Source organism: Mycobacterium sp. Soil_C_30, from assembly GCF_057656995.1.
Map to the genome: position 1 here is coordinate 1 of NZ_JBDGJH010000010.1, position 56,287 is coordinate 56,287.

Below are 56,287 nucleotides of genomic sequence, written 5' to 3' on the forward strand. Positions count from 1 at the left end.
CCACCGTCGGGGCGTTACGCAAAGCCGCCGAAGGACACGACGTCTCCATCCAAGCCCTGTCCCACCACCGCGACGGCAACAAAACCAGCTTCGCCGACTTCGCCGCCAACGCCAAAGCCGTCGCGGGCGCCGAGTAGCGGTAACCGACACCAACCCTGAGGAAACCAAACAATGCCCGGCGGAATGAGTTTCGAGCTCACCGAGGATCAGGAGCTGATCCGCAAATCGGTCGCAGAGCTGGCGTCGAGGTTCGACGACCACTACTGGATGGAGAAGGATCAGGCCCACGAATTCCCGCAGGAGTTCTACGACGCCATCGCCAAGGGCGGCTGGCTGGGGATGACCATTCCCGAGGAGTATGGCGGGCACGGCCTCGGCATCACCGAGGCCACCCTGCTGCTGGAGGAGATCTCCCGCTCGGGGGCGGCGATGAACGGTGCCAGCGCCATCCACCTCTCCATCTTCGGCATGCAGCCGGTGGTCAAACACGGCTCCGACGAACTCAAGGCCGCCACCCTGCCCAGGATCGTCAACGGCGACCTGCACGTCTGCTTCGGTGTCACCGAACCCGGTGCGGGACTCGACACCTCGCGTATCACCACCTTCGCCAAGCGCGAGGGGGACAAATACCGCATCAACGGCCGCAAGGTCTGGATCTCCAAGGCGCTGGAGTCGGAGAAGATCCTGCTGCTGACCCGCAGCACCCCGTATGACGAGGTCACCAAGAAGACCGAGGGCATGACGCTCTTCCTCACCGACCTCGACCGCGACCACATCGACATCCGGCCCATCAAGAAGATGGGTCGCAACGCCGTCAGCTCCAACGAGCTGTTCATCGACGACCTGATCGTTCCCGTCGAGGACCGGGTGGGCGAGGAGGGCCAAGGGTTCAAGTACATCCTCGACGGTCTCAACCCCGAGCGCATGCTGATCGCCGCCGAAGCGCTCGGCATCGGACGTGTCGCGCTGGAGAAGGCCGTCAAGTACGGCAACGAACGGGTGGTGTTCAATCGGCCCATCGGCATGAACCAGGGGCTGCAGTTCCCGCTGGCCGACTCGCTGGCCCGTCTCGACGCCGCCGAACTGGTGCTGCGCAAGGCGACATGGCTGTACGACAACGGCAAACCCTGTGGCCGGGAGGCCAATACCGCAAAATATCTGTGCGCCGACGCGGGTTTCGGTGCTGCCGATCGCGCTCTGCAACTACACGGCGGCATGGGCTATTCCGAGGAGTACCACGTGTCGCGGTACTTCCGGGAATCCCGGCTGATGAAGATCGCCCCCGTCAGCCAGGAGATGATCCTGAACTTCCTGGGCGAACACGTCCTGGGCCTGCCGAGGAGTTACTGAGTTGTCCTATTTCGACCTGACCGGCCGCGCCGCCCTGGTGACCGGTGCCGGTGCGGGCGGAGGTATCGGTGCCGCGGTGGCCGCAGCGCTGGCCGACGCCGGTGCCGCCGTGCTCGTCACCGATATCGACGCGAACGCGGCGTCCGCTGTCGCCGAACGTATTTCGGCCGGAGGCGGTAAAGCCGACAGCATGGCCCTGGACGTCGCCGACCGCGATGCCGCCGACGCCGCGGCCGCGCGAGCGGCCGGGCTGAGGGAGGGCAAGCTGCACATCGTCGTCAACAACGCCGGCGTCACCTCCCCGGCCATGTTCCCCAAACTGACCGACGAGGCGTTTCGGCGCACCTTCGACGTCCACGTCATGGGCACCTTCCACGTCACGCAGGCCGCGCTGCCGCACATTCCCACCGACGGAACCGGCCGCGTCATCAATGTCACCTCCTCGGCGGGGCTCACCGGCACCCTCGGTCAGGTGAATTACTCGGCCGCCAAAGCGGGCATCATCGGCTTCACCAAGTCGCTGGCCAGAGAGCTCGCCGCCAGCAACATCCTGGTCAATGCGCTGGCCCCCCTGGCCGCCACTCCCATGACCGAGACCATTCGCACCAACGAGAAGTTCGCCGCCGCCATGATGAACCGGATCCCGTTGAAGCGCTGGGCCGAACCCGGCGAGGTGGCAGGGGCTTTCGTGTTCCTGGCCTCGGATGCGGCGTCCTACATCACCGGGCAGGTGCTGCCGGTCGACGGCGGCATGGTGATGTGACGGTCATGGGAACAGCACCACTTGCCGGCGTCACCGTCGTCGCCATGGAACAGGCGGTGGCCGCCCCCATGTGCACGCGGGTGCTCGCCGACTTCGGCGCCCGCGTCATCAAGGTGGAGAATCCGCGGGGCGGTGACTTCGCCCGTGACTACGACGACGTGGTCAACGGTCCGGGTGGCCTGGCCGCGCACTTCGTGTGGTGCAACCGGGGCAAGGAGTCCGTCACCCTCAACACCAAATCCGCACAGGGCATGGAGGTCCTGCACCGGCTGCTCGACCGGGCCGATGCCTTCGTGTCCAACCTGGCGCCGGGAGCGACGACCCGGCTGGGGCTCACCGCCCGGGAGTTGACGCAACGGCACCCGAACGTCATCCCACTCGAGATCGACGGATACGGCCCCGGCGGGCCCATCTCACACAAACGGGCCTACGACCTGCTGGTGCAGGCGGAGTCGGGATCGTGTGCCATCACCGGTCATCCCGGCATGCCGGCCAAACCCGGACCCGCGATGGCAGATTTCACCACCGGGCTCTACGGCGCCATCTCCATCCTGGCGCTGCTGTTCGCGCGCAAAGAAGGCGCCACCGCACGGCCGTCTGTGGAACTGAGCCTGTTCGACGTGATGACCGACGTGATGGGTTACGCGCTGACCTACACCCAGCACTCCGGCATCGATCAGCAGCCACTCGGGGTGGGATCTCCGGCGGTGGCGCCCTATGGGGCGTTCCTCACCCGGGACGGGCAGACCGTCGTGCTCGGCACCACCAACGACCGCGAATGGCAGCGGGTGGCGCGGGAGATCATCAACCGGCCCGACCTTGCCGGCGATCCGCGTTTCCAGACGAACTCCGGCCGGTGCCAACACCGAGACGTTCTCGACGAGGCCATCGGAACCTGGTGTGCGCAACACGATCTCGCCGAGATCCAGAAGGTGGCCGACGAGGCCGGTATCGGCAATTCGAGGTACAACCTCCCCAGTGAGGTGGTGGAGCACCCACAGCTGACCGCCCGCGACCGTTGGCGCACGGTGGGCACACCCAAGGGCGACATCAAGGCGTTGCGGCCTCCTCCGGTGATCAGCGGGTTCGACCAACCGATGGGGGCCGTGCCCGGTCTGGGGCAGCACACCGACGCCGTGCTGACCGAATTGGGCTACACAACAGAGGAGTTGGTGCAGCTGCGGGCCGGCGGTGCGATCGGTCCGGTCTACGGGTGACGGACACGCTGCTGATTCACGACAGCGGCGGAGTGCGAACGCTGACCCTGAATCGTCCTGAGCGCAAGAACGCGATCGACGCCGAACTGTGGGTTGCACTGGCCGACGCGCTGCGCAGTACCGCCCGGGACCGCACCACACGGGCGCTGGTCCTCACCGGAGCCGGTGGCGCCTTCTGCTCGGGTGCCGATATCGGCACCGGTGAAGACCTGCACCCGCGGTACAAGCTGCAGCGTCTGACCGAAGTGGCGCTGGCCTTGCACGAGCTGGCCGTCCCGACGATCGCCAAGGTCTGCGGTGTCGCTGTCGGCGCCGGCTGGAACCTGGCGTTGGGGTGTGATCTGGTGGTCGCCACCCCCGAGTCGCGTTTCTGTCAGATCTTCGCCAAGCGTGGTCTGTCGGTGGACCTGGGCGGCTCGTGGCTGCTGCCCAAACTCGTGGGTCTGCAACAAGCCAAACGCCTTGTGCTACTGGGGGAGACGATCACCGCTGCGGAGGCCCTCGATCTGGGGCTGGTCACCTGGGTGAAGCCCGATCCGGAGATCGGCACGTTCGTCGACGGCCTTGCGGCGCGGCTGGCCGCTGGACCTCCCTTTGCGCTGGCCCAGAGCAAGGCGCTTCTCAACGACGGGGCCAACACCACGCTGCGCGACGCGCTGGGCAACGAAGCCCGGGCGCAGCCCGGCAATTTCGCCACGGCAGACTCAGCGGAGGCCTACGCCGCATTCGCCGCCAAACGGGATGCGGAGTTCACCGGCGAGTGGGCCATCCGACCCGCGGCCATGGAAACCAGAACGGAGCACAAGTGATGCGGGAAACGGTCATCGTCGGTGCGGTGCGCACGCCGGTCGGAAAACGCAACGGCGGGCTGTCTTCTCAGCATGCCGCAGACCTGTCTGCGCTGGTGCTCGACGAACTGGCGCAGCGCACCGGAGTCGACCCGGCGATCGTCGACGACGTGGTGTGGGGCTGCGTATCGCAGGTGGGAGACCAGTCCAGCAATATCGGCCGTTACTCGGTGCTGGCCGCCGGATGGCCCGAGAGCATCCCCGGCACCACCGTCAACCGCGCCTGCGGTTCCAGCCAGCAAGCCCTCGACTTCGCCGCCCAGGCCGTCATGTCCGGGCAGCAGGAGGTGGTGGTGGCCGGCGGCGTCGAGGTGATGAGCCGGGTGCCGTTGGGGGCGGCCCGGGCCACCGGCATGCCGTACGGGCCCAAAGTGCTTGCCCGGTACGACGATTTCTCCTTCAACCAGGGCATCTCCGCGGAGCTGATCGCGCAGAAGTGGGGCCTGTCGCGCACCGATCTCGACGAGTACTCGGCCCGGTCCCACGCAAGGGCGGCGGCGGCCCTCGACAGCGGTGCGTTCGAGGATCAAGTCGTCTTCGTGCCGACCGAGGACGGCGCCGTCACCGCGGACGAGGGTGTCCGCCGCGGCACCACCGCGGAGAAACTGGCGGGGCTCAAGCCCGCTTTCCAGGAAGACGGGATCATCCACGCCGGCAACTCGTCTCAGATCTCCGACGGAGCGGCAGCGCTGCTGGTCACCACCGCCGAGAAGGCCCGTGAGTTGGGTCTGTCGCCGTTGGTGCGTTATGTCGCGGGCGCGGTCACCGGAGCCGACCCGGTGCTGATGCTCACCGGGCCCATCCCGGCCACAGCAAAAGTGTTGAGCAAGGCCGGGATCGGAGTGGGTGACGTCGGCGTGTTCGAGGTCAACGAGGCGTTCGCCTCGGTGCCCCTGGCCTGGCAGGCCGAGACGGGCGCCGACGAGGCCCTGGTCAATCCACTGGGCGGGGCGATCGCGCTGGGACACCCGCTGGGAGCCTCGGGGGCGGTGTTGATGACCCGGATGATCCATCACATGCGTGACAACGGGATTCGTTACGGGTTGCAAACCATGTGTGAGGGCGGCGGCACCGCCAACGCCACCGTCGTCGAGCTTGTCGGATAGGGAGCGCCGTGCGCAGGGATCTGTTCACCGAGGACCACGAAGCTTTCCGGCAACTCGCCAAGGATTTCATCGAGAAGGAGGTCGTGCCCGACTATCCGTTGTGGGAGAAGGCGGGCCGGATGCCCCGGGAGGCGTTCGCGAAGCTCGGCGACCTCGGCATGATGGGCATGGCCATCCCCGAGCAGTACGGCGGCAGCGGCCAGCCCGACTACCGGTACAACGTGGTGCTGCAGGAAGAAGCGGCGCGGGCCCTGGTCACGCTGTCGACGGTGCGCACCCAGCTGGAGGTGATCCTGCCGTACTTCCTGCACTATGCGAACGACGAACAGCGGCAGCGGTGGTTCCCCGGTCTGGCAGCGGGCACGCTGTTGACGGCGGTGGCGATGACCGAGCCGGGCACCGGCTCAGATCTGGCCGGGGTGCGCACCACCGCGGTGCGGGACGGGGATCACTACGTCGTCAACGGTGCGAAGACATTCATCACCGGCGGTATGCAGGCCGACCTGGTGGTGGTCGTCGCGCGTACGTCCACCGACCCGGAGAACCGGCGCAAAGGTCTGTCCCTGCTCGTCGTCGAGGACGGTATGCCCGGGTTCACCCGCGGCCGCGAGCTGGACAAGATGGGCTGCAAGGTGCAGGACACCGCAGAGCTGTCGTTCGCCGATGTGCGGGTCCCGGTCGAGAACCTCCTCGGTGAGGAGGGTGCGGCGTTCAGCTATCTGGGACACAACCTGGCCCAGGAGCGGCTGACGGTGGCGGTGGGCTCGGTGGCGCAGGCGCGCAGCGCGATCGCCGCGGCCATCGACTACACCCGGGACCGCAAGGCGTTCGGCACACCGGTGGCGTCGTTTCAGAACACGAAGTTCGAATTGGCCGCGTGTTCCACGGAGGTCGAGGCGGCGCAGGCGATGCTGGACCGTGCCGTCACCTTGCACGTCGACGGTGAGCTGCCCGCGGCCGACGCCGCGCGGGTGAAGTTGTTCTGCACCGAGATGCAGGCCCGGGTGGTGGACCGCTGTCTGCAGCTGTTCGGCGGCTACGGCTACATGATGGAATATCCGATCGCCCGGCTGTACACGGATGCGCGAGTGGCCAGGATCTATGCGGGCACCAGCGAGGTCATGAAAGTGATCATCGCCAAGTCGCTGGGGCTGTAGCGAACGGGTGAACCACCGGTATCGCCATTCGGCGGTATTGGCGGCTGCGGCTGGTTAGCCTCATGGCGTCACCCGCGTGACGCCCTCCCAAAATGAATTTCAGTGAGACCCTTGTCACAGGCGTCAAACCAACCTACTGTGTGTTCACTAGGTTGGTTTACACATCAGGAAGCAACTGTCAGCCCATGACTTCGCCTGCGCCTGCTACCAGGCCGTATGCCGCGCTCTTCGCCAAAGGCGACGAGCGCAAACAGCGCATCCTGGCCGTCGCACTGCGGCTGCTGACGCGTAACGGCTGGCGCAACACGTCGCTGGCGCAGATCGCCAAGGAGGCCGGGGTGACACCGGCCGGGCTGCTGCACCACTTCGAATCCAAGGAGCAGCTGCTGCACGCGGTGGTCGATGCGCGCGACGCCGACGACGACGCCCACGCTGACCGCAGCGGCGACCTGATCGAGGAGATCGCCCGTGTCGGCGAGCGCATCGACCGGGCGCCGCAGCTGGTGGGGACCTTCGCGGTGCTGCTGGTGGAGAACCTGACTCCCGATGCGCCTCTGCACGACCGCCTGCTCGGCAGGCACAAAGCGGCGATCGACATCGTCGCCGAGCTCATCAGACGTGGCCAGAAGGCTGGCCGGTACCGCAGCGATTTCGACCCAGCCCTCAAAGCGGTGCAGATCGTGTCCCTCGTCAACGGATTGGAAATCTCATGGTTGCTGGACCCATCAATTCCCTTGAAAGAGACGATTCAGGAGTACGCGCAGTCACTGGCGCGGGAATTCGCCCCGGTCGCACCATCGTGAGGTACCGGCTCGACGTCATCGCCTCGAGCGTGGTCGAGGTGGTGCAGTCTGCCGGCGGGTGGCTGTTCGACCGCGCGATGGCCGGTTGGGATGTGACTGTGTTGGTGGACGACCGGGGATACGACCCCCTGCCCCTGCACATCCTCGGGGCCGAGGTGCTCGACCTCGAGGCCGCGGTGCAGATGGAGGCGCGGCCGCGCCCCGACGCGCTGGCGGTGGCCACCGACCTCTACGGCCGGGACAGCCGGATCGAAGCAGGCGTGCGCAAGGCGCTGGACAGTGGTCGTACGGAGGTGACGCTGTGGGGTCAGGCGTGGCCGGCCGAGCTGAGTCGCACCGGTTCGGTGGAGCACCGGCTCAGTGTGGCGGCGCGAGCCTTCAAGGCGCGGGCGCTGGCCGCGGCGGCCCTGCCGGTGGAGTCGGATGTGGTCGAGGTGTTCCGCAGCGGCGCGCACCTGTGCTGTCCGGTGGCCGCCGACCTCGTTCCCGCCAGCTAGTTGATGTGTGGAGTTCCAGCGCCGCTGGGACTCCACACAGCTCCTAATCCTTGATGTAGATCGCCTGCCGGGGGCATTGCCGGACGGCTTCGCGGATCTGCTCCTCGTTGTCCGGCGTGATCTCGTCTTGCAGCACATGCAGGTCGTCCTGGTCGTCGAGGTCGAATACCTCGGGAATGACGCCCATACACACGCCGTTGCTCTCACACAGGCCGTAGTCCACTTCGACTTTCGACATGAGCATCACCTCAGCACCTTCACCGGCACATGGGAGTAGCCGGAGACATTCTGCATCTTGACTCGTTGCAGCCCATCCCATTTCACCTCGTAGCGCGGCATGAAGTCCAGCAGGTGTTCCAGCGCGACGACGCTTTCGAGCCGGGCCAGAGCCGCGCCGAGGCAACTGTGGATTCCGTAACCCAGCCCGAGGTTCTGAGCCTCGGTGCGATCACGTTCGATGTCGAACTTGTCCGCGTTGGTGAACGCCCGGGGGTCGCGGTTGGCGGCGGCCTTCATCAGGAACACGGCCTTACCCGCGGGGATGGTCACCCCGTGCAGGGTGGATTCCTTGAGTGTGTACCGCACGTTGTACTGCACGGGGCCGACGAACCGCAGCAATTCCTCGACGGCGGCGGGCACCTTGTCGCGGTCGTCGAGCAGCAGCTGCCACTGGTCCGGGTTCTCGGCGAACACCACCATGGCGCTGCCGATCAGCTTGGTCACGGTTTCCGCGCCGGCCCCGCCGAGAAGCGTTGCGAATCCGGTGATCTCGAGATCGTCGAGCTTCTGCATCTCGCCGGCCTCGCCGCGCGGGATCTCCGCGGTGATCAGCCGGCTGATCATGTCGTCCTGCGGGTTGGCGCGCCGCTCCTGGACCAGTTGGTAGTAGTACATCGCGGTGTCCATGGTGGCCTTCATGCCGGCCTCCGAGTAGCCGATCTGGCCCGGTTCGCGGTGCAGCGACGCGTCGATCCAGTGCCGTACCTGCTGGCGATACTCCTCGGGTACCCCGGCCATCCGGGTGATCACCTCGACGGGGAACGGGCCCGAGAAGTCCTGCACCACATCGAATTCGTCGGAGTCGATCTTGCCGAGATAGTGCTCGATCAGTTCGACCACGGACTCTTTCTGCGATTGCACCGCCCGCGGTGTGAAGGCCTTGTTGAGCAGGCTGCGCAGGGCGCGGTGGTCCGGCGGGTCCATGAAGATGATGGATTTCTGCGGCAGCTCACCGGACTGCACCATGTGCAGATCGCATCCGCGCGACGACGAATAGGTCTCGTAGTCCTTGAGCGCGTTCGCGACGTCCTCATGCCGGGTGAGTGCGTAGAAGTCGCGTTCTTCGTCGTAGTAGACCGGTGCGTCGTCCTGCATTCGCTTGTAGATGTCGAAGGGGTAAGCGAAGTACTCCTCGGAGAACGGGTCGAACACGACCTGCGGCTTTGTCATGGCATTCCTCCTCCGCAACGCCTGGGCTGGCGTAGAGTTACGAATGGCGGATCAACTGTAACGGTAACAGTTGAGGGGTCAGTTGGGCGCCGAAACGAGATTTCCGGTCTCGTTTGTCGTGACGGGCTCCAGCAGGTCACCGGGGGGATCCCGTCGCGACCAGGCGCTCCAGTGCACCCAGATCCGTACCGAGGTCGGCCAGAGTCTTCCGCACCACCGCGATGTCCTTGCCCACGAAGGGGCCGGTCATGGCGATGAACGACGACACCGAACCGCGTCCCGCCACGCCGGACAGGGCGCGGCTGCTGCCACTTCCGTGCGGTAACGCCTGCAGCAGCGCGGTCTCGTCGATGCCGAGACTGTCGCCGAGCTTCACCGCCTCGGCGAGCAGGCCGATCTGCGCGGCGAACAGCGTGTTGTTGACGAGCTTGACCTTCTGCCCGGCGCCCAGTTCCCCGACGTGGACGATGGGGTCGCCGTAGCTGGCCAGTGCGGGCCTGACCCGCTCGAGCGCGTCTGTCGCACCGCCGACGAACAGCGTCACCCGGCCCGCCGCAATGTCGTGCGGGCCGCCGCTGACCGGGGCGTCGAGCACGTCGGCACCGGTGCGGCCGGCGATCTCGGCAGCGGTGCGCGGGTTGCCGGTGGTGTGCACGACGAGCACGCTGCCTGCGGGCAGGGCCGCCGCCAGCCCGTCGTCGACACAGATCCGGCGCACCTGCTCGTCGGTGAACACGCACACGATCACCGCTTCGGCGCCTTCGATGACCGCCGGCGTCGAGGTCACCGGGGTAGCGCCCAGACCCGCCAGGGCCGCGCACTTCTCGTCGGTGCGGCCGAGCGCACGCACCTGGTGGCCGGCACCCACCAGCCGGGCCACCATCGGTGCACCCATCCGGCCCGCGCCGATGAACCCCACCTTCATCGCGGATAGCCCATGGAATCCAGTGCGGCGTCGGCGGCGTCGAACACCGCGCCCTGCGGCGCGGTCGCGGCGTCGGCGAGGCCGGCCGCCAGCCGCACATCCTTCTGCAACAGGGCACCGGCGATGGGCGCCAGGTTCTCCAAAGTGCCGCCGAACAGCGCGATACTGCCCAGGGCCTTGCTGTTGGCCGAGCCGCGCGTGACGACCTCGCACATCTTGGCCCGCGGCACGCCGAGCGACTCGCCGAGCTCCAAAAGGCTCAGGGCACTGCCCAGGTTCGCCGAGAACAACAGGTTGTTGAGGATCTTGGTGACCTGCCCGGCGCCCACCGGACCCAGGTGCACGATCGGGTCGGCATAGGTCTCGAACACCGGCCGGCAGCGCGCCACCACGTCGTCGTCGCCGCCGATCATCACCAGCAACTGCTTCTGCTCGACCGCGGGTGCACCCCCGCTGACCGGGGCGTCCAGTACCGAAATACCCTGCGCGGCAGCCTTGTCCGCAAGCTCACGGCAGGTGTCGGGGTGGACCGTACTGTGAATCACGATGGTGCCGCCCGGCGACATCCCGGCCAGCAATCCCTCTGCGCCGTAAGCCAGTTCACGAACGTCCTCGTCGCCGATCACACACAGGCAGGCGATATCGCTGGCGGCGGCCAGTTCAGCCGGTGAAGCCGCCGTCTTGGCGGCCGTGTCGGAGTACGGCTCCAGCGACGCGGGGCGGCGCGCCCACAGCGTCGTCTCGAATCCGGCGTCGACGATGGCCCGGGCCATCGGCGCGCCCTGACTGCCCAGACCTATGAATCCGACTCGCATCAGCTGGCCTCCACGGTGAATTGTGTTGTGCTGCGGGACTGAGCGCACTCTTCGACAAAAGCCAGCGCGCTCAGGTGGTAGGCGGTGGCGGCGTAGCCCAGAGACAGGTTGTGTCCGGCGCCGGCCTGCTCGTGCAGCGCCACCCGCGGCGCCGCGGTGAACAGGGCGCCGACCTCGGTGAGCGCCCGAGGGCCGTTCTCCCAGACCCGTTCGTACTCGGCGAGGCTGAACCGCACCGGGACACGCACCTGGGCGGCGAGCTCCGGAAAGTCCCGCAGCCAGTTGGTCACCAGGGCGGCTTCGTAGTCGGGGGAGACGGGCCCGGACTTGATCCGGACCGAGCCGGCGATCCCGTCGGGATACAGATGAGCCGGCTCCCAGAGCAACTCGCGCAGACCGCTGGGGATGTTCTCCCGCGACGCGCCGGCCAGGACGGCGCGGGCGGTGTCCTGTTGGCGGATGCCGGTGCCGGAGATCTCGATGCCCAGCAGTTCGTCACCGCGGTCACCGGTGGCCATGCGCAGCGCCAGTTCGCTGCCGTTGGAGTGTGCGAGCAGGAAGAGGCCGGCGCCGCGGTCCCGGCCGCCCAGCATGGCGTCGACGGCACGGTACGTCATGTCGATACGCCGTGCGGTGTCGTCGAATTCGCGCGAGTACAACGCCGAGCTGCCGAACCCCGGGCGGTCCAGTGCGAGAACGGTGAAGCCCATGGCGGCGCCGGCCCGCAGCAGTGAAAGCCGGGGATGGTCGGGGCAGTCGAAGTACGCGCTGGTGGTGGCCCCGCCGTGCAACGCCACGATCACCGCAGCTGCTCCCGGTACCTCGGCCAGCAGACCGGACATCGGCACGGCGTCGACGAGGACCACCCTCGGTGTCGGTGCACTCACGAGTCGCTCCGCAACAGCAGCACCCCGCTGGGGGTCAGTCCGCCGCTGCTGGCGACGGCCACCTTCGCGTCGGCCACCTGGCGGGCACCGGCTTCCCCACGCAATTGGGTGACGGCTTCGTGGATCAACCCCATGCCGTGGGTGCGGCCGTGGGACAGCTGGCCGCCATGGGTGTTCAGCGGCAGCAGGCCGTCGCGGGCGATGTTGTGGCCGCCGTCCAGGAAATCCTTCGCCTCGCCGATTCCGCAGAAGCCCAGCGCCTCCAGCCAGGACAGGCAGTTGAAGGTGAAGCCGTCGTAGAGTTGGGCGACGTCGACATCGTTGGGCCGCAACGACGTTCGGGTCCACAGATGCGCCGCTTGGCCGAGTACCTGTGGCTCGTGGGTCAGTGTGCTCTGATCCCAGTCGGTGCGCTCGACGATCTGGGTGCCGACGGCCTCCACCAGCACCGGTGGCTTGGCCAGGTCCCGCGCGACGTCCACGGCCGAGACGATGACGGCCACCGCGCCGTCACACGGCACGTCGCAGTCGTAGAGCCCGAACGGTGTGGTGATCATCCGCGCCGACAGGTAGTCGTCCATGGTCATCGGATCGCGGTAGATGGCAGTCGGATTCAGCGCGGCGTTGGCGCGCTGGTTGAGCGCGATCCAGCCGAGTGTCTCGCGGGTGGTGCCGTAGCGGTGGAAGTGCCGCTGGGCGTTCTGCGCCAGGGTGTGTGCCGCCGAGGTGGCCCCGAACGGCATCTGCCAGCTGGTGGTGCGGGCGCCCCCGGGTGGTGCGGCCTTGCCCTCCTTCATCAGCTGGCTGAAGGTGGCCTCCCACAACGTCCGGAAACACAGCACGTGGCGGGCCAGTCCGGTGGCGACGGCCATCATCGCGGCGATCACCGAGCCGCCGGGTCCGAAGGTGTCCATGCCGCCGTTGATCCACGTCGGCCGGATTCCCAGTGCACCTTCGAGCGCGCTCACCCCGCCCTCGCCCATGCCGGCGACGTCGATACCCGGATAGGTGGACAGTCCGTCGATGTCCTCGAGTGTCAGCCCGGCATCGGCGATCGCCGCTTCGCAGGCTTCGATGGTCAAAGACAGCGGCGGCACCATCAGCCGCCGGCCCATCTGCGATGCGCCGATGCCGGTGATCGCCGAGAGCTCTTCGAATTTCGTGGTGCGTGCCGGTGCGCGGACGAATCGGTGGAAGTCGGTGGGGGCGATCTCGTCGTCGGGCAGTGGGGCCAGCTCGGTGTCGGCGCTCGGGCGGAACAACGGCAGCCACACGTCGGCGGCCTGCTCGAACACCACCTCCATCTGTCGGCCCAGTTGCAGCTCGGCGGGATCACACTCCACGGCGTTGGTGGTCAGGCGGACGCGGGGGTCCTCCTCGATGGCGACCTGTGCGACGACGTAGGGCGCGGGCAGGCCGGGGAGGCTGAAGCGGTGGTTCACGGTGAACCCCACCAGCGTGGCGCGGCCCGAGACCGCGCGGGGGCCGAGATTGTGGCTGCGGCAGTACCGGCAGACCGGCGCCGGGGGATGGATCAGTGACTTGCAGTCGCCGCATTCCTGCAGCCGGAGCTGGCCGTCGGCACCCGAGGTCCAGAAGAACTCGTTGTCCAGCGTGAGTTGCGGCAGGATCGCGCGACCGGATTCCTGGGAAATCGCCGACCTCCGTAGATAGTGCCGTTATCCGCTTTGGAGAATCACGTTATCAGTGGCTGTGGGTCGAATCCAGGGCCGTGGGGGAGATCAGCGCGCCCGCCGTGCCAACCGCGGCCGGTCGAGGATCAGCACGGTCTTTCCCCGGATCTGGATCCAGCCGCGCTCGGTGAACTCGCCGAGTGCCTTGTTCACGGTTTCGCGCGACGAGCCGACCAGTTGCGCGAGTTCCTCCTGAGTGAGGTCGTGCAGAACGCGGATCGACCCGTCCGGCCCGTCGATGCCGAAGCGCACGGCCAGCTGGAGCAGCAGTTTGGCCACGCGGCCCGGAACGTCGGTGAACACCAGATCGGTGACACAGTCGTTGGTCTCGCGCAACCGGCGCGCCAGCACCCGCAGCAACTGCTCACCCGCTTCGGGAGCGGCAGCGATCCAGGTGCGCAGCGCCTGCCGGTCGATCGACACCACGCGCACCGTGGTCAGCGCGGTGACCGTCGAAGTCCTGGCCCCGAAGTCGAATACCGACAGTTCGCCGAAGACCTCGGAGGGGCCCAGGACCGCCAGCAGGTTCTGCCGGCCGTCGGCGGTGCGCCGCCCGACCTTCACCTTGCCCTCGACGATCACGTACATGCAGTCACCGGGTTCACCTTCGGTGACGATGACGTGTCCGCGCCGGAACTCCACCGGGGAGAGCCGACGGGTGAGCGCGGCCAGTGTCGGTCGCTGTACACGGGGAAGGCTGTCGGGTTGCTCGAGCACCGAGGCCGTAGGGGTGGTCATGTCCGGCCGAGCGTCGATGTGGCTGCTGTGTCCGACGGCATCGCGATGATCGCGTGCACCGGGCAGTCCAGCAGCGCCCGGGTCACCGCGTCGCGGTCGGCCTCGGGGATCCGGCCGTTGCCTTCCAGCGAGGCGTAACCCCAGTCGTCGAGGCTGAAGTACTCGGGGGCATGCTTGGCGCACAGCCCGAATCCGTCGCACAGCGTCCGGTCCAGGCGGATGCGCATACCGTCGCTCATTTCGTCTCCACCTCGAACGGCCGTTCGGCGCGAAACATGCTGTCGGCGCATGTTTCACAGCTGTTCTCGAGGTGGCGGGCCACCTCTGCGGGGAATTTGCGCAACAGACTGGCGGCGGCGTTGGTCGCCGCGTCCAGGGTCGCGCATGCACCGCGCCCCCGCAGAACCACCGACCAGCGCTCGAGCCGGGCCAGGTCGTCGTCGGCCGCCACGCCGTCGCGCAGGGCGACGCCCACCGCCGCCATGGCGGCGGTGCCGTTGAAACACGACCCGCACTGGCCCGCGTTCTCGCGATCGAAGTAACTCAGCACCGAGGCGGCCACCGCGACCGGGCATTCGTCGGTGAGCAACGAGATGGCCCCGCACCCCAATCCGCTGTCGAGCCGGCGCAGGTTCTCGTGATCCACGGTGACGTCGAGGATCTCGGTGTTGAGCAGGCCTGCGAAGTAGCCGCCCATCAGGACACCGCGCACCGACTCGGCGGATACTCCGTGCACCGCCAGCAGATCGCTGAACGCGATACCGAAGGGCACTTCGTAGAGTGTCGCCGGCCGTCCGCCTCCGGTGAGCGTCACCAACAGGGTGCCCGGTGAGGCCGACGTCCCCGCCGCCCGGTACTGCTGCGCGCCGTGCCGGTGCAGGTACGGCAGATTGGCCAGAGTCTCCACATTGCTCACCATGGTGGGCAGCCCGCCGACACCCTCTTCGAACGGCCGCGGTGGCTTGTCTGTCGGTTTGGCGGGCCCGCCGTTGATGGCGTGCACGGCCGCGGTCTCCTCACCGGCCACATACCCGGGTTCCACCACGCGAACGCTCACCGTCACCCCGTCGAGCATCGTGCCCCCGAGCTCGCTCAGGGCGTGTTCGACAGCCCGGGCCGACGATGGGTCCGACACGTACACGTGCGTGTGTTCGGCACCCACCAGCCGCGCCGCGAGCCGCAGTCCGTCGAGTACCAGGTGAGGCCGGTTGCGAAGCAGCCAGCGGTCTTTGATCGACGCCGGCTCACCTTCTTCGCCATTGGCGACGACGACGGTCGCCCGGCCCTGCTGCCACGCGCCACGCACCGTGCCGACCTTCACCCCGAGGGGGAAAGCGGCGCCACCGCGGCCCACGATGCCCGACAACTCGACCGCCGACAGCAAGCCGTCGATATCGTCGAGTGCCAGGTAGCCGTCCGCGGCGCGATAGGTCGCGAGATCCTCCGGCCCGGGGCCGGTGCGCAGCAGGCGCGGTGTCAGCTGCGGCCATGCGGCGACGGCGATCTCGGCGGGGCCGGCGAAGTCCATCGCGGCGGTCATGGGTGCCTCCTCACGGGCAGCCGGCCGCTACGCTTGCGCGCATGCGTACGGCGGTGGTGCGAATCGGTGTCGATCCCTGCGGCGACCTGACCGCCGAACAACTGCGTTCCGGCATGGCCGCGCTGGCCGACCTGGCGCGCACCGCGGGAGCCGGTCTGGTGGACACCGACCTCTCCGGCGTGCCGGCCAGCCGGCGTGAGGTCGAGCTGCTGATGACCGGACCCGACCCCGACGAGCTGCAGCGCGCGGCGATGGACCTGTGCGCCAGAGCTTTCGACAGCACGCCGGTGGCGGGTGTGGTCACCTACATCAGCCGGGGCACCGACCACGACGCGCTCGGGGTGTTGGCCGGCTTCGGCCTCACCGGCCGGATCGAACGCACCGACGGCCCCGACGGCTGGGACATCGTCGACGTGACCCTGCGGGAGCAGGATCTGGAACGCATACCGGAGAGCCGCATCCACACCGCGCTGGAGGCGTCGCTGAACTGCGAGGTCCGCATCCACACGCAGTAGCTTCACCGTCAGCGCCCCAGGAAATCGAGGATGGCCGGCGCCGCCTGCACCCAGGTGTCGAACATGTTGAACCGCTTGACTTTTCCTTGCGCACGCTTTTCCCCGGCGCGCTCCCAGGCATCCTCCGGCCACGGTGGGTCGATCAGGGTCGAGCCCTTGATCAGGCAGCTCACCTCCAGCGATGTCCGCTTGGGATGGTCGAGGTCGTTCTCCCCGCCGCGGATGATCAGGGTGGGCACGGTGATGTTGTCGAACAGCTCGTCGTCGACACCCGGGATGGTCTGGCCGGGCTTGGAGACGAAGGCGTTGAGCCAGCGCAACATCAGCTTGAGGAACTCGTCGGGATCCTGGGCCAGGATGCGGTCCCGGTTCACCGGGTTCTCGGCCGCACGTTCCTTCCATTCGTCGATGTGGGCCACGGCCTTCATGCCGGCGCCGCGCACGGCGAGGATGCTCGGCACGATGTAATACGAGCCGAGGACAAACGAGCCGTACACCCCACCGACGATGTTCCACACCACCAGTTTTCGGACGATCTCGGGGTAGAGCATCGTCGTGAGCATGGAGTCGCGGGCCCCACCGGAACCACCCGCCAGGATGCACGGGCCGATGTCGAGCCCGGTGATCAGCTTGTAGAGCGTCTCGGCCCGCATGTGCGACTCACTTTGGCCGTAGAACTGCACGTCGGACTTGCCGCAGTTCGGCCGGTCCCACAGCAGCACGCGGTAACCGCCCTTGACCAGCTCCTGAGCCAGCGGCCGAAGGCCGGGGATGTCTTTGCTGAACCGGCCGCCGGGCGTCAGAGCGATGAAATCGCCCTGTTTGCCCAAGATCTCGTACACGACCTGGCCGCCGTTGATCTCGAAGCTCTTCTCGCCGCGCTTGAGCTCCAGACTCGCAGTCATGCCATCACCAGCACTTCGTTGTCGACGACCCGCACCGGGTAGGTACGGATACTCCATTCGGGTTTCACGGCGGTGGTCCCGGTGGCGAGTTCGAACCCCCATTGATGCCACGGGCAGTAGATGTACTCCAGATCGCGCACCATCACCGCGTCACCGGGCACCGTCTCGTCGACGATGTTGCGGCCGCGCGCACGGCCCGCGCACAGCGGGCCGCCCTCGTGGGGACAGTAATTGGCGATCGCGTAGAAGGTCCCGTTGACGTTGTAGACGCCCACACCGTGGCGCCCGATCGGCACCACTTTGTGGGCACCGGGGGGGATCTCGTCAACCGTGGCGACGACGTGTTCCCGCCCCTGGGCGAGCCGGGGCGTCGTGTTGTCTGTGCTCATCCCTAGAAGACCCGCACCTGTCCTTCGAGCACCGGCACGGTGTCGGGGAGCTTGTAGGTCTCGATCCCGTTGCGGAACATGATCGCTTCACGGGCATGCTGGGGCAGGTGCTTGACCAGCCAGCGTGGGTCGTCGAACGTCCAGTGCGGATAGTCGGAGCTGTACAACAGGATCTTGTCGCACTCCATCCATTCGAACGCCCTCGACAGCTCGGTCTTGTCCTCGGGGTAGTCCAGCGGTTGAGTGCTGAACTTGATGTGGTCCTTGACGTACTCGGACGGTTTGCGCTTGATGTCCAGTCCGGACTTACGTTTTTCGTAGATGGCGTCCATGCGCCACATCAGCGGGAGGATCCACGTGAACGCGTGCTCGATGAACACGATGCGCAGGGTCGGGTGCCGATCGAAGGTACCGTCGAAGATCAGGCTCATCACCTGGTTGGCCGCCAGGAGTGAGTAGGTGACCATGAAGTCGTGGTTGTAGCTCGGCAGCCCCACCGGGGGGATCGGAAGTGTCTCGTAGACACCACGACTCAGGTGGCAGCTGACCGGCATGTCGTACTTGGTGGCCGCCGCCCACACCTGGTCATAGACCGGGTCGCCCCAGGACGGCCGCGGTTCGGCCTTGATCAGGATCTGCGACATGAACGGGTGTTCGGCCCACTTCTCGATTTCCCGAACGGAGCTCTCCGGATCCTCGATGGCCACGCAGATGGAGCCGCGCCACCGTTCGTGCCAGTTGTTGTGGCTGTCCAGCCAGTTGTCCGCGAGCCAGGAGTTGGTGGCGGTGCAGTAGGCCGCGGTGGCCTCGGCCAGGCGGCTCTCCCCATGGGTGGGCTCCAGGATGGCGATATCGGAGCCGGCCTCCATGATGAGCTGCCGCAGTGCCATATCGGGGTCACTGCACGCGAATTCGCCGTCGGGTGGGAAGCTGTCCACCCGCATGGCATAGGAGTGGGCGTAATCGGGGGCGTCATAGTAGATCTGGTCGCCCACCGGGTGGTTCAGGAAGTACTTGCTACGCCAGGGCTCGGGGATGTAGTCGATCAACTGGCCGCGTTTGGGCATCGGGTGGACATCGGAGTCGACGCACCGGACCGCGATGCGTTCGGTGGGTGTCGATCTCGAGGTGACGGTCATCGTGATCTCTTTCCTACTGCGCGACCAGGCCCGCTGGGACATCGATTCCGTACAGCTCGGCGGCATTGCGCCAACAGAGTTTGTCGCGCTGCTCGACGGTGTAGCTGCTGGGTACGGTCAGCTGGTTGGCATCCCAGTGCGGATAGCTGGAACCGAACATCGTCATATCGTCCTTGCCGGTGAAACCTGCCCATTCACCGGCGAATTCGACGTCACCGGGTCCGTCGAACAAGCCCTGCACGAAGTAGGTGTGGCCGGGTAGGTAGTCGCTGGGCATCTTGGGTGCCCACGGAGTCTGTTCCAGGTGCGGGCGGCCGAAGCAGTCCATCCGCCAGATGAACGGGGTCAACAGGTCCGCGGCGCCGTCGGCCCAGACGAATCTCAACGACGGTGTCCGTTCGAACACGCCTTCGGCGATCATGTTCATCAGGTGATACAGGTAGTTCAGCGCCATGAAGCTCAGGTACTGCTCGTAGGTCCTGGTCTTGCCGGACGGTGTGGGCGGGAAGGCGATACCTGCGCCCACCTCGATGTGCACGGCCACAGGGAGATTCGCGGCGGCCGCGGCCTCCCACAGCGGCCAGAACTGCGGCTTGCCGTACAGTTCGCGAGACTGCAGTGGGATACCGATCTGCACCACCCGGGGATGGTCGGAGTACTTCGCGATCTCGCGGAGGGCCCCGGTGATGTCGTCCGGATTGACCCGCAAGGTACCGCGGAACCTGCTGCCGAACTCCTCGTGTTCGAGCCAGCGCGTCACCATCATGTCGTTGTGTGCCGAGGCGATCGCGGTGCCGAGGTGGCGGTCCGGCATGATGCCGCGGGTCATGGGGTGCAGAATCGCGATGTCGACACCACGGTTGCCGAACAGCTCTTCGGCCACCAACTCTGGATCCGAACCCGGGTATTGGCGGTCCGGGCCCATGCTGCCCTTGACGTATTCACCGCCCGGCGCCCCGTACCAGTCCATCTCGTAGTCAGGGAAACCGCGGCTGCGAAACGGTTCCCGCATGAACGTCTGCCGCAGGTCCTTGTTGGACTTGCAGAAGATGTGGACGCTGGCATCGATGACGGGGATCTTCGAGACGTTCCCCGTGCCGTCCGGCAGTTCGATCATCGGACCCGTCCCGGCGCTGCTGGGCGCGACGATGCGAAGCCACAGTCGGACATGTGATCCATGATACAACCTCGTTCTTCAACAGCAAGAATGGAATTCTCATAGCGTTCGGCAAGGACCCTCGGAGCTGGTCCACCCTCCCGAATGTACGACGCGCGAGATCGTGATTCCAACTTTTGAAGAATGCTATTCTCCGATCACGACGAGCGCCGAGGAGAATCGTGCAACTCACGTTTGACGCCGATGTCGAGGAGTTCCGCGCCGAGTTCGTGGCCTTCCTGGATGAACACCTGCCGCCCGAGGCCGAGACCGCCGAGCGCCCCCAGTCGTGTTCACACATCCCGGAGTGGGCCCGGCGCTGGCAGCGGCTGCAGTTCGACCACGGCTGGCTGCTGCCCGGCAACCCGCCCGAGTACGGCGGCCGCAACGCCTCGGTGGTGCAGCAATACGTGCACCAGGAGGAGCTCTCCCGGCGGCGGATCTACCACAGCTTCAACCCGCAGGGTGTCGGCATCGTCGCGGCGTCGATCCTGTCCTTCGGCACCGAGGAGCAGAAGCAGCGGTGGGCGGTGCCCATCCTGCGCGCGGAGATGACGGCCTCGGTCGGTATGAGCGAACCGAGCTCCGGCTCGGATCTGGCGTCACTGCGCACCAAGGCGGTGCCAGACGGCGACGACTTCGTGGTCAACGGCCAGAAGGTCTGGACCTCCGGTGCGCATCACGCCGATGTGCTGCTGACGCTGGTGCGTACCGACCCGGATGTGGCCAAACACAAGGGGATCAGCGTGCTGCTGATCCCCACCGAGAGTGAGGGTCTGGTCCGCCGGCCGTTCGCCACGATCTGCGATCAAGACGATCTCGATTTCAACGAAGTGTTCTTCACCGACGTCCGGGTGCCCCAGGAGAATCTCGTCGGGCCACTCAACGGCGGGTGGAAGGTCGCCAACGGCGCGCTGGGCCACGAACGGACCATGATGTGGATCCAGTTCGCCGACCGGCTGCACAATCTGATCCGCGATTTCCATCCCGTCGACGAGCTGGACCGCGACCGTTACGCCACGCTGGTGATGGACCGGCAGGCATTGCAGTTGATCGGGTCCCGGGCCATCGCGGGTGCCGCCCGCGGCGAGGATGATCTGGGCGCGATCGCGGTGCTCAAGGTGCTGGGCTCCGAAGCCGAGCGCGAAGCCTCCGAATACGCACTAGCCGCAGCCGGTTCCGACGGGCTGGCGCACCCGGCCACCACGTCGCCCTACGCACCCTACGACCTGGATTACCTGTCGGCCAGCTGGTTCGAACGGTATGCCCGCAGCTTCGGCGGCACCATCGCCGGCGGCACCTCGGAGATCCAGCGCAACATCATCGCGACGCGCGTGCTGGGTCTGCCGCTGAGCTGAGGCCGAGATTGCACAGTTGGTCGTCGATCCACCGGGATCGCCGCCACTCACGCAATCTCGGGGCCGGAGAACCAATCGTGTCGTGGCGTTCGGCGACTGTCCGTCCATGCCACTTCCTTTTCTCGCAACCGAAGCGCTGAGCGCCGGCGTGCTGACCCAAGGCCGGCTCAGATGGAACTACCGCGCGCTCTATCCCGGTGTCTACGTGCACAAGGCGCAGGTGGTCACACTCACAGACCGCATCTACGGCGCATGGCTGTGGTCGGGGCGGCGCGCCATCATCGCGGGCCGGGCCGCAGCGGCCCTCCACCTACGTCAGCGACATCGGGCGCTACGACATGATCGAGCGTCAAGGTTGGCATGACTTACGCGTGGTGAAGGAACACAGTGCGCGCTATGTCGTTCACCGGGTGGTCGAGGCGTTCACCCGCCGGGGATTCGACCACCGAAGCCTGCGTCGTCGAGATTGCGCGTAGGGCTGCGCAACGCCGGCAGTCACAGCCCTGTCAGCAATCTCGGGGCGGGAACTCAGTCGATGACGGCCGCTTCTTTGCGCTCGGTGATGGGCCGGGCCAGCTCCTGCTCGTTGCAGATGCGCTGCAGCTTCTCGATCGTCTCGTCGAGGCCCGGTCCCAGCTTCTCACCCGGGGTGAACGTCGCAGGCAGATTACGCATGCCCTGGATGACGCCGATGGTGTCGTAGTGCACGGTGCCCTCGGGATCGCACACGTAATCGGGCATCCGGTCCAACACCGCGGTGAGCATCGACTTGAACACGGTGCGCGCCACGTTGGAACCGACGCAGCGGTGCACACCGATACCGAAGCTGAAGTGCCGGTTGCCCTTCCGGTCCAGCACGATCTCGTTGGGCCGCTCGAACACCGACGGATCCCGGTTGGCCATCGCCCAGGACAGCCACAACCGCTCGAACTTCTTGAAACGCTGTCCCTCGACCTCGACGTCATCGGAGAATGTCCGCCCGTCACCGGGTGCGGGGGTGAAGAAGCGCAGGAACTCTTCGGTGGCCGGATGCAGCAGCGTGGCCCGCTCCCGCGACAGCCGCTCGCGTTCGTCGGGGTGCTCGCCCAGCCATTCCAGCGCGTGCGCGGTCAGCGCGGTGGTGGTGTCGAAGCCGCCCCCGATCACCAGGCCCAGATTGCCCAGGATCTCCATGTCGGGTGCGGGCTCACCGTCGATCCTCAACTGCAGCAACGCGTTGACCAGGCCGGGACGCGGGTTCTCCCGGATCTCCATCATGTTGTTGATGAGGTCGATCCCCATGTCGCGGTGCTGCTCGTTGATCTTCTCGCGATCGGGAGAGTGCTCCGGGGTGTACACCGAGGCGTGGGTGGGCTCGCTGTAGACGTTCCACTTCTTGAGCTCGATGCCCATCATGGCGAGGGTGAACACCGCGGGCACCACGTTGGCCAGGTGTTCGACGAAATCGATGTGCCCGGACTCGATGTGTTCGTCCAGTGCGGCGCGGGTGATCTCGTCGACGAATGGTTCCCACCGTTTGATCGCCGCGGGCGACAGATACGGGTTGAGCGCGCCGCGGTACTGGCTGTGCTCCGGTTCGTCCATCTCGAGGATCCCGCCGCGAACCACGGTGGCGCGGCTGGCTTTCGGAATGGTGATGCCCTTGTACGGGGTCTCCCCGGAGATGTCGTGGTGATTGGACACCACCGGGCAGCGGGCCAACTCGAAGACATGCTTGCTGTCGGCGGCCACCCAGTGTCCGTCGTAGACATCGGTCCACGCCATCGGGCACTTGGTGTGCATCTCTTCGGTGATCTTGTCGAACTGGACGCGATACTCCGGAGTGTGCCGATCGAAGTGGTAGGTGTTCTTCTTGCGATCGTCGTCGGTGGTGTCGGCCGAGATGTGATCGGTGGTCAACGTCTGGGTCCTCTATTCCAGGATGATGGCTTGTTCCGGGCACGATTGAGCGGCCTCGCGGACGGCGTCCTGCTGGTCGTCGGGAACGATCTCGTTGACGGCGCTGGCATGCCCGTCGACGTCGTCGAGCTCGAAGGAGTCGGGGGCGATCATCGAGCACAGGGTGTGCCCCTGGCACTTCGCGCCGTCAACCCAGACCTTCATCGTCACTTCCTTCCACACCGAAAGATGTTGTGCACCAGTGCTAGACGTGGTAGTCGTACCACTTGAGGTAGCCGCCGGCGTCGACGCGCAGTTGCATGCCGGTGACGAAGCGGGACTCATCCGAGGCCAGCCACAGCACCGCGTTGCTGATGTCCTCGGGTTCGATGTACGGAACGGGCATGGCCTGCTGCACGCCGAAGGCCAACTCGGCGTCAGCGCGGGTCGGGTGATCGAGGTCGGGGCGGAACGACCGGTACATCGGTTCGCTCTGCAGCATGTCGGTGTTGCAGTTGGTCGGGTGGATCACGTTGGCGCGCATACCCCGCACGGCCAGTTCCGTCGCCAGATCGTGCACGTACTGCGAGATGAGGCGCTTGGAGGTCATGTAACCCATCCCGCCGGGGTCGGCGCCGGGGCGGTCCTTCTTCGACGCGTCCATCAGCGCGGCCGCCGATGCGGTGGCGATGATCGAGGCGCCCTCCTTCAAGTGCGGCAGCGCCACCTGGATGGCGTTGATGGTGCCGACGAAGTTGGTGTTGATGCCGTCGGTCCACGCCTGCATCGCGGGAGTGCCCTTCATGGCGGCGATTCCGGCCTGGGCCACCACGATGTCCAGGTGGCCCAGCTCGGCCACACCGTTGTCCAACGCGGTCTTGAGCGCGGCCGCGTCGCGGACGTCGGCCTGGGCGATGACGGCCTTGCGGCCGGCCTTCTCGACGAACTGTGCCGTCTCTTCCAGGTCTTCGGGGGTGGCCAGAGGGTAGCCCACGGTGTCGATGTCGGCGCAGATGTCGACGGCGATGATGTCGGCACCTTCTTCGGCGAGGCGGATGGCGTGGCTTCGCCCCTGCCCGCGCGCGGCGCCGGTGATGAATGCGACCTTGCCCTCAACACGGCCCATGGATGTCCCTTTCGTTGTCAGCGAGCTGGTGATCGTCGGAGAGGCCGTGCGGGAGGGGGCCGGAGTATGTGGCCACGCAGCCGTGATGGCGACCTCGTATACGAGGCCGGCTTCGGGGGGCGACGGTCTCCGGCATCAAGAACATCCCTTTCGATTATGAGAACCGTACTCTCGCCGCCGTAGGTCCCGCAAGGTTTGTGAACGACCAGTCTTGAAATGCGCGAATACTCCGCACCCTATCGATCTGCGGCTTTGACAGGGCCGTGTTCGGCCTGCTTAGTTTCTTGAGTTCTCGTGTGGCGAATGTAAGATTCGCGCATTATGAGAATCGAGTTTTCAACTCGACGAGGAGGGTGAATGGGATCGGCGGAGACAGTCGCGGGCAGTGACACGGCTACCGACACGACGAGGCGTCCGGCGGATCGCCGGCTGCTGATCAACGGGGAGCTGGTGGACACCGGGCGGACGTTTCCGAGCCGGAATCCCGCCACCGGCGACGTACTGGGCTACGCGCCCGATGCCGGCGTCGCAGACGCGGAGGCGGCCGTCGCCGCGGCACGGCGGGCTTTCGACACCACGGACTGGTCGACGAACGTGGAACTGCGGATCCGCTGCCTCGAGCAACTTCATCAGGCTTTGGTGGATCACCGCGACGAGCTCGGCCAATTGACCACCGACGAGGTGGGTGCCACCCCGGCACTGCTCGCCGGGGCGCAGCTGGATCAACCGGTGGCCATCGTCAAGTACTACGCCGATCTGCTGAAGACCTATCCGATGACCGAGGACCTCGGCAACATCGAGAGCCGCGGCATGCAGCATCACCGGTGGGTGGAGAAGGAAGCCGCCGGCGTCGTCGCGGCGATCATCGCCTACAACTACCCGAATCAGTTGGCGCTGGCCAAGCTCGCACCCGCACTCGCGGCCGGCTGCACCCTCGTTCTCAAAGCCGCGCCCGACACACCCCTGGTCACACTGGCTCTGGGGGAGTTGATCGCCCACCACACCGACATCCCGGCCGGCGTCGTCAATGTCCTCTCCGGAGCCGACCCCGAAGTGGGGGCCGTGCTGACCACCAGCCCGGACGTCGACATGGTGACGTTCACCGGTTCGACGCCGACGGGCCGGCGAATCATGGCCGCCGCCAGCGACACGCTCAAGCGGGTCTTCCTCGAACTCGGCGGCAAGTCGGCGGCGATCGTGCTCGACGACGCCGACTTCAACACCGCCGCGGTGTTCTCGGCGTTCAGCATGGTCACCCACGCCGGCCAGGGCTGTGCGCTGACCTCCCGGCTGCTGGTGCCGAAGGCCCATCACGACGAGATCGTCGAACTGATCAAGACGAACTTCTCGTTCGTGCGGTACGGCGATCCGAACGATCCCAAGACCTACATGGGGCCGCTCATCAGTGAGAAGCAGCGCGACAAGGTCGACGCGATGGTGCGCCGCGCGGTCGAGGCGGGCGCCACCTTGGTCACCGGTGGGGAGAAGAAAGATCCCGGCTACTTCTATACGCCCACGCTGCTCACCGACGTCGACCCGGACGCCGAGATCGCGCAGGAGGAAGTCTTCGGGCCGGTGCTCGTGGTGATCGCCTACGACGGGGACGACGACGCAGTGCGTATCGCCAACAACTCCATCTACGGCTTGTCGGGGGCGATCTTCGGCAGCGAGGAGCGGGCGCTGGCCATGGCGCGGCGCATCCGCACGGGCACCTTCTCCATCAACGGCGGCAACTACTTCAGCCCCGACGCGCCGTTCGGCGGATACAAGCAGTCCGGTATCGGCCGCGAGATGGGCGAGGCCGGACTCGAAGAGTTCCAGGAACGCAAGACGTTCGCCACGGTGGTTGCTTCATGAGTGGGCCTACCGCGAGCCCCGAGGAGGAGCGAGCAATGAGTGGGCCTTTGGACGGGATCCGCGTCCTCGAAGTCGCGATGTACGGGTTCGTCCCGTCGGCGGGTGCGGTGCTGGCCGAATGGGGTGCCGATGTCATCAAGATCGAGCACGCCGTCACCGGCGACCCGCAGCGCGGGCTGCGCCAGACCGGGCCCCTGAAGGTGGAGGGCGACCCGAACCCCAACATCGAGCACGCCAACCGTGGCAAGCGCAGTGTCGGCCTGGACATCTCGATTCCCGAGGGCCGGGAGATCCTGCTAGAACTCGCCCGTCGTTCGGATGTGTTCCTGACGAGTTTCCTTCCGGGGCACCGCAAGAAGTTCGGCATCGACGTCGACGACATCCGTGCGGTGAACCCCGACATCATCTACGCCAGGGGCAGCGCGCTCGGCCCGCGCGGCATCGAGGCGGAGAAGGGCGGATACGACATGACGGCCTTCTGGTGCCGCGCCGGTACCGCCGCCACCATCACCCCGCCGGGGCTCGAAGGCATGATCGGCCCGCCCGGGCCGGCCTACGGTGACACCATCTCCGGCACCAACCTTGCCGGCGGCATCGCCGCAGCGCTGCTCAAGCGCGAACGCACCGGCGAACCGTCCACCGTCGACGTCTCACTGCTGGGCAGCGGGCTGTGGGCCATGGGCCACACCATCGCCTTGACCTCGCACCTGCACGAGCGGCTGGTCGCGCAACCGCCCGGGGTGCACGGTTCCCCGATCAATCCGCTGGTGGGGGTGTATGCCACGAAGGACGACCGCTACATCTCACTGGTGATGATGCAGCCGACCAAGTTCTGGGCCGACGTGTGCACGCACATCGACCGCGAGGATCTGATCGACGACCCTCGCTTTGCCACCGCGCAGTCCATCGCCGAACACACCGCAGATGCCGTCGCAATCCTGCGCGAGGTGATCGGCAGCCGCACCCTGCCGGAATGGAGCGAGCGCTTCGCCACCCTGGCCGGGCCGTGGGCGCCGGTGCAGGACACCCTGCAGGCAGCCGAAGACGCCCAGATCCGGGCCAACCAATATCTGGTCCAGGCAGGAGAACTCGAGTTGGTGGCCAACCCGGTCCAGTTCGATGTGAGCGCACCCAGCACCGGACCCGCCCCGGGGTTCGCCGAACAGACCGACGAGGTGCTCGAGGAGCTGGGCCTGGACTGGGACCGCATCATCGAGCTCAAGACTGCCGGCGCCGTCACCTAGAACACGACAACGGACCAGAGACCAGCCCATGCCATTCATCGCCGCGATAGGCACCTATCTGCCCTGCTGGGGGTGTGATGCACGTCGCATTGCCGGTGACGATGAGGACGCGATCACTCTCGCGGTGGAAGCCGGACGTGCCGCGCTGCGCGGCGGCGCCGCGGTCGAGAACGTCGTCCTGGTGACCCGCGATCTGCCCCTCACCGACAGCAGCAATGCCGCGGTGTTGTTGGCGGGTCTGGGGCTCGACCCCGAACTCGAGGTCGCCGAACGGCTCGGCGGGGCACCGGCGGCACTGGACGCGTTGAGCTCGGCCCGGCCGCGGACCATGATCATCGGGGTCGACCTCGACCCGGCAGGGGCGGCGGCGGTCATCACCGCCGACCGTGGATTGAAGGTCCGCACCGCGGCCCGGGTGGCGCGCAGCCTTCCGGTACGCACACGCAACGCCAGTGGCGCGGTTCATGATTACGGTGATCGGCGCCTGCTCCACGAACGTGGCCTGGTCGCGTCGTTGGAGGCGGCCTGGCTGGACACTCCGGTGGCGGTCGCCGGGGTGGAGCACAAGCAGGCCGTCGACCTGTGCCAAGGGGTTCCGCCACTGCTGCCCACCCACGGTGCCAGCGCTGGCTTCTTCGCGCTGGCACATCTCTCCGAGGCAGGGACGACGGGGCCGTTGGTGGCCGTCGAACAGGCCAGCTTGTCCGGTATCACCGTCGTGGGCGGCGTGGCGCCCACGTTCCGGCAGGAACCCTCCGCCCGCCCGCAACCGGAGACCTGCTACGCCGACGACGCCGACATCCCGATCTCGCTGGCGGCCTATGAGCGCGCCTTCGAGGCCAAGACGCGGTGGGAAGCCGGCAAATTTGCTGAAAGTGAGCATCTGGACTTCCCGCCACGGTACCGTGTGGCGCAGGACGGTGCGCTGGCCCGGGATTACGAGCTGGTGGCGCTGCCCCGTACCGGAACGGTGTATACCACTGTCTCCGTTCATATTCCGGTTCCCGGGCTGCGCACTCCGTATGACTTGGTGATCGTCGAACTCGATGGGGTCGACGTGCGTGCACTCGTGAAGTCCACCGGAGCCGCACCTGATTCGGTGAACATCGGTGACCGTGGCCGACTTGTTTTGCGCAGAGTGGCAGTGCGATCGGGAGTTCCGGATTACGGTTATGCCTTCCAAGTGGAATCGGAGGCAGCGTGAGACGGGCAGCCATCGTCGGTGCCGGCATGACGCCGTTCGGTGAACACTTTGCGTTGGGCATCAAAGATTTGCTGCCGATGGCGTTCGCCGACTGCGCCGCGAGCGTCGACAAGGGTGTGCAGAAGGCCGATCTGCAAGCGGCGTGGTTCGGCTCGATGGGTACCACCGACGGATTCCCTTCCGGCATCCTCGCCGACAGTCTGGGCCTGCCCGACCTGCCGGTCACGCGGGTCGAGAACTCCTGCGCCACCGGCAATGACGCGGTGCGCAACGCAGTGTTCGGGATCGCGTCGGGTGCGTATGACGTGGCGCTGGTGATGGGCGCGGACAAGCTCCGCGACACCACGTCGAAAACCATGCTCTGGGAGTGGGAGGCCATGACCCGGGACATGGCGTGGGACTACCCGCTGGGGCTGGTGGCGCCGGCCGGATTCGCGCTTCACCTCAACCGCTATCTCCACGAGTCACCGGCCACGCGTGAGCACATGGCGATGGTCGCGGTGAAGAACCACCGCCACGGAGTGACGAATCCGAAGGCGCGGTTGCGTTTCGAGATCACCATCGAGGAGGCGCTGGCGGCGCCCACGGTGGTCACCCCGTTCGGCGTCTACGACTGCGCTCCGCAGAGCGACGGCGCGGCCGCGGTGATTCTGGCCGCCGAGGACGTGGTGGACCGCTTCACCGACCGCCCCGTCTGGGTGCGGGGAGTCGGGCTGGGCCTGGACTCGGTGATGCATCAACACAAGCGGGACATGACCACCTTTCCGTCCACCGTGCGGGCGGCCAAACAGGCCTTCACCATGGCGGGGCTCACGCCGTCGGACATCGATGTCGCCGAGGTGCACGACTTCTTCACCGGCGTGGAGATGATCAGTTACGAGGATCTGGGCTTCGCCAACCGTTTCGAGGCCTACAAGCTGCTCGAAACCGAGGTCACCACCGTCGGCGGTGCATTGCCGGTCAACCCCAGCGGGGGACTCAAGGCCAAGGGGCATCCGCCGGGTGCCACCGGCGTGGCCCAGTGTGTGGAGCTTTTTGCGCAGCTGCGCGGTGAGGCGGTCAATCAAGTGGACGGAGCGCGAATCGCTCTGGCGCACAACATCGGCGGTCCGACCGCTGTCTCAGCGGTGACGATTCTGGAGGGGCCCGGCGATGGCGAGTAAGGGAGCCGAGCGGTGGTCGCCGGGGATCGGGCGGATCCAGAACCTGTCCGGTCCGATGCAGGCCGTCGGCGGGTTGTTCTCGATGTCGTCCGACGCGGTGAGGTTCGTGTTCCGGCGGCCGTTCCAGTGGCGGGAGTTCCTGGAGCAGTCGTGGTTCGTGGCCAAGGTGTCGCTGGCGCCGACGCTGCTGGTGGCCATCCCGTTCACCGTGCTGGTGAGCTTCACGTTGAACATCCTGCTGCGCGAGCTCGGTGCGGCCGACTTGTCCGGGGCGGGTGCGGCTTTCGGTGCGGTCACCCAGGTCGGCCCGCTGGTGACGGTGCTGATCGTGGCCGGCGCCGGGGCGACGGCGATGTGCGCCGACCTGGGGTCGCGGACCATCCGCGAGGAGATCGACGCCATGGAGGTGCTGGGCATCAACCCGGTGCAGCGGTTGGTGACCCCGCGGATGCTCGCCTCCGGGCTGGTGGCGCTGCTGCTCAACAGCCTGGTGGTGATCGTCGGCATCCTCGGCGGCTACATCTTCTCGGTGTTCGTCCAGGACGTGAACCCGGGTGCGTTCGCGGCCGGGATCACCTTGCTCACGGGTGTTCCCGAGGTGATCATCTCCTGTGTCAAGGCAGCGCTGTTCGGGCTGATCGCCGGACTGGTCGCCTGCTATCGCGGACTGACCATCACCGGCGGCGGAGCCAAAGCGGTGGGTAACGCCGTCAACGAGACAGTGGTCTACGCGTTCATGGCGTTGTTCGTGATCAACGTCGTGGTGACGGCCATCGGCATCCAGATGACGAACGGCTGAGAGGCGGTAATCATGGGCACCTCAGCGGTATTGCGGTCGCGGTTCCCGCGGGTGGTGAACCACCTCGGCCGGCCGGTTTCCCTGCTGTCCCGGATCGGTGACCACACCCTGTTCTACGGGCGCGCACTGGCGGGGATCCCCCACGCGACGGTCCATTTCCGCAAGGAGGTCATCCGGCTGATCGCCGAGATCTCGATGGGCGCAGGCACCCTCGCCATGATCGGTGGCACCGTGGTGATCGTCGGGTTCCTGACCCTGGCCACAGGCGGGGTGTTGGCCATCCAGGGGTACAGCTCACTGGGCAACATCGGGATCGAGGCGCTGACGGGATTCCTGGCGGCGTTCATCAACGTGCGAATCTCGGCACCCATCGTCGCCGGCATCGGCCTGGCGGCGACATTCGGTGCGGGTGTCACCGCGCAACTGGGTGCCATGCGGATCAACGAGGAGATCGATGCCCTGGAGTCGATGGGGATCCGGCCCGTCGAGTACCTGGTCTCGACACGCATCGTGGCCGGCATGGTGGCCATCACGCCGCTGTACTCGATCGCGGTGATCCTGTCGTTTCTGGCCTCGCAGTTCACCACCACGGTGCTGCTCGGCCAGTCCGGCGGCCTGTACGACCACTACTTCACGACATTCCTCAACCCGGTCGATCTGCTGTGGTCTTTCCTGCAGGCGACGTTGATGGCGGTGTCGATCCTGTTGATCCACACCTATTTCGGTTACTTCGCCTCGGGCGGGCCGTCGGGGGTGGGAGTGGCCGTCGGCAACGCGGTGCGTACCTCGCTGATCGTGGTGGTCTCGGTGACGCTGCTGGTCTCGCTGTCGGTGTACGGCTCCAACGGCAACTTCAACCTGTCGGGTTAGGGGGCGACAACATGGCACACAATCTCGGCCCGGGCCCCATGCACCGCTCGGAGACCACCACGGCCGCGAGCCCGGTGGCTGCACGATCGGGTGGCAGCTTCGGGTCGTCGAGCAAGGCGCGACCCATCGCCGGACTGGTGACCGTGCTGGTGATCCTCGCCGTCGTCGTGGTGGCGATCGGCCTGTTCAACGGCAGCTTCACCAAATCGGTTCCGGTGACCGTGCTCTCGCCACGGGCCGGTCTGGTGATGAACGCCGACGCCAAGGTCAAGATGCGCGGCGTGCAGGTCGGGACCGTCCGCTCGATCGCCTACCAACCCGACGGTATGGCCGCCCTGCACCTCGACATGGATCCCGGTCAGCTGCACCTCATCCCGGCCAACGTGCAGGTGGACGTCGCGTCCTCGACGGTGTTCGGTGCCAAGTTCGTCAACCTGGTCCCGCCGGATGACCCCTCGCCACAGACGATGCACGCCGGCCAGGTGTTCGAGGGCCAGCACGTCACCGTCGAGATCAACACGGTGTTCCAACAGCTCACCCGGGTGCTCAACAGGATCGACCCGGTGAAGCTCAACGAGACCCTGGGTGCGATGTCGGAGGCGTTCGCCGGCCGCGGCGAGCGATTCGGCAACTCGCTCACCGAGTTCGAGGCCCTGCTGGAGAAGCTGGAGCCCAGTTTGCCGAACCTGAGCCGCGATATCGAACTGACCGCCCCGGTGGCCACCGCCTACGCCGACGCCGGACCCGACTTGGTGCGCACCGTCGACAACGCCACCCGCATCAGTGACAGCATCGTCGACGAGCAGCAGAATCTGGATGCCTTCCTGGTCAGCATGATCGGCCTGGCCGACATGGGCAACGACGTGGTGGGCACCAATCAACCCGCCCTGTCGGAGCTGCTGCGTCTGCTGGTGCCCACCACCGTCACCCTCTCCGAATACGCTCCGGCGCTCAACTGTGCACTCGCCGGCATGGCGGTGCTGTCCCGGCAGCCACCGGCGCCGGATCCGGGTGTGGCCGTCAACGTCGCCTTCACCCTCGGTATCGAGCGCTACCGCTACCCGTCGAGCCTGCCCAAGGTGGCGGCCTCGGGTGGTCCGCAGTGCATGCAGCTGCCGCGTGTGCCGTTCGGCCAGCGGGCGCCCTACCTGGTGACCGATACCGGAGCCAACCCGTGGCAGTACGGCAACCAGGGCATCCTGCTGAACTCCGACGGCCTCAAGCAGTTGTTGTTCGGTCCGTTGGACGGCCCGCCCCGCAACACCGCACAGATCGGACAACCGGGATGACGGGCTCGACTCGCACCATCGTCAAGTTCGGTGTGTTCGCGGCAGTCATGTTGCTGCTCACCGGGTTTCTGTTCGCCACATTCGGCGAGTACCGCGGCGGTTCGTCCTCGGGTTACTCAGCGGTCTTCGACGACGCGTCCCGGCTGGAGTCGGGCGACTCGGTGCGAGTCGCCGGAGTCCGGGTGGGAACGGTCGAATCGGTGTCGCTGCGTGACGACCGGAAGGTCCTGGTCGAATTCGACGCAGACCGCAGCATCGTGCTCACCACCGGCACCAAGGCCGCGGTCCGCTACCTGAATCTGGTGGGGGACCGGTATCTCGAGCTGATCGACGGTCCCGGTTCCACCCGCGTCATGCCGTCGGGTTCGCAGATCCCGGAGGACCGCACCCAGTCGGCGCTGGACCTCGACCTGCTGCTGGGCGGGTTGCGGCCGGTCATCCGAGGCCTCAACCCCCAGGACGTGAACGCGCTGACGGCGTCACTGATCCAGATCCTGCAGGGCCAGGGGGGCACGCTGGACTCGCTGTTGAGCAAGACCTCCTCGTTCTCCACCACATTGGCCGACAACAACCAGGTGGTCGAGCAGCTGATCGACAACCTCAACACCGTGGTCAAGACCTTGTCCCAGGACGGCGACAAGTTCTCCGGCACGGTCGACAAACTGGAACAGCTGATCGCCGGACTCTCCGAGGACCGCGACCCGATCGGTGCGGCCATCACCTCGCTGGACAACGGAACCTCGTCCATCGCAAGCCTTCTCACCGCGGCGCGGCCACCGCTGAACGCCACCGTCGACCGGCTCAACGTGCTGGCTCCGCTGCTCGACGACGGCAAGGCCAATCTGGACGCCGCGCTGCAGAAGGGCCCCGACAACTACCGCAAACTGCGGCGGCTGGGGGCCTACGGCAGCTGGATCATGTACTACATCTGCGGCCTGTCCTTCCGAGTCACCGATCTGCAAGGCCGGACCGCGGTGTTCCCGTGGATCAAACAAGAAAGCGGGAGGTGCGCGGAGCCGTAATGTTGAAATACCGCGAATCCAACCTCGTCAAAGCCGGTTTCATCGGCGTGGTGCTGATGGTCCTGGTCATCGCTGTCGGTCTGCAACCCGAGCGGTTGCTGCAATGGGCGACCTCGATCCGCCATCAGGCGCTGTTCACCGAAGCCGGTGGCATCACCGTCGGCAACGACGTCACCGTCTCGGGTATCAAAGTGGGCTCGGTGTCTGACATCTCGCTGAGCAACGGTGATGCTCTGGTGTCGTTCACCGTGCAGGGCAAGTACCCCCTGGGGTCCCTGACCACCGCCCACATCCGCACCGGCTCCCTGCTCGGCGAGCGGGTGCTCACGCTGGAATCCGACGGCAGCGGCTCCCTGGACGGCGTGATCCCGACGTCGCGTACGTCCTCGCCGTATTCACTGACTGACGCGGTCAGCGAGCTCACCTCCAACACGGCCGGCACCGACACGGTGTCGTTGAACCAGTCGCTGGACACGCTGTCGGCCACCATCGACCAGCTGGCCCCGCAGCTGGGTCCGACGTTCGACGGGTTGAGCCGGTTGTCGCAGTCGATCAACAGCCGCAACGAGAATCTGGCCAGTCTGCTCAAGAGCGCGGCCGACGTCACCGACGTCCTGTCCCAGCGCAGCGATCAACTCAACACCTTGATCCTGAACGCCAATGACCTGCTGGGGGTGCTCAACGACCGGCGGCAGGCCATCGTCGACCTGCTCGCGAACACCGCCGCGGTCGCCGATCAGCTGACCGGCCTGGTGGCGGACAACGAGGCCGAACTGGCACCCACCCTGGAGCGGTTGAACTCGGTGACGGCAATGCTGGAGCGCAACCGCGACAACATCGGCAAGATCCTGCCGGGTGTCGCGAAATTCCAAGTGACACAAGGCGAGACGCTGGCCAACGGGCCGTACTACAACGCCTACGTGCCCAACCTGCAGCCGGCGCAGTTGCTGCAGCCGTTCTTCGACTACGCGCTCGGCTTCCGGCGTGGTGTCAACGCCGGTCAGCCACCCGACAATGCGGGTCCGCGCGCTGAGCTGCCGCTGCCCTACAACGGCATCCCGGGAGGTTCACGCTGATGAGCAGACGAGTGGCCCTCTGGCTGGCGGTCGCGGTCGCGGCCGCCCTGGTGGTGGGCGGAGCGTTCGTGGCCCGGCAGCTGTTCTTCGCCCCGAAGACCATCAGCGCCCTGTTCACCTCCGCCACCGGCATCTACCCGGGGGATGAGGTACGTGTCTCCGGCGTGAAGGTCGGAACCATCGAATCCATTGCCCCGGAAGGGGAACAGATCCGGGTGACGCTCAGGGTCGACCCCGATGTTCCGATCCCCGCGGACGCCAAAGCGGTCATCGTGGCGCAGAACCTGGTGGCGGCCCGCTACGTGCAGCTGGCTCCGGCCTACCGGGACAGCGGTCCCACCATGTCCGACGACTCGGTGATCCCACTCGACCGCACCGCCATTCCCATCGAATGGGATGAGGTCAAAGAGCAGTTGATGAGGCTGTCGACCGAGCTGGGTCCGCAGAACGGGGTGGACGGCACGTCGGTGTCGCGGTTCATCGACAGCGCCGCCAGCGCGATGGACGGCAACGGCGACAAACTGCGCCAGACCATCTCGCAGCTGTCCGGGGTGGCGCGCATCCTCGCCGACGGCAGCGGCAACATCGTCGACATCATCAAGAACCTGCAGACATTCGTCACTGCCCTGCGTGACAGCAATCAGCAGGTCGTGGCGTTCCAGAACCGGTTGGCCACCCTGACCAGCGTGGTCGACGGCAGCCGCTCCGATCTGGATGCGGCGCTGAACAATCTGTCGGTGTCCATCGTCGAGGTGCAGCGATTCGTCGCGGGTAGCCGCAACCAGACTTCGGAGCAGATCGAGCGCCTCAACAACGTCGTGCAGAATCTCGTCGACCACAAGATGGATCTGGAGAACGTCCTGCACGTCGCACCCAACGCGTTCGCCAACGGTTACAACATCTACAACCCGGATGCCGGCAGCGCGGTCGGTCAGTTCGTCCTCAACAACTTCACCAATCCGGTCGAGTTCATCTGCGGGGCAATCGGAGCCGTCGAGAACACCACCGCCCCGGAGACGGCGAAGCTGTGTGCCGACTACCTGGGCCCGGCGTTGCGGCTGCTGAATTTCAACTACCTGCCGCTGCCCATCCAGCCGTACCTGATGCCGTCGGCCAGCCCGGAGAACATCATCTACTCCGAACCCGACCTGGCGCCCACCGACGGACCGCCACCGGCGCCCCCGGCGGAGCCACCGCCACCGATCTCGGCCTACCAAGGAGTGGCACCCGGTCCGGCTCCCTACACCGGTCGCGCGCCCGGCGAGTTACCGCCCGGTGCACAGCAACTGCTGCCGGGTGCCCCGGCCGGTCCGCCGCCGAACGTGCCGCCCAGCGTCTACAACCTGCTGGCGCCCGCCGGCCCGCCGCCGGGACCTCCGTTGGCCGCCGAGATGCCCGCAGGAGGTACACCATGACGAGGCGCTGGAAACGAATGGTTACCGCCGGTGCGTGTGCCGCGGTGTTCACCAGTGGTTGCGCTTTCCAGGGCGTCAACTCGTTGCCGTTGCCCGGCGCTGTCGGACGCGGCGCCGAAGCCAGCGTCTACCACGTTCAGATCGCCAATGTGGCTCAGCTGGAGCCCAATTCGCCGGTGATGATCAACGATGTCATCGTCGGCAGCGTGCGGAAGATGACCGTCGAGAACTGGCATGCCGATGTCGAGTTCTCGGTGCAGCCCGACGTCGTGGTCCCGGCCAACGTCGTGGCCAGCGTCGGGCAGACCAGCCTTCTGGGGTCGATGCACCTGGCGCTGAACCCGCCGATCGGGGAGCAACCCGAGGGGAAACTGCAACCGGGCGCGACCATCGCGTTGAACGCGACCTCGACCTATCCGACCACCGAACAGACGCTCTCGTCGCTGGCGGCGGTGGTCAACGGCGGCGGGCTGGGCCAGATCGGCGACGTCATCCACAACTTCAGTGCGGCGCTGGCCGGCCGGGAGACCGACGTGCGCGACCTCATCACGCGCCTGGACACTTTCGTGGGCACGTTGGACGCCCAGCGTGACAACATCGTCGCGTCCATCGAGTCACTCAACCGGTTGTCGGCGACCTTCGCCGGGCAGCGTGACACGATCACCCAGGCGCTGGAACGCATTCCGCCGGCCATCGACGTACTCATCGCCGAACGGCCCCGGCTGACCACCGCACTGCAGAAGCTCGGGACGTTCAGCGACACCGCCACGCGGCTGGCCAACGAGTCCCAGGACGACCTGGTGGCGAACCTGAAGAATCTCGAGCCGGTGATCAAGGCGTTGTCCGACCTCGGCCCCGACCTCGCGCCGGTGCTGGGATACGCGCCCACCTTCCCGTACACGCAGAGCTTCATGGATCGCGGTATCCGCGGTGACTACTACAACCTGTTCGCCTCGGTGGACTTCACCATTCCGCGGCTCAAGCGGTCACTGTTTCTGGGGACCCGTTGGGAAAAGGAAGGCGCGCAGCTGGTTCCGGCGCCGGGGGACCCGTACTACCTCAACTACACCTATGACCCGCTCAAGACCGGTGTCACCCCGCCGCCACCGGATGCGTTCCCGCCGGACACCGCCGCTCCGCCGGCGGCACCGCCGCCGCCGATTCCGGCCAACGTGGGCCCGATCCTGCCCGTGACACCGCCGCCGGCGATGACCATGCCGGGCGCTCCGGTACCGGCGCCGGTGGCCGATGCCGGTGGGTCCGCACCCATCTTCGCCGGTCCCTACGGCACACCGCCGCCTGCTCCCGTCCCGCCGACCCCCGGGGGTGGCTGATGCTCACACGCTTTGTCAGAACTCAGTTGATCCTGTTCACCATCGCCTCGATCGTCGGTGTCGCCGTCATGGTGTTCGCCTACATCCAGGCGCCGACGCTGTTGGGGATCGGCCGGATCACCGTGAAGGTCGAGCTGCCGGCCTCGGGTGGGTTGTACCGCTTCAGCAACGTGACCTACCGCGGCGTCCAGATCGGCAAGGTGACGGCCGTGACGCTGACGGACAAGGGCGCCGAGGCCACGCTGTCGCTGGACACCTCGCCGCGGATCCCGGCCGACCTGCACGCCGAGGTGCGTAGCATCTCAGCGGTCGGCGAACAGTACGTGGATCTGTTGCCGCGCACCGATTCCGGCCCCTATCTGGAGAACGGTTCGGTGGTCGCGATGGCCGACACCGCGGTTCCGCAGCCCGTCGGGCCGATGCTGGACCAGGTGAGCCAACTGGTCGACAGCATCCCCGAAGGCCGGCTCAGCGATCTGCTCGACGAGACCTACAACGCGTTCAACGGCGCCGGTTACGACTTCGGCTCGCTGCTGGATTCGGCGTCCACCATCACCACCGACGCCAACAATGTCTCCGACCAGATGCGGGCGTTGATCGACGATTCCGGGCCGTTCCTGGATGCCCAGGCTCAGACCGTCGACTCCACCAGGACGTGGGCGGCCAGCCTGGCAGGGATCACCGGTCAGGTGTCCGACAACGACCAGCAGTTCCGCGACATCCTGGCCAACGGACCGGCTTTCGCGCAGGAGACCTCCAAACTGCTCGACCAGGTGAAGCCGACATTGCCGGTGTTCCTGGCGAACCTGACCACCATCGGACAGATCGCGGTGACCTACAACCCGTCGATCGAGCAGCTGCTGGTACTGCTGCCGCCGTATGTGGCCCAGGTGCAGACCTACGCGCCGATCAACAACCCGACGGGTATGCCCAACGGTGAGTTCTCACTGGGCCTCGGCGACCCGGCCGCCTGCACGGTCGGCTTCCTGCCGCCGTCGGCGTGGCGGTCACCGTCGGACACCAGCATCATCGACACCCCGGACGACATCTATTGCAAGCTGCCCCAGGATTCGCCGATCGCGGTGCGCGGGGCGCGCAACTATCCGTGTATGGGCCACCCGGGCAAGCGGGCGCCGACGGTCGAATTGTGCAACAGCCCCGAGGGATTCAAGCCGTTGGCGCAACGCCAGCATGCGCTGGGCCCGTACCCGATCGACCCGAACCTGATCGCACAGGGCATTCCGCCGGATGACCGGGTGAATCCGGACGCCAATATCTACGGGCCGCTGCAGGGGTCCCCCTTGCCGCCGGGAGTCGATGTCCGGCCTCCGATGCCGCCACCGCTGCCCGCGCCGCCGCCGAACTTCGCCGGCACCGGGCCGGGCCCGCTGCTGCCGGGACAACCGCTGTACAACACGCCTCCGGTGCCACCACCGCCGTACGATCCGAGGTCGCATCTGGATCCCGCCGTCGTGCCGGCGCCGCCGGCGGAGCTGCCCCGCGCCACCGAGGTTCCGATTCCGCCCGGGGCCAGCCCGGCCGATGTGCCGCTGCCGCCGACGGCGGTCCCCGCGCCACCGCCCGCACCGGCACCTCAGGGTCCGTTGCCGGGTCCGGCGCCGATGGCCGCCCCGGCCGCGTTCGATGCCGGATCGGACGGCCCGTCGTTGGCCATCAAGCAGTACAACCCGCGCACGGGGGAGTACCTGGGAACCGACGGAAAGCTCTATGCGCAAACGGATCTGACCGGGAAAACCGCCAGGTCGTGGCAGGACCTGATGCCCACCTAGGGATTTGGGCGCGCTGGTAACCGCTCCGCGGTTACCAGCGCGCCGAAATCGCTAGATCTTCTTCATGTAGAAGGGCATGCGGACCGCCGGCCACTGGTTGCGGCCGCAGGAGCCGCTGGGCCCGGTGGTCTGGTCCTCGCCGGTGTACTCGTCAGAATTCGGGTCCACCAGACCCGTCTCGCCCACGGGGTAGATCCGGTATACCTGCAGGCCCTCGACCGGGGCGCCGTCGGCGCAGAACTTCCAGTTCGGCACAACACGTTTGATGTACCAGACGCCGTTGGTGGTGTAGATGGGAGCGCTCCAGCCGGCGTCACTGTTGACGGTGCCCGCGCAGTCCACGGGTGTGGTGCAGACGGTGGTGATGGTCCAGGTGCTCCGCACCACGGGCTCGTCCTGATAACGCTCGTTGACCTTGGCCCAGTCGCCGTTGGACGAGGTGGCGAAGGTCCCGTTGATACCCCACTCTTTCGCGCCGGCCGGGGCGGCCGCGCCGATACTCAGCACCCCCGCCATGACTGTGGCCGCCGCGATCGCCGTCGTCCGCGTCGTGGCTGACATGGGCATGCTCCTCTACCAGCGAAATCAACGTTCTCGAATCGGGAGAATAGCATTTCACCGGCACGCGCCACGGTGCATCGGCGAACTACAGGAAGTCCACCTGGGACATCTTGAGCGCACCACTGTCTCTGGCCAACGTGACCGCCACCCGGAACTGCTGCGGATCCTGGCGGGGGTCGGTGGCGTTGCTGGCCTTCGACTGCGCCGCCACCAGCACCACGGCGGCGTCATCGCTGACCGACTCGACGGCCACCCCGTTGACGGTGACCTCGGTGACGACCTTGGACTCCTCCAGGGCTTTGATCAGGAACTCGGACTCGGACTGGAAGTCGTCCCTGAACTTGCCGGTGGCGCTGTCGAGTACCCGCTGCACATCGCCCTGGGCATTGGTGAAGTCCAGGGACATGATGTTGACGACGCCCTGGCGTGCGACGGCGGCCGCTTCGGCTTCACTCTGTCGAAGCTGTTCTGCGCCATGCCCTTTCCAGGCCATGAAGCCGCTGAGTCCCAGGAGGGCGAACAACACGACGACGGCCGCGCCGACGGCGACGAGCCGGCGCGCGGACCGCCGGCCGGTGGGGTTTGCCTCGTCGATGTGCGCCGGTTCGGCTTCGGGGGCGGGCGTGGACTCGGTTTGCGCGTGCACCTGGCGGCGCAGGTGGTCGGCGCGCGCTCGGGCCGCTTTGGCCCGCGCTTCGGCCAGCGCGGCCTCCGCCTCCGCCTCGGCTTCCTCGGCCAGGGTGAGCGCATCGCGGTCGTCGGGGGAGTCCGTCGTCATGGCGACCTCCTCGGGTGGCTGCATTCTCCCGGAAACCGCCGCCACCTCCGATTGGGGAGAAGGGCGTTTCCGCTTCTCATGCAGCGTACAGGGTGCGTCCTGCGGCGGAGGGTGCAGTAATCTTCTCGGAAACAGAGAGTTTCGTTTCCCGGTGTGCGAAGGTAGAGCGGTGCGTGTGTCCCAGCGTATGACTTCGATGGCTGCTGCCCCCCTGATGGTGGCCGGAATGATGACCGGGATGCTGCCGGGGCCGGTGGCGGCCGCCGCGCCGCAAACCTGCAATGACGCGTTCTGCACCCCTGGGATCACTCCGAACGTGGTGCTCGGTTCGTACTGCGCCAACACGACGTACTTCGTGTACGGCACCACCTCATGGGGCCGGTTGGTGTTCTGCGGGTCGCCACGCCGGTACGAACCGCGGTGGTTCCGCTCCCCGCCGATGCACGGCATCAAAGACGAGAACAGCCCGTGCGACGGCTATCTCAACGATGTCGCCCAGGCGCCCGACGGCATGTTCCTGAGCTGCGTGCCACTCAACGGCGCCAGCCTGTGGCGCCGCGGCGACGCCTGAGGCCCTACCAGTTGCGGATCGAGCACAGCGCGCCTTTGGGGCCGCTGTCGGTCTTGACCACCACACCGTCGACCTCGAGGGTGCAGTTGAAACCTGGTGTGGGGAAACCGAACGTCTCGCCGCTCTGCACCACCACCATCGCCCACATGCTCGGGTCGGCCAGCATGGCATCGTGGACCCAGGGTTGGTTCGGGCCGATGTCCACCCGCGCCCTGGGGCTGTACACGTACGGGTCGTGGCTGTAGTCGGCGAACACCGCGGGTTCGCGATCCCGGTAGTAGATATCGGCGAAGAACGGTTCGTTGGCCGTCACGGTGTAGCGGACGTGATGCAGTGGTGGTTCGGCGGTGGCTGGTGCCACGGTCAGGCCGCACACCGTCAGCAGCGCAGCACTCGAGGCGGCGACGACCCCGCCACGCGGAAACATCATTTCCATATCTTAGAACGCCACTTCCGTTCACGGTTCGGAACGGTCACACTGGCAGTACGGGTGCCCGTGCCCGGCCGCTGACGGAGGTGCCAGGAGACCGATGCGCAACATCCCCGACGACCTCGTCGAACGCTACGAGCGGGAGGGCTGGTGGACGTCGGACACGTTGGGCGATCTCCTGGCGCGTGGTCTGGCGGCAACACCCGGTGCCGAGTTCCGCGTGCATTCGGCGGTGCGTCCCTATGACGGGACGTTCGCCGATGTGGAACTGATGGCGCGCCGGCTCGCGGCCGGCCTGCGGTCCCGTGGCGTCGGCGCGGGGGACGTGGTGGCCATGCAGCTGCCCAACTGGGTGGAGGCCGCCGCGACGTTCTGGGCGTCAGCGCTGCTGGGTGCGGTGGTGGTGCCGATCGTGCACTTCTACGGCCGCAAAGAACTGACCCACATCGTCGGTGACTGCCGCCCCCGCGTTTTCGTCACCGCGGAAAGCTTCGGGCGCATGACATTCGATCGCGAGGTTGTTGCCGGAGTGCCTGTGGTCGGTGTGGTGGGGCGCGATTTCGAGGAGCTGCTGGCCGACGAACCGATGGCCGGTGTCGTGCCGGTGCATCCCGGCCGCCCGGCACTGATCGCCTACACCTCCGGAACCACCAGTGCGCCAAAAGGAGTGGTGCACAGTCACCGGAGCCTGGTGCACGAGACGCATCAGCTGGTGGCGCAGAGCAGCCACGACCGGGGCAAGCAGCTCACCGCCACCCCGGTCGGTCATTTCATCGGAATGGTGGGTGCGTTCCTGATCCCCGTCATCGGTGGCAAGGCGATCAACCTGGCCGACGTATGGGACCCGGCCCTGGCGCTGGCGCTGATGAAAAGCGACGGCCTGGCGGTCGGTGGAGGGCCGCCGTATTTCGTGACCAGCTTGCTCGACCACCCCGATTTCACCCGCGAGCATCTCGACGGGGTTCGGTCGGTGGGCCTGGGCGGCTCCACCGTCCCGGTGGCCGTCACCCGGCGCCTGGCCGACCTCGGCATCAACGTCTACCGCTCCTACGGCAGCACCGAGCATCCGTCGATCACGGGCTCGCGGTTCGATGCTCCCGAGGACAAGCGGCTCTACACCGACGGCGCACCTCTGAGCGGCGTCGAGGTGAAACTGGCCGACGATGGCGAGATCCTCTCCCGCGGACCCGATCTGTGCCTGGGCTACACCGATGCGGCGCTGACTGCCGGGGCGTTCGACGCCGACGGCTGGTATCACACCGGGGATGTGGGCGTGCTGGACGAGGACGGCTACCTGACGATCACCGACCGCAAGTCCGATGTGATCATCCGCGGCGGTGAGAACATCAGTGCGGTCGAGGTGGAAGAAGCGCTGTTGGCCATGCCGGGGGTGGCCGAGGCGGTGGTGGTGGCAGCGCCCGACGCCCGCCTGGGCGAGCATGCCGCCGCGGTGTTGCGGATGCAGCCCGGTTGTGAGCTGCCGTGCCTGGACGACGTGCGCGCCCACTTCAGCACCCTCGGGATGGCCAGGCAGAAGTGGCCCGAGGAGCTGCGCGCGGTGGATGAGTTCCCCCGCACCGCCAGCGGCAAGGTGCAGAAATTCAAGGTGCGCAGCGCGATTCGCGAGAAGGCCGGCACGGTGTGACGTCTCTGGTGATCGGTGCCAGTGGGTTCCTCGGTTCCCACGTCACGCGGCAACTGGTGCGGGCCGGTCGCGACGTGCGGATCATGGTGCGCCGGACCAGCGTGACGCGCGGAGTCGACGACCTCGACGTGCAACGCTGCCTTGGGGACATCTTCGATGACACCGCCCTGCGCGCGGCGATGACGGGATGCGATGTCGTCTACTACTGCGTGGTCGACGCCCGCATGTGGTTACGCGATCCGGCGCCGTTGTTCCGCACCAACGTCGAGGGCTTGCGCCACGTGCTGGACGCCGCCGTGGACGTCGGTGTGCCGAAGTTCGTGTTCACCAGCACCACCGGAACATTGGCGGTCAACGAGCTTCGGCCGGTCACCGAGACCGATGCCCACAACTGGACCGGCGGTGGCCCCTACATCGATGCGCGGGTGGCCGCCGAAGAGCTGGTGATGCGTTACGTGCGCGAGCACGATCTGCCGGCGGTGGCGATGTGCGTCTCGACGACGTACGGACCCGGGGACTGGGCGCCCACCCCGCATGGCGGCGCACTGATGCGGGTCGCCGCGGGGACCATGCCGTTCAACATGGGTTTCTCGATGGAGGTCGTCGGTATCGAGGACGCCGCCCGGGCCATGCTGCTGGCCGCCGAGCACGGCCGCCCCGGCCAGCGTTACATCATCTCCGACAGCTATCTGAGCACCCGCGAGATCCACCAGATCGCCGCTCGCGCAGTGGGAGTACGGCCACCGAGGATCGACATTCCGCTGCCGGTGCTGTACGCCGGCGCGCGGGTCAACGATCTGGCGTCGGTTCTGTTACGCCGTGATCTGCCGTTCGCCACGGCCGGGGTGCGGATGGCCGATCAGATGTCGCGCCTGGACCACGGCAAGGCCGAGCGCGAGCTGGGCTGGACACCCGAGCCGGTGCAGGACTCCATCGCCCGGGCCGCGCGGTTCTTCGTCCACGTCCGGCGTTAGGACACCGAGGTTCCGCTGCCGGCGTGGTGCCCGGCGCGAAAGCCGAACACCATCGCCGGCCCGATGGTCCCGCCTGCGCCGCCGTAGGCGCGCCCGGTCACCCCGGCCATGGCATTGCCCGCGGCGTACAGGCCGGGGATCGGCGCGCCCGACACATGCAGCACCCGGCCATCGCGGTCCGTGCGCGGGCCGCCTTTGGTGCCCATGGCGCCCACGGTGACCGGCACCGCGTAGTAGGGTGCGGTGTCCAGCGGACCAAGGGTCTTGCCCGCGGTCGTCGTCGCCTGGTCATCACCCCAATATCCGTCGTAAGCGCTTGCCCCGCGGCCGAAGTCGGGATCCACGCCGTCGGCGACGTGCTGGTTCCACGCGGCCAGCGTCACCGCCAGCCCGGCTGCGTCGATACCGGTCTTGTCGCCCAGCTCCTCGAGATCGGCGGACTTGCAGAACCAGCCGGGAACCTCGTCGCCCGGGTCGACGCCCAGGAACCCGTACTTCTTCAGGTGGAGGTCGTCGAAGACGATCCAGGCCGGGTCGTTGACGTAACCGCCGCGCGGATCGAGGTAGTGGAACGCGCCGGCCATCGAGTTGTAGTCACACGCCTCGTTGACGAATCTCTTGCCGGCACGGTTGACGATGATGCTGCGTGGTCGGGTGCGTTCCAGCCGGACGCTGCGGCTGCGTTGTTTACCGAGATGGGTGTCCCCGGGAATCGACACCACCGGAACCCACCATGCCTCACCCATGTTCGCCAGGTCAGCACCGTGCGCCATCGCCATCCGCAGTGCGTCCCCGGTGTTGTACGGCGGTGACACCGGCCCGTGCATGGGACCGCGCAGGAATGCGTCGACCAGGCGCGGATCCCACTCGAAACCACCGTTGGCCAGGATGACGCCGCGCCGGGCTCGTACGGTGCTGCCGTCGCCGAACCGGACACCGGTGATGGTGCCGTCCTCGGCCAGCAGCGCCGCGGCCTGAGTCCCGGTCTTCGGCGAAATGCCGCGATCCAACAGGCCTTTGAGTAGTCCGGCGATCAAGGCGGCGCCGGCCACGACAGTGTTGTCCGGGTCCCCTGTGCTCCCCAAGTCCGCATGCAGCCGCGCCCGCGTCTCCGCATCCAGGCCGACATTGCTGAAATCGGCGGGGAACGAGGTGATCCGGTCACGCCATTGGCCCAGTCGGGCCAGGTCATACGGCTTGGGTCCCAGCGAGCGGCCGCCGCCGGGGCGCCCACCGGGGAGTTCCGGCTTGTAATCAGGGAATCCGGTGGCGATCTCGAGCCGTACCTCGCTGTGGGCCTCGACGAAGTCGATCATCGCCTGGCCGGTGCGCACGAATGTCTCGACCAGGGTCTCGTCCATGGCGCCGAAGCTCTGCGCGCGCAGGTAGTCCAGCGCGGCCTCGACGGTCAGGTCCTGATCGGGGGCGCGATGGTGCGCCGGGATCCAGGCGATACCACCTGAGACGGCGGTGGTGCCACCGACGGTGGGCGCCTTCTCGTAGAGCCGGATGTCGGCTCCGGTGGCGGCCGCACTCAGGGCGGCGGTCAAACCGGCGGCCCCGGTCCCGAGCACCACCACGTCGGTCTCGTCATTCCATTCTGTGGGCACTGGAACGTCCTTTCACGCCAGGATGTCGGACAGTCGAGCGGCGGCGCGCACCACCGCATCCTTGCCGCGCTTCACCACGTCCTCGCGGTGTGAGATCAGGTTGATGCAGGTGGGCGGCGACGGTGGCAGTCGGTGCACCGGAACCGCGAGTCCGTAGGTATTGGGTTCGACTTCGCCGTGGGTGAGCACCCAGCCCTGCTCCCGGGTGAGTGTCACAAGATCGCGCTCATCGGGGCGCGGAGGCATGCTCGCCAGCAGCGCGATACCGGCGGCGCCCCGGTCGAGGGGATACCGACTGCCTTCGTGGAATGACAGTTGATAGGCGACGTGGGTGGGCACGATCACCGCGATGGCCACCTGTTGGTCCCCCTCGGCGACCAGCAGGGAGACCGTGGTGCTCAAATCGTCTGCCAGCGCCCGCAAGTGGGGCAGGCACGCCTGGCGCAGACCGTTGTCGAAAGATGCGCCCAGCACGGCCAGTCCCGACGCGGAACGGTAGCGGCCGTCTTCGGCTTTGGCGACGAACCGGAACTGCGCCAGCGTCGACAGCAGTCGGTAGGCGATGGTGCGGTGCACCCCGATGTGATCGGCCACCTGCGCGACGGTGAGACCGCCGGGCGCGGCGGCCACCGCCTGCAATGCGGTCAGTCCGCGGGCCAGGGTCTGTGACCCGGGCATACCGGGGCCGGAGACTGCCGGACCCACGGCATCCCCACCGGGAGCTCCCTTGACAGACGTCATCCTGAGAGTGATGCTCTATAGATAGTGCACATTGATGTGCGATTTTAGCACACAATGTTGGCAAGAAAAGAGAATGGCATATTCGCAGGCAGAGGGGCCTAGGGTGGCGGAGTTCGAAAGCATCTGGAGTGATCTGCAGGGTGTTTCCTTCTCCCAGGGCTACCTGGATGCCGCCGGGGTGCGGACCCGCTACCTGCACGCGGGCGATCCCGCCTTGCCCGCACTGGTGTTGCTGCACGGATCCGGCGGGCACGCCGAGGCGTACGTGCGCAATCTGGAGTCGCACGCCGAGCACTTCTCCACCTGGTCCATCGACATGCTCGGCCACGGCTACACCGCCAAACCGGGACACCCGCTGGAAGTCGCGCACTACGTCGACCATCTGCTCGCCGTCTTCGACGCCATCGGGGCGGACACGGTGTATCTGTCGGGGGAGTCGCTCGGCGGCTGGGTCGCGGCCCGGACCGCGGCCGATCACCCCGACCGGATCGAGCGGTTGGTACTCAACACCGCAGGCGGCTCGCAAGCCGATCCCGTGGTGATGCAACGGATCATCACCTTGTCCATGGCCGCTGTCGAGGACCCGGCCTGGGAGACCGTCCAAGCGCGCATCAAGTGGCTGATGGCCGACAAGACAAAGGATTACGACGATATCGTGGCCAGCAGGCAACGGATCTACCGGCAGCCCGGCTTCGTCGCCGCCATGCGCGACATCATGGCGTTGCAGGATCCCGAGATCCGGGCCCGTAACATCCTGGGTGCCGAGGTCTACGGCAAGATCACCGCGCCCACGCTGGTGTTGTGGACCAGTGACGACCCCACCGCCGATGTCAGCGAGGGGCAGCGCATCGCGTCGATGATTCCGGGCGCACGGTTCGAGGTGATGCCGGACTGTGGGCACTGGCCGCAGTACGAAGACCCCAAGACCTTCGACAGACTGCACCTGGACTTCTTGCTGGGGCGCGCGTGAGCACCGATACCGATGTCCTGATCGTCGGCGCGGGGCCGGTGGGTCTGACGCTGGCGAACACCCTTGGCCAGCAGGGTGTTCGCACACTGATCGCCGAAGAACGCGCCACGCTGATCGACTACCCGCGCGGCGTCGGCCTGGATGACGAATCGCTGCGGACGTTTCAGTCCATCGGGCTGGTCGACGCGGTGCTCCCGCACACGGTGCCCAACCAGATCCTGCGCTTCTTCGATGCACACCGGCGTCTGCTGGTCGAAATGGCGCCGCCGGACGCACGGTTCGGCTGGCCCAAGCGCAACGGTTTCGTCCAACCGCTGGTCGATGCCGAACTGCTCAAGGGGCTGGACCGATTTCAGCACGTCGAGGTGCTGTGGGGCCGGCAGATGACGGCGGTCACGCAGGACGCCGACGGGGTGAGTGTCGACCTCGGTGACGGGACGACGGTGCGGGCGCGTTACGTGGTGGGCTGCGACGGCGGGCGCAGCGCCACCCGGCGCGCCATGGGCGTGACCTTCGACGGCACCACCTCGGCCACCCGCTGGGTGGTCGTCGACCTCGCCAACGACCCGTTGGGGCATCCCAACAGCGAGGTCGGCGCCGACCCGGACCGGCCGTATGTCTCCATCTCCATCGCGCACGGAATCCGCCGGTTCGAGTTCATGATCCACGCCCACGAGACCGACGAGCAGGCCGAGGACCCGGCCTTCGTCGCGCAGTTGTTGGCACCGCTGGTGCCCTACCCGGACAAGGTCGATGTGATCCGGCGCCGTGTCTACACCCATCACTCCCGGATCGCCAGCGCCTTCCGGGACCGGCGTCTGCTGATCGCCGGCGATGCCGCTCACCTGATGCCGGTGTGGCAGGGCCAGGGTTACAACAGCGGGATCCGCGACGCGGCCAACCTCGGATGGAAGCTGGCGGCAGTGGTCAACGGCGCCGCCGGTGACGCCCTGCTGGACACCTATGACACCGAACGACGCAAACACGCCCGGGCGATGATCGACCTGTCCACCATGGTCGGGCGGGTGATCTCGCCGACCAACCGGCGTGTTGCGACTCTGCGCGACAAGCTGATTCGCGGCGCCTCCATCGTCCCGTCACTCAAGCGGTACGTGCTGGAGATGCGGTTCAAGCCGATGCCCCGCTATGAGCAGGGCGCGGTGGTGCACGCGGAGTCGCCGCCGCCGCCGACGTCCATGGTCGGCACCCTGTTCATCCAGCCGCGGGTGGACACCCGCACCCAGGCCGGCGTTCTGCTCGACGACGTTCTGGGCCACGGATTCGCGGTGCTGTGCTGGAGCAACAACCCCCGCCAGTTCCTCGGAGACGACGCGTTCGCGGCGTGGAAGGCGTTGGGCGCCAGCTTCGTCGTGGCCCGGCCGATGTCTCAGCTGCACTGGCCGGGGAATGACGACCCCGATGTCACGGTGGTCGGTGACCGGACCGGCGCCCTCAAAGGCTGGTTCGATGCGCACACCGATTCGGTGCTGTTCCTGCGGCCGGACCGGTGCATCGCCGCCTCGTGTGTTGCCCAACTCGCCGCCGAACGCAGTTCGGCGATCTTCGGCGCACTCGCGCTGCACCCAGGAGGAGGTGACGCCGACAATGCCGATCGCTCTGTGCTGTATGTCCCACAGCCCGCTGCTGAATCTTCCGGGACCGTCAGCTGAACTGCTGGGCGACATCGACGCCCAGCTCGGTGAAACCCGGGCATTCGTCGCTGATTTCGATCCCGAGCTGGTGGTCGTCTTCGCACCCGATCACTACAACGGCTTCTTCTACAAGCTGATGCCGCCGTTCTGCATCGGCACCGCCGCCTCCGGCGTCGGGGACTACGGATCCCATCTCGGTGCACTCGACGTGCCGGCCGAAATCGCCACGGCGTGCGCTGCGGCGGTACTCGACGCCGGTGTCGATGTGGCGATCTCGGCGAGCATGGAGGTGGATCACGGCGCGGTACAGCCGTTGCAGACACTGTTCGGCGACGCCACGGCGGTCCCCGTGATCCCGGTGTTCCTCAACTCGGTGGCCACCCCGCTGGGCCCGTTGTCGCGGGCGCGAGCGCTCGGTACGGCCGTGGGGCAGTTCCTGTCGACGCGCACCGAGCGGGTGCTGGTGGTGGGGTCCGGCGGGCTGTCCCACGATCCGCCGGTGCCGACGTTGGCCACCGCGCCGCCCGCGGCGCTGGACCGGATCGTGCACGGAGCGCCGATGAGCACCGAGGCGCGACAGGCCCGCCAGTCGGCGGTGATGGCGGCCGCCCATGATTTCGCCCACGGAGAAAGCCCCTTGCGACCCTTGAACCCTGACTTCGACCGCGCCTTCCTCGAACTCCTCGACACCGGGCGCCTCGCCGAGACAGACAGCTGGACCAACACCTGGATTGCCTCCGAAGCCGGGAACTCAGCGCACGAGATCCGCACCTGGGTAACGGCGTTCGCGGCACTGTCCGCGGCAGGACCCTATCGCACGGTGCAGCGCTACTACCGCCCCGCACCTGAACTGATCGCCGGGTTCGCGATCCGGACGGCGGTGGCGGCATGAACTCCCAGTACAGCGTCGATGTGCTGATCATCGGCTCCGGCGGTGGAGGCATGACGGCGGCGCTGGCGGCCGACGCCGCCGGACTGGACACCCTGGTGGTGGAGAAGGCGTCGTACTTCGGCGGATCCACGGCCCTGTCCGGCGGCGGCATCTGGGTGCCCGGGGCGCCGGCGCAACGCCGTGGCGGCTACTCACCTGACCCCGATGCGGTGGTCGGTTATCTACGCAGGATCACCGGTGGACTGGTCACCGAAGAACGGCTGCGGGCCTACGTCGAGAAGGCCCCGGAGATGATGGAGTTCCTCGAAAAGCTCAGTCCCTGGTTCGAATTCGTGTGGAAGCCCGGTTACGCCGACTACTATCCCGAGCTGCCCGGCGGATCCGAGCGGGGCAGCACCATCAACGTGCCCGCCATCGACCTGCGCAAGCTCGGTGACCTCGAGAACGAACTACTGCAACCCCTGGCCCTGGCGCCCCGCGGAATCTGGTTCGCGCCGAAAGACCTTCGGCTGTTCTACCAGGTGCGGCAGAACTGGCGCGGTAAGGCCGTGCTGGTGAAACTGATCTGGCGGATGCTGCGGGCCCGGGTGTTCGGTGACCGGATGGCGGCCATCGGTCAGTCACTGGCCGCCAGGATGCGGTTGGCGATGAAGGACAAGCGCATTCCGCTGTGGCTCGACTCGCCGATGACCGAACTCATCACCGACGCCGACGGCCGCGTCACCGGCGCCGTCGTCGAACGTGACGGGGCACCGCAGCGCATCGAGGCGCGGCGCGGGGTCATCATCGCCAGCGGCGGCTTCGACCACGACATGGCGTGGCGGCGCGAACACCTCCCGGTGCTGGACAAGGACTGGAGTTTCGGCAACCCGGCCAACCTCGGCGACGGTATCCGCGCCGGGGAGAAGGTCGGCGGGGCGCTCGATCTGCTCGACGAAGCGTGGTGGTTCCCGGCGATCTGCTGGCCGGACGGCCGGCTGCAGTTCATGCTCAACGAACGGATGATGCCGTCGCAGTTCGTCGTGAACGGCGCCGGGAAACGGTTCGTCAACGAAGCCGCCCCGTACATGGACTTCGCGCATGCCATGCTCAACGGCCAGGACACCGGTATCAGCCACATCCCGTGCTGGCTGATCACCGATCAGCGGTCCTTCCACTCCTACGTGGTGGCCGGTCACCTGCCCATTCCGAAGGTGCCGTTCGCGCCGGTGCCCACGGGTCGCAAGGTGCCCGCGGCATGGCTGGAGTCCGGTGTGGTCAAGTCGGCGGCCACCTTCGAGGAACTGGCGGTCAAGATCGGGGTGCCGCCGGCGCAGTTGCGTTCCACCGCAGCACGGTTCAACGAACTGGCCCGCCAGGGCCACGACGACGATTTCAACCGCGGGGACAGCGTCTACGACAACTACTACGGTGACCCGACGCTGCCGAACCCCAACCTGCATCCGCTGACCACACCGCCGTACTACGCCTTCCAGATCATCCTCGGCGATCTGGGCACCTCGGGCGGATTGCGCACCGATGAGTTCGCCCGCGTGCTGCGGCCAGACGACACCGTGATCGAGGGGCTGTACGCCATCGGCAACGCGTCGGCCGCCGTGATGGGCCGTAGTTACGCCGGTGCCGGTGCCACCATCGGCCCCGCCATGACATTCGGTTACATCGCCGCACAACACATCTCGCGCTCCACCAGCCGACCAGACATCGCCAGTGATCCCATCGGAGGTAAAGCATGAAGATCTCGCTGTTCTACGAGTTCCCGCTGCCGCGGCCATGGTCCGACGACGACGAGCACCAGCTCTTCCAGCACGGTCTCGATGAGGTCGAAGCCGCCGACAAGGCCGGGTTCTCCACGGTGTGGCTCACCGAGCACCACTTCCTCGAGGAGTACTGCCACTCGACCGCCCCCGAGATGTTCCTGGCCGCCGCCAGCCAGCGCACCAAGGACATCCGCCTCGGCTTCGGTGTCATGCACCTGCCGCCGTCGATCAACCACCCGGCGCGGATCGCCGAACGCGTCGCCACGCTGGATCACCTGTCGAACGGCCGCGTCGAATTCGGTACCGGCGAAGGCTCATCCGTCGCCGAGCTCGGCGGCTTCAACATCGACCCGGCCGACAAGCGGGCGCAGTGGGAAGAAGCGCTCGAGGTGGTGATCCGGTCGATGGTCGAGGCGCCGTTCAGCGGATTCAAGGGCGAGCACATCGAGATGCCGGCCCGCAACGTCATTCCCAAGCCGTTGCAGAAGCCGCACCCGCCGGTGTGGGTGGCGTGTACCCGGCCGTCCTCGGTCCAGATGGCTGCCCAGAAAGCCATCGGCGCACTGAGTTTCGCCTACACCGGGCCGGAAGCGCTCAAGGAGCGGGTGGACGGCTACTACAAAGAGTTCGAAGAAAAGGGCACGCCCGTCACACCCGCCATCAATCCGAACCTGCTGGCCATCGGTGGTGACCTGTCGATGATGGTCGCCAAATCCGACGAGGAAGCGCTCAAGCGGCTCGGCATCGGCGGCGGCTTCTTCTCGTTCGGGATCATGCACTACTACATGACCGGTATGCACACTCCCGGCCGCACCGGTGTGTGGGAGCTTTACGAGGAAGCGGTCAAAGAGGATCCGACACTGGCCTACGGTCCGGGCCGTGGCGCCATCGGCTCACCCGACACCGTGCGTGAGTTCCTCCGGGGCTATGAGGCCAGCGGCGTCGACGAGATCATCCTGCTGCTGAACCCGCGCAGCCACGAAGGCACCATGGAGTCCATCGAGATCATGGGCAAGGAGATCCTGCCCGAGTTCATCGAACGTGATGCCGCCGCCGTGGCGGACAAGGCCAAGCGCCTCGAACCCGTCATCGAGAAGGTCGAGGGCCGCCGCCAGGCCTCGGATGCGCCCCTGTTCGACGAGACCTACTCGTTCGGCGGTCTGCCCACCGGCCGCGGTGGCAAGTTCACCGCGGGGGAGATCCCCGAGGCCATGGCCGAGATCAACGAAGGTCGCGTCAAAGCAGCGCAGGCTGAGAAGGAAGCCCGCGAGAAGGCGGGTTAGCCGACGTGTTGTGGCGTTATGACGGCAAACGGGTGGTGGTCACCGGCTGTGCCTCGGGTATCGGCGCCCATGTGGCGCAGCAGCTCACCGAACTCGGTGCCGAGGTGATCGGCCTCGACATCCGCCAGCCCGCTGCCGACCTCAGTCAGTTCGTTCCCCTGGATCTGTCCGACGCCGCCGCCGTCGACCAGGCCGCGGCCACACTGTCCGGGCCGGTGGACGCACTGTTCAACATCGCGGGTGTGTCATCGGGCATCGGGGACCCGCTGCGCGTGGTGACCATCAACTTCCTGGGCACCCGGCAGTTCACCGAGGCCGTGATCCCGTTGATGCCGCCGGGATCGGCGATCGCCAACGTGTCGTCGCTGGCGGCTTCGGGGTACCGACGCAACGCCGAGGTGACCTCGGGTCTGGTGGAAACAGCCGATGTGGACCAGGGCATCGAGTGGTGCGACAACCACCCGGACGCCCTGAAGGACGGCGGCGGGTATCGGTTGGCCAAGGAAGCCCTCATCCTGTACGGCATGGCCAACGTCGCTGCGCTGGGTGCCAAAGGCATCCGGATCAACTGCACCGCACCGGGAGTCACCGACACACCGATTCTCGACCAGCTGCGTAGCGCCTACGGGCAGGGTTTCCTCGACTCGTTCCAGACGCCACTGGGGCGGGCCGCCGAACCCGAGGAACAGGCCAGCGTGCTGGTCTTCCTGAACAGCGCCGCCGCCAGTTACCTGACGGGTCAGGTCATCTGGGTGGATGGCGGCACCTTCGGTGAGACAGAGAGGCACGAACTATGGCGCTAGGTCCAGGAACGATGACCGACTTCCGGCGGACCGCCGACGATGTGCGCAACTGGGGGCGCTGGGGTGAGGCCGACGAACTCGGCACGTTGAACTTCATCAGCGCCGACAAGGTCGCCGAGGCCGCGTCGCTGGCCCGGCAGGGCAAGGTGTTCGCCCTCGGTGCCGACTTCTGCTCCGGGGGACCGCAGGGGGCGTTCCAGTTTCGGCACAACCCGGTCCATGTGATGACCGTCGACGGTGGCGATGCCAACACGCTGGTGGAGTACGGCCCGAAGTGGCTGAAGAAGTCGGTGGCGCAGGAACTCTCGGGGTTCTTCGTCGACAACCCGTTCCGGTTCAACGACGACATGATCGTCATGCCGTTGCAGGCCGCCTCCCAATGGGACGCGCTGTCGCACGTGTACTACGAGGACAAGCTCTACAACGGTTTCCCGGCATCGTCGGTGACCAGCTTCGGCGCCTACCATTGCGGCATCGACAAGGTGGACGTCAAGGGCATCACCTCGAGGGGTGTGTTGCTCGACGTCGTCAAACACCGTGGCGCCGAGGTGTTCCTACCGCCGGGAGAGCCGGTGACCGCAGACGAACTCGACGCGGTGGCCAGGGCTCAGGGTGTCACCGTGGGCCGCGGCGACATCGTCGTCGTCCACACCGGCTGGTGGACGCGGTTCCAGAGCACGGGTGACGGCGCCGAACCGGGTTCCGGGCTGGACTGGCGGTGCGCCTCCTGGCTGCATGATCTCGAGGTCGCGGCGGTGGCCGCCGACAACCTCATGGTCGAGGATCCCGACCCCGCGATGGGGGTGGAAGGCACGTTCCTGCCCATGCACATGCTGTGTCTGCGCGATATGGGCCTGATGTTCGGCGAGTACTGGGATCTGACGGCGCTGGCGGCCGATTGCGCGGCCGACGGCATCTACGAGTTCCAGCTCGTCGCGCCGCCGCTGCGGGTGATCGGCGCGGTGGGCTCTCCGGTCAATCCGATCGCCATCAAATAGGAGACTGGCATGACATCGACAACGCCTCTGGTGGTGGGTCTGGGCGGCACGCTGCGGGCCGGGTCGTCAACCGAACGTGCGCTGCGGTACTGCCTTTCCGCTGTGGAGGCGCAAGGTGGCCGCACCAAGCTCTACGCCGGGCCCGACCTCGAACTGCCGATGTACGCCCCGCACGAACTCGAACGCACCCCCGGCGCCGTCGAACTGGTCGGGTCCCTGCGTGCCGCGGACGCCGTCGTCGTCGCGTCCCCGGGCTACCACGGCGCGATCTCCGGACTGGTGAAGAACGCACTGGACTACATCGAGGATCTGCGTGAAGATCCCCGCGTCTACCTGGACAACACTCCCTGGGGGTGCATCACCTGCGCCTACGGCTGGCAGGCGGCGGTGGGCACGCTGGGGCAGCTCCGCGGTATCGGGCATGCCCTGCGGGCCTGGCCGACACCGCTGGGCGTGGCCATCAACTCCGCGGACCCGGTGTGGGACGAGGCCGGAAACCTGGTGGACAGCACGGTTCGCGGCCAGTTGGAGATGTTGGCCACCCAGCTGCTGACCTTCACGATCGAGCGCCGTGTCCCAGCGTAGAACCCTCATGGTCGATGGTCTGGTCACCAGCTATCTGGAGGCCGGCACCGGCGACCCGGTGGTGCTGCTGCACGGTGGTGAGTTCGGCGCCAGCGCCGAAATCGGCTGGGAGCACACCATTTCGGTTCTGGCATCGCGGTACCGCGTGCTGGCACCGGATATGCTCGGCTACGGCCACTCGGCCAAGGTGCTGGATTTTGTCGACGGCCGCGGACTGCGGATCCGTCACATCGCCCGGTTCTGTGCGGTGCTGGGGATCGAGTCCGCGGTCTTCATCGGCAACTCCATGGGCGCGATCAACCTCCTGGTCGATGCCACCTCGGATTACCCGCGACTACCGATGCGCGCCCTGGTGGCCATCTGTGGCGGCGGTGAGATCCAAGCCAACCGGCACATGACCGCGCTCTACGAGTACGACGCCACCGTGGCCGCCATGCGGGCGATCGTGGAGGCGCTGTTTCACTCGTCGCGGTTTCCGGATGACGAGGACTACGTGCTGCGCCGCCATGTTTCGGCGACGCTGCCGGGAGCGTGGGAAGCCATCGCGGCGGCCCGCTTTCGCCGTCCGGATTCCGCAGCGCCGGCCCCGGTCTCGAGTAAGCGGGCATACGATCGCATTGCGGTGCCGACACTGGTGATCGAAGGAGGCGGGGACAAACTGCTTCCGTCGGGGTGGGCGGCGGAGATCGCCGGCCAGATTCCCGATGCGCGGTCCGTGG

56 protein-coding genes and 1 pseudogene (1 of these 57 cut by a window edge) are annotated in these 56,287 nt (G+C 66.9%); 36 read left to right on the plus strand and 21 right to left on the minus strand.

Annotated features, from left to right (window positions below; all coding sequences use genetic code 11):
* The 9 genes and pseudogenes from AC3A6P_RS19170 to AC3A6P_RS19210 form a co-directional block, all read left to right on the plus strand.
* Positions 1 to 137: pseudogene (locus tag AC3A6P_RS19170) on the plus strand (amidohydrolase family protein); the annotation flags it as partial.
* Positions 138 to 171: 34 nt separating this feature from the next.
* Positions 172 to 1,350 (plus strand): acyl-CoA dehydrogenase family protein, encoded by a 1,179-nt coding sequence (locus AC3A6P_RS19175; RefSeq protein ID WP_487693272.1) that lies wholly within the window; start codon positions 172 to 174, stop codon positions 1,348 to 1,350.
* Position 1,351: 1 nt separating this feature from the next.
* A complete protein-coding gene (locus AC3A6P_RS19180) occupies positions 1,352 to 2,113 on the plus strand; it encodes an SDR family NAD(P)-dependent oxidoreductase (protein ID WP_487693273.1) in 762 nt (253 codons plus the stop codon).
* 5 nt (positions 2,114 to 2,118) lie between these two features.
* Positions 2,119 to 3,330, plus strand: coding sequence for a CaiB/BaiF CoA transferase family protein (locus AC3A6P_RS19185; protein ID WP_487693274.1), 1,212 nt, complete (start codon positions 2,119 to 2,121; stop codon positions 3,328 to 3,330).
* Positions 3,327 to 4,139, plus strand: a complete 813-nt coding sequence (locus AC3A6P_RS19190) for an enoyl-CoA hydratase/isomerase family protein (RefSeq protein WP_487693275.1) — start codon at positions 3,327 to 3,329, stop codon at positions 4,137 to 4,139. The genes AC3A6P_RS19185 and AC3A6P_RS19190 overlap by 4 nt, the downstream gene beginning before the upstream one ends.
* Entirely contained in the window at positions 4,139 to 5,284 is a 1,146-nt protein-coding gene (locus AC3A6P_RS19195; protein WP_487693276.1) for a thiolase family protein, read from the plus strand. Before AC3A6P_RS19190 ends, AC3A6P_RS19195 begins: the two co-directional genes overlap by 1 nt.
* A gap of 8 nt (positions 5,285 to 5,292) precedes the next feature.
* On the plus strand, positions 5,293 to 6,441 hold the full coding sequence (locus AC3A6P_RS19200; RefSeq protein ID WP_487693277.1) for an acyl-CoA dehydrogenase family protein: 1,149 nt from the start codon (positions 5,293 to 5,295) through the stop codon (positions 6,439 to 6,441).
* Between the two features lie 185 nt (positions 6,442 to 6,626).
* Positions 6,627 to 7,244 carry a TetR/AcrR family transcriptional regulator gene (locus tag AC3A6P_RS19205; RefSeq protein ID WP_487693278.1) on the plus strand — a complete coding sequence of 206 codons (618 nt, stop codon included), beginning with the start codon at positions 6,627 to 6,629 and terminating at the stop codon, positions 7,242 to 7,244.
* Positions 7,241 to 7,741, plus strand: a complete 501-nt coding sequence (locus AC3A6P_RS19210; protein WP_487693279.1) for a hypothetical protein — start codon at positions 7,241 to 7,243, stop codon at positions 7,739 to 7,741. Before AC3A6P_RS19205 ends, AC3A6P_RS19210 begins: the two co-directional genes overlap by 4 nt.
* Positions 7,742 to 7,784: 43 nt before the next feature.
* Here the strand turns inward: AC3A6P_RS19210 and AC3A6P_RS19215 are convergent, their stop codons facing one another.
* From AC3A6P_RS19215 to AC3A6P_RS19255, 9 genes are all read right to left on the minus strand, one after another.
* Positions 7,785 to 7,979 (minus strand): ferredoxin, encoded by a 195-nt coding sequence (locus tag AC3A6P_RS19215; RefSeq protein WP_487693280.1) that lies wholly within the window; start codon positions 7,977 to 7,979, stop codon positions 7,785 to 7,787.
* Between the two features lie 5 nt (positions 7,980 to 7,984).
* Positions 7,985 to 9,190, minus strand: a complete 1,206-nt coding sequence (locus AC3A6P_RS19220; protein WP_487693281.1) for a cytochrome P450 — start codon at positions 9,188 to 9,190, stop codon at positions 7,985 to 7,987.
* Between the two features lie 136 nt (positions 9,191 to 9,326).
* On the minus strand, positions 9,327 to 10,115 hold the full coding sequence (locus AC3A6P_RS19225) for an NAD(P)-dependent oxidoreductase (RefSeq protein WP_487693282.1): 789 nt from the start codon (positions 10,113 to 10,115) through the stop codon (positions 9,327 to 9,329).
* Positions 10,112 to 10,930: an NAD(P)-dependent oxidoreductase gene (locus AC3A6P_RS19230; RefSeq protein WP_487693283.1), complete on the minus strand. Its 819-nt coding sequence runs from the start codon at positions 10,928 to 10,930 to the stop codon at positions 10,112 to 10,114. The genes AC3A6P_RS19225 and AC3A6P_RS19230 overlap by 4 nt, the downstream gene beginning before the upstream one ends.
* Positions 10,930 to 11,817 carry an alpha/beta fold hydrolase gene (locus AC3A6P_RS19235; RefSeq protein WP_487693284.1) on the minus strand — a complete coding sequence of 296 codons (888 nt, stop codon included), beginning with the start codon at positions 11,815 to 11,817 and terminating at the stop codon, positions 10,930 to 10,932. Before AC3A6P_RS19235 ends, AC3A6P_RS19230 begins: the two co-directional genes overlap by 1 nt.
* Positions 11,814 to 13,472, minus strand: a complete 1,659-nt coding sequence (locus AC3A6P_RS19240) for a thiolase C-terminal domain-containing protein (protein ID WP_487693495.1) — start codon at positions 13,470 to 13,472, stop codon at positions 11,814 to 11,816. Before AC3A6P_RS19240 ends, AC3A6P_RS19235 begins: the two co-directional genes overlap by 4 nt.
* Positions 13,473 to 13,559: 87 nt before the next feature.
* Positions 13,560 to 14,249 (minus strand): Crp/Fnr family transcriptional regulator, encoded by a 690-nt coding sequence (locus AC3A6P_RS19245; RefSeq protein WP_487693285.1) that lies wholly within the window; start codon positions 14,247 to 14,249, stop codon positions 13,560 to 13,562.
* On the minus strand, positions 14,246 to 14,488 hold the full coding sequence (locus tag AC3A6P_RS19250; protein ID WP_487693286.1) for a ferredoxin: 243 nt from the start codon (positions 14,486 to 14,488) through the stop codon (positions 14,246 to 14,248). The genes AC3A6P_RS19245 and AC3A6P_RS19250 overlap by 4 nt, the downstream gene beginning before the upstream one ends.
* Positions 14,485 to 15,789, minus strand: coding sequence for an NADH-ubiquinone oxidoreductase-F iron-sulfur binding region domain-containing protein (locus AC3A6P_RS19255; RefSeq protein ID WP_487693287.1), 1,305 nt, complete (start codon positions 15,787 to 15,789; stop codon positions 14,485 to 14,487). Before AC3A6P_RS19255 ends, AC3A6P_RS19250 begins: the two co-directional genes overlap by 4 nt.
* A gap of 41 nt (positions 15,790 to 15,830) precedes the next feature.
* Here AC3A6P_RS19255 and AC3A6P_RS19260 point away from each other — a divergent pair, with 41 nt between their 5' ends.
* Complete coding sequence (locus tag AC3A6P_RS19260) at positions 15,831 to 16,304, plus strand: hypothetical protein (protein ID WP_487693288.1); 474 nt, start codon at positions 15,831 to 15,833, stop codon at positions 16,302 to 16,304.
* 8 nt (positions 16,305 to 16,312) lie between these two features.
* On the opposite strand, the gene AC3A6P_RS19265 is transcribed toward AC3A6P_RS19260, so the two are convergent.
* The 4 genes from AC3A6P_RS19265 to AC3A6P_RS19280 are packed head-to-tail and all read right to left on the minus strand — an operon-like array spanning position 16,313 to position 19,854.
* Positions 16,313 to 17,209 (minus strand): alpha/beta fold hydrolase, encoded by an 897-nt coding sequence (locus AC3A6P_RS19265; RefSeq protein WP_487693289.1) that lies wholly within the window; start codon positions 17,207 to 17,209, stop codon positions 16,313 to 16,315.
* Entirely contained in the window at positions 17,206 to 17,598 is a 393-nt protein-coding gene (locus AC3A6P_RS19270; protein ID WP_487693290.1) for a Rieske (2Fe-2S) protein, read from the minus strand. The genes AC3A6P_RS19265 and AC3A6P_RS19270 overlap by 4 nt, the downstream gene beginning before the upstream one ends.
* A gap of 2 nt (positions 17,599 to 17,600) precedes the next feature.
* Positions 17,601 to 18,737 (minus strand): amidohydrolase family protein, encoded by a 1,137-nt coding sequence (locus AC3A6P_RS19275; protein WP_487693291.1) that lies wholly within the window; start codon positions 18,735 to 18,737, stop codon positions 17,601 to 17,603.
* A gap of 13 nt (positions 18,738 to 18,750) precedes the next feature.
* Entirely contained in the window at positions 18,751 to 19,854 is a 1,104-nt protein-coding gene (locus AC3A6P_RS19280; protein WP_487693292.1) for an amidohydrolase family protein, read from the minus strand.
* Between the two features lie 221 nt (positions 19,855 to 20,075).
* Between AC3A6P_RS19280 and AC3A6P_RS19285 the strand changes: the two genes are divergently transcribed.
* On the plus strand, positions 20,076 to 21,251 hold the full coding sequence (locus AC3A6P_RS19285) for an acyl-CoA dehydrogenase family protein (RefSeq protein WP_487693294.1): 1,176 nt from the start codon (positions 20,076 to 20,078) through the stop codon (positions 21,249 to 21,251).
* A 106-nt stretch (positions 21,252 to 21,357) separates the two neighbouring features.
* Positions 21,358 to 21,615, plus strand: coding sequence for a hypothetical protein (locus tag AC3A6P_RS19290; protein WP_487693295.1), 258 nt, complete (start codon positions 21,358 to 21,360; stop codon positions 21,613 to 21,615).
* 164 nt (positions 21,616 to 21,779) lie between these two features.
* Here AC3A6P_RS19290 and AC3A6P_RS19295 read toward each other — a convergent pair whose 3' ends face one another.
* Genes AC3A6P_RS19295 through AC3A6P_RS19305 form a run of 3 tightly spaced genes read right to left on the minus strand, consistent with a single transcriptional unit; the run spans position 21,780 to position 24,255 of the window.
* Positions 21,780 to 23,150, minus strand: coding sequence for a cytochrome P450 (locus AC3A6P_RS19295; protein WP_487693296.1), 1,371 nt, complete (start codon positions 23,148 to 23,150; stop codon positions 21,780 to 21,782).
* 12 nt (positions 23,151 to 23,162) lie between these two features.
* Positions 23,163 to 23,354: a ferredoxin gene (locus tag AC3A6P_RS19300; RefSeq protein ID WP_487693298.1), complete on the minus strand. Its 192-nt coding sequence runs from the start codon at positions 23,352 to 23,354 to the stop codon at positions 23,163 to 23,165.
* 40 nt (positions 23,355 to 23,394) lie between these two features.
* Positions 23,395 to 24,255: a mycofactocin-coupled SDR family oxidoreductase gene (locus AC3A6P_RS19305; RefSeq protein WP_487693300.1), complete on the minus strand. Its 861-nt coding sequence runs from the start codon at positions 24,253 to 24,255 to the stop codon at positions 23,395 to 23,397.
* Positions 24,256 to 24,612: 357 nt separating this feature from the next.
* On the opposite strand from AC3A6P_RS19305, the gene AC3A6P_RS19310 reads away from it, so the two are divergent.
* The 12 genes from AC3A6P_RS19310 to AC3A6P_RS19365 are packed head-to-tail and all read left to right on the plus strand — an operon-like array spanning position 24,613 to position 39,318.
* Positions 24,613 to 26,112 (plus strand): aldehyde dehydrogenase family protein, encoded by a 1,500-nt coding sequence (locus AC3A6P_RS19310; RefSeq protein WP_487693301.1) that lies wholly within the window; start codon positions 24,613 to 24,615, stop codon positions 26,110 to 26,112.
* 35 nt (positions 26,113 to 26,147) lie between these two features.
* The gene (locus AC3A6P_RS19315) at positions 26,148 to 27,356 is read left to right on the plus strand and encodes a CaiB/BaiF CoA transferase family protein (RefSeq protein ID WP_487693302.1); all 1,209 of its coding nucleotides are present in this window, start codon (positions 26,148 to 26,150) and stop codon (positions 27,354 to 27,356) included.
* Between the two features lie 28 nt (positions 27,357 to 27,384).
* Positions 27,385 to 28,560, plus strand: a complete 1,176-nt coding sequence (locus AC3A6P_RS19320) for a Zn-ribbon domain-containing OB-fold protein (protein WP_487693303.1) — start codon at positions 27,385 to 27,387, stop codon at positions 28,558 to 28,560.
* On the plus strand, positions 28,557 to 29,723 hold the full coding sequence (locus tag AC3A6P_RS19325) for a thiolase C-terminal domain-containing protein (protein WP_487693304.1): 1,167 nt from the start codon (positions 28,557 to 28,559) through the stop codon (positions 29,721 to 29,723). The genes AC3A6P_RS19320 and AC3A6P_RS19325 overlap by 4 nt, the downstream gene beginning before the upstream one ends.
* Positions 29,713 to 30,522, plus strand: a complete 810-nt coding sequence (locus tag AC3A6P_RS19330) for an MlaE family ABC transporter permease (RefSeq protein ID WP_487693305.1) — start codon at positions 29,713 to 29,715, stop codon at positions 30,520 to 30,522. The genes AC3A6P_RS19325 and AC3A6P_RS19330 overlap by 11 nt, the downstream gene beginning before the upstream one ends.
* 12 nt (positions 30,523 to 30,534) lie before the next feature.
* Positions 30,535 to 31,392: an MlaE family ABC transporter permease gene (locus AC3A6P_RS19335; RefSeq protein ID WP_487693306.1), complete on the plus strand. Its 858-nt coding sequence runs from the start codon at positions 30,535 to 30,537 to the stop codon at positions 31,390 to 31,392.
* An 11-nt stretch (positions 31,393 to 31,403) separates the two neighbouring features.
* Positions 31,404 to 32,681, plus strand: coding sequence for an MCE family protein (locus AC3A6P_RS19340; RefSeq protein ID WP_487693307.1), 1,278 nt, complete (start codon positions 31,404 to 31,406; stop codon positions 32,679 to 32,681).
* The gene (locus AC3A6P_RS19345) at positions 32,678 to 33,703 is read left to right on the plus strand and encodes an MCE family protein (protein WP_487693308.1); all 1,026 of its coding nucleotides are present in this window, start codon (positions 32,678 to 32,680) and stop codon (positions 33,701 to 33,703) included. Before AC3A6P_RS19340 ends, AC3A6P_RS19345 begins: the two co-directional genes overlap by 4 nt.
* Complete coding sequence (locus AC3A6P_RS19350) at positions 33,703 to 34,779, plus strand: MCE family protein (RefSeq protein WP_487693310.1); 1,077 nt, start codon at positions 33,703 to 33,705, stop codon at positions 34,777 to 34,779. The genes AC3A6P_RS19345 and AC3A6P_RS19350 overlap by 1 nt, the downstream gene beginning before the upstream one ends.
* Positions 34,779 to 36,194, plus strand: a complete 1,416-nt coding sequence (locus tag AC3A6P_RS19355) for an MCE family protein (protein WP_487693312.1) — start codon at positions 34,779 to 34,781, stop codon at positions 36,192 to 36,194. The genes AC3A6P_RS19350 and AC3A6P_RS19355 overlap by 1 nt, the downstream gene beginning before the upstream one ends.
* Positions 36,191 to 37,528 carry an MCE family protein gene (locus AC3A6P_RS19360; RefSeq protein ID WP_487693313.1) on the plus strand — a complete coding sequence of 446 codons (1,338 nt, stop codon included), beginning with the start codon at positions 36,191 to 36,193 and terminating at the stop codon, positions 37,526 to 37,528. Before AC3A6P_RS19355 ends, AC3A6P_RS19360 begins: the two co-directional genes overlap by 4 nt.
* On the plus strand, positions 37,528 to 39,318 hold the full coding sequence (locus tag AC3A6P_RS19365) for an MCE family protein (protein ID WP_487693314.1): 1,791 nt from the start codon (positions 37,528 to 37,530) through the stop codon (positions 39,316 to 39,318). The genes AC3A6P_RS19360 and AC3A6P_RS19365 overlap by 1 nt, the downstream gene beginning before the upstream one ends.
* Positions 39,319 to 39,369: 51 nt before the next feature.
* Here AC3A6P_RS19365 and AC3A6P_RS19370 read toward each other — a convergent pair whose 3' ends face one another.
* Positions 39,370 to 39,879 (minus strand): Rv2253/PknI dimerization domain-containing protein, encoded by a 510-nt coding sequence (locus AC3A6P_RS19370; RefSeq protein WP_487693316.1) that lies wholly within the window; start codon positions 39,877 to 39,879, stop codon positions 39,370 to 39,372.
* Between the two features lie 85 nt (positions 39,880 to 39,964).
* Complete coding sequence (locus AC3A6P_RS19375) at positions 39,965 to 40,657, minus strand: hypothetical protein (protein ID WP_487693318.1); 693 nt, start codon at positions 40,655 to 40,657, stop codon at positions 39,965 to 39,967.
* A 187-nt stretch (positions 40,658 to 40,844) separates the two neighbouring features.
* Between AC3A6P_RS19375 and AC3A6P_RS19380 the strand changes: the two genes are divergently transcribed.
* A complete protein-coding gene (locus tag AC3A6P_RS19380) occupies positions 40,845 to 41,228 on the plus strand; it encodes a hypothetical protein (protein WP_487693496.1) in 384 nt (127 codons plus the stop codon).
* A gap of 4 nt (positions 41,229 to 41,232) precedes the next feature.
* Here the strand turns inward: AC3A6P_RS19380 and AC3A6P_RS19385 are convergent, their stop codons facing one another.
* Positions 41,233 to 41,658 carry a hypothetical protein gene (locus AC3A6P_RS19385; RefSeq protein WP_487693319.1) on the minus strand — a complete coding sequence of 142 codons (426 nt, stop codon included), beginning with the start codon at positions 41,656 to 41,658 and terminating at the stop codon, positions 41,233 to 41,235.
* Between the two features lie 100 nt (positions 41,659 to 41,758).
* On the opposite strand from AC3A6P_RS19385, the gene AC3A6P_RS19390 reads away from it, so the two are divergent.
* Positions 41,759 to 43,303, plus strand: coding sequence for an AMP-binding protein (locus AC3A6P_RS19390; RefSeq protein ID WP_487693320.1), 1,545 nt, complete (start codon positions 41,759 to 41,761; stop codon positions 43,301 to 43,303).
* The gene (locus AC3A6P_RS19395) at positions 43,300 to 44,277 is read left to right on the plus strand and encodes an NAD-dependent epimerase/dehydratase family protein (protein ID WP_487693321.1); all 978 of its coding nucleotides are present in this window, start codon (positions 43,300 to 43,302) and stop codon (positions 44,275 to 44,277) included. The genes AC3A6P_RS19390 and AC3A6P_RS19395 overlap by 4 nt, the downstream gene beginning before the upstream one ends.
* On the opposite strand, the gene AC3A6P_RS19400 is transcribed toward AC3A6P_RS19395, so the two are convergent.
* Together AC3A6P_RS19400 and AC3A6P_RS19405 are read right to left on the minus strand one after the other, a co-directional pair.
* Entirely contained in the window at positions 44,274 to 45,887 is a 1,614-nt protein-coding gene (locus AC3A6P_RS19400) for an FAD-dependent oxidoreductase (protein ID WP_487693322.1), read from the minus strand. The two genes, AC3A6P_RS19395 and AC3A6P_RS19400, sit on opposite strands and share 4 nt — an antisense overlap.
* 12 nt (positions 45,888 to 45,899) lie before the next feature.
* The gene (locus tag AC3A6P_RS19405) at positions 45,900 to 46,628 is read right to left on the minus strand and encodes an IclR family transcriptional regulator (RefSeq protein WP_487693323.1); all 729 of its coding nucleotides are present in this window, start codon (positions 46,626 to 46,628) and stop codon (positions 45,900 to 45,902) included.
* A 103-nt stretch (positions 46,629 to 46,731) separates the two neighbouring features.
* Between AC3A6P_RS19405 and AC3A6P_RS19410 the strand changes: the two genes are divergently transcribed.
* The 9 genes in view from AC3A6P_RS19410 to AC3A6P_RS19450 are tightly spaced (at most 11 nt apart) and all read left to right on the plus strand, a layout consistent with a single transcriptional unit that may run on beyond the window.
* The gene (locus tag AC3A6P_RS19410; protein ID WP_487693324.1) at positions 46,732 to 47,598 is read left to right on the plus strand and encodes an alpha/beta fold hydrolase; all 867 of its coding nucleotides are present in this window, start codon (positions 46,732 to 46,734) and stop codon (positions 47,596 to 47,598) included.
* Positions 47,595 to 49,268: a bifunctional 3-(3-hydroxy-phenyl)propionate/3-hydroxycinnamic acid hydroxylase gene (locus tag AC3A6P_RS19415; RefSeq protein WP_487693325.1), complete on the plus strand. Its 1,674-nt coding sequence runs from the start codon at positions 47,595 to 47,597 to the stop codon at positions 49,266 to 49,268. Before AC3A6P_RS19410 ends, AC3A6P_RS19415 begins: the two co-directional genes overlap by 4 nt.
* Positions 49,225 to 50,142 (plus strand): 3-carboxyethylcatechol 2,3-dioxygenase, encoded by a 918-nt coding sequence (locus AC3A6P_RS19420; RefSeq protein WP_487693326.1) that lies wholly within the window; start codon positions 49,225 to 49,227, stop codon positions 50,140 to 50,142. The genes AC3A6P_RS19415 and AC3A6P_RS19420 overlap by 44 nt, the downstream gene beginning before the upstream one ends.
* Positions 50,139 to 51,875, plus strand: coding sequence for an FAD-binding protein (locus AC3A6P_RS19425; RefSeq protein WP_487693328.1), 1,737 nt, complete (start codon positions 50,139 to 50,141; stop codon positions 51,873 to 51,875). The genes AC3A6P_RS19420 and AC3A6P_RS19425 overlap by 4 nt, the downstream gene beginning before the upstream one ends.
* Positions 51,872 to 53,182: an LLM class flavin-dependent oxidoreductase gene (locus AC3A6P_RS19430; protein ID WP_487693329.1), complete on the plus strand. Its 1,311-nt coding sequence runs from the start codon at positions 51,872 to 51,874 to the stop codon at positions 53,180 to 53,182. The genes AC3A6P_RS19425 and AC3A6P_RS19430 overlap by 4 nt, the downstream gene beginning before the upstream one ends.
* A 5-nt stretch (positions 53,183 to 53,187) precedes the next feature.
* Positions 53,188 to 53,985 (plus strand): coniferyl-alcohol dehydrogenase, encoded by a 798-nt coding sequence (locus tag AC3A6P_RS19435; protein ID WP_487693331.1) that lies wholly within the window; start codon positions 53,188 to 53,190, stop codon positions 53,983 to 53,985.
* Between the two features lie 11 nt (positions 53,986 to 53,996).
* Positions 53,997 to 54,983 (plus strand): cyclase family protein, encoded by a 987-nt coding sequence (locus AC3A6P_RS19440; protein ID WP_487693332.1) that lies wholly within the window; start codon positions 53,997 to 53,999, stop codon positions 54,981 to 54,983.
* A 9-nt stretch (positions 54,984 to 54,992) separates the two neighbouring features.
* The gene (locus AC3A6P_RS19445; protein ID WP_487693333.1) at positions 54,993 to 55,568 is read left to right on the plus strand and encodes an NADPH-dependent FMN reductase; all 576 of its coding nucleotides are present in this window, start codon (positions 54,993 to 54,995) and stop codon (positions 55,566 to 55,568) included.
* Between the two features lie 7 nt (positions 55,569 to 55,575).
* Positions 55,576 to 56,287, plus strand: partial view of an alpha/beta fold hydrolase gene (locus AC3A6P_RS19450; protein ID WP_487693497.1) — the 5' portion only. The gene runs 110 nt beyond the window's last position; 712 of the gene's 822 nt are visible here — the first part of the coding sequence; it begins with the start codon at positions 55,576 to 55,578; the stop codon falls past the right edge of the window.

Coding starts and splice junctions, on each gene's coding strand:
- AC3A6P_RS19250 (WP_487693286.1), bottom strand. CDS start 14,488: ATGAGCGACGGTATGCGCATCCGCCTGGACCGGACGCTGTGCGACGGA.
- AC3A6P_RS19230 (WP_487693283.1), bottom strand. CDS start 10,930: ATGCGAGTCGGATTCATAGGTCTGGGCAGTCAGGGCGCGCCGATGGCC.
- AC3A6P_RS19440 (WP_487693332.1), top strand. CDS start 53,997: ATGACCGACTTCCGGCGGACCGCCGACGATGTGCGCAACTGGGGGCGC.
- AC3A6P_RS19345 (WP_487693308.1), top strand. CDS start 32,678: ATGACGGGCTCGACTCGCACCATCGTCAAGTTCGGTGTGTTCGCGGCA.
- AC3A6P_RS19350 (WP_487693310.1), top strand. CDS start 33,703: ATGTTGAAATACCGCGAATCCAACCTCGTCAAAGCCGGTTTCATCGGC.
- AC3A6P_RS19320 (WP_487693303.1), top strand. CDS start 27,385: ATGCCATTCATCGCCGCGATAGGCACCTATCTGCCCTGCTGGGGGTGT.
- AC3A6P_RS19420 (WP_487693326.1), top strand. CDS start 49,225: ATGTCCCACAGCCCGCTGCTGAATCTTCCGGGACCGTCAGCTGAACTG.
- AC3A6P_RS19255 (WP_487693287.1), bottom strand. CDS start 15,789: ATGACCGCCGCGATGGACTTCGCCGGCCCCGCCGAGATCGCCGTCGCC.
- AC3A6P_RS19330 (WP_487693305.1), top strand. CDS start 29,713: ATGGCGAGTAAGGGAGCCGAGCGGTGGTCGCCGGGGATCGGGCGGATC.
- AC3A6P_RS19205 (WP_487693278.1), top strand. CDS start 6,627: ATGACTTCGCCTGCGCCTGCTACCAGGCCGTATGCCGCGCTCTTCGCC.
- AC3A6P_RS19265 (WP_487693289.1), bottom strand. CDS start 17,209: ATGACTGCGAGTCTGGAGCTCAAGCGCGGCGAGAAGAGCTTCGAGATC.
- AC3A6P_RS19245 (WP_487693285.1), bottom strand. CDS start 14,249: ATGACCACCCCTACGGCCTCGGTGCTCGAGCAACCCGACAGCCTTCCC.
- AC3A6P_RS19300 (WP_487693298.1), bottom strand. CDS start 23,354: ATGAAGGTCTGGGTTGACGGCGCGAAGTGCCAGGGGCACACCCTGTGC.
- AC3A6P_RS19225 (WP_487693282.1), bottom strand. CDS start 10,115: ATGAAGGTGGGGTTCATCGGCGCGGGCCGGATGGGTGCACCGATGGTG.
- AC3A6P_RS19290 (WP_487693295.1), top strand. CDS start 21,358: ATGCCACTTCCTTTTCTCGCAACCGAAGCGCTGAGCGCCGGCGTGCTG.
- AC3A6P_RS19365 (WP_487693314.1), top strand. CDS start 37,528: ATGCTCACACGCTTTGTCAGAACTCAGTTGATCCTGTTCACCATCGCC.
- AC3A6P_RS19260 (WP_487693288.1), top strand. CDS start 15,831: ATGCGTACGGCGGTGGTGCGAATCGGTGTCGATCCCTGCGGCGACCTG.
- AC3A6P_RS19405 (WP_487693323.1), bottom strand. CDS start 46,628: ATGACGTCTGTCAAGGGAGCTCCCGGTGGGGATGCCGTGGGTCCGGCA.
- AC3A6P_RS19370 (WP_487693316.1), bottom strand. CDS start 39,879: ATGTCAGCCACGACGCGGACGACGGCGATCGCGGCGGCCACAGTCATG.
- AC3A6P_RS19195 (WP_487693276.1), top strand. CDS start 4,139: ATGCGGGAAACGGTCATCGTCGGTGCGGTGCGCACGCCGGTCGGAAAA.
- AC3A6P_RS19430 (WP_487693329.1), top strand. CDS start 51,872: ATGAAGATCTCGCTGTTCTACGAGTTCCCGCTGCCGCGGCCATGGTCC.
- AC3A6P_RS19335 (WP_487693306.1), top strand. CDS start 30,535: ATGGGCACCTCAGCGGTATTGCGGTCGCGGTTCCCGCGGGTGGTGAAC.
- AC3A6P_RS19305 (WP_487693300.1), bottom strand. CDS start 24,255: ATGGGCCGTGTTGAGGGCAAGGTCGCATTCATCACCGGCGCCGCGCGC.
- AC3A6P_RS19220 (WP_487693281.1), bottom strand. CDS start 9,190: ATGACAAAGCCGCAGGTCGTGTTCGACCCGTTCTCCGAGGAGTACTTC.
- AC3A6P_RS19375 (WP_487693318.1), bottom strand. CDS start 40,657: ATGACGACGGACTCCCCCGACGACCGCGATGCGCTCACCCTGGCCGAG.
- AC3A6P_RS19280 (WP_487693292.1), bottom strand. CDS start 19,854: ATGATCGAACTGCCGGACGGCACGGGGAACGTCTCGAAGATCCCCGTC.
- AC3A6P_RS19390 (WP_487693320.1), top strand. CDS start 41,759: ATGCGCAACATCCCCGACGACCTCGTCGAACGCTACGAGCGGGAGGGC.
- AC3A6P_RS19340 (WP_487693307.1), top strand. CDS start 31,404: ATGGCACACAATCTCGGCCCGGGCCCCATGCACCGCTCGGAGACCACC.
- AC3A6P_RS19215 (WP_487693280.1), bottom strand. CDS start 7,979: ATGTCGAAAGTCGAAGTGGACTACGGCCTGTGTGAGAGCAACGGCGTG.
- AC3A6P_RS19175 (WP_487693272.1), top strand. CDS start 172: ATGCCCGGCGGAATGAGTTTCGAGCTCACCGAGGATCAGGAGCTGATC.
- AC3A6P_RS19315 (WP_487693302.1), top strand. CDS start 26,148: ATGAGTGGGCCTTTGGACGGGATCCGCGTCCTCGAAGTCGCGATGTAC.
- AC3A6P_RS19270 (WP_487693290.1), bottom strand. CDS start 17,598: ATGAGCACAGACAACACGACGCCCCGGCTCGCCCAGGGGCGGGAACAC.
- AC3A6P_RS19425 (WP_487693328.1), top strand. CDS start 50,139: ATGAACTCCCAGTACAGCGTCGATGTGCTGATCATCGGCTCCGGCGGT.
- AC3A6P_RS19355 (WP_487693312.1), top strand. CDS start 34,779: ATGAGCAGACGAGTGGCCCTCTGGCTGGCGGTCGCGGTCGCGGCCGCC.
- AC3A6P_RS19385 (WP_487693319.1), bottom strand. CDS start 41,658: ATGATGTTTCCGCGTGGCGGGGTCGTCGCCGCCTCGAGTGCTGCGCTG.
- AC3A6P_RS19445 (WP_487693333.1), top strand. CDS start 54,993: ATGACATCGACAACGCCTCTGGTGGTGGGTCTGGGCGGCACGCTGCGG.
- AC3A6P_RS19275 (WP_487693291.1), bottom strand. CDS start 18,737: ATGACCGTCACCTCGAGATCGACACCCACCGAACGCATCGCGGTCCGG.
- AC3A6P_RS19380 (WP_487693496.1), top strand. CDS start 40,845: ATGACTTCGATGGCTGCTGCCCCCCTGATGGTGGCCGGAATGATGACC.
- AC3A6P_RS19360 (WP_487693313.1), top strand. CDS start 36,191: ATGACGAGGCGCTGGAAACGAATGGTTACCGCCGGTGCGTGTGCCGCG.
- AC3A6P_RS19310 (WP_487693301.1), top strand. CDS start 24,613: ATGGGATCGGCGGAGACAGTCGCGGGCAGTGACACGGCTACCGACACG.
- AC3A6P_RS19185 (WP_487693274.1), top strand. CDS start 2,119: ATGGGAACAGCACCACTTGCCGGCGTCACCGTCGTCGCCATGGAACAG.